This window comes from Microcoleus sp. SVA1B4, from assembly GCF_036700545.1.
Taxonomy (GTDB): domain Bacteria; phylum Cyanobacteriota; class Cyanobacteriia; order Cyanobacteriales; family Microcoleaceae; genus Microcoleus.
This window is the reverse complement of the sequence record NZ_JAUBPB010000053.1, coordinates 1-47,396: the sequence shown is the minus strand read 5'-3', so window position 1 is coordinate 47,396 and position 47,396 is coordinate 1. Positions and strand designations below refer to the sequence as shown.

Sequence of the window (47,396 nt, the reverse complement as noted above, 5' to 3'; positions counted from 1 at the left end):
CATGTGTCCTATTTTATAACACTTTTTTTACTCTGCTTACTTTTTTTCTCTGCTACCCCTACTTATTGAGCGGATACGATTCTGCGATATGAGTCAACACAACCTGTGGTCACTGCGCTATTGGTTATGGAAATTCATTCGGAAACAAGGAAGATACAACCGTTATCAAACCAATAAGGTTATAAAAAGAGCACTTCCTGCGGTTAGTTGGTCAGCCTGCAAGTTTGTCATTGTCAAGGGAGATAAATCACCCTATGATGGCGATTTTGTTTATTGGTCAAAACGAGAGAATGCTCACTACGATGGGATAACGGCCCGACTTCTCAAGAAACAGAATCACAAATGTACAGAATGTAATCTATCGTTCATGTCAGGTGATATTGCAGAACTACACCATATCGACGGCAACCATAACAATTGGAAACCTATAAATTTGGAAGTTCTACATCGTGAATGTCACCAGCATCAGACCGTTCATGGTCAGGTGAGAGTCCGAACAGCGGGTTAAACCCGACTTACTAGGTGTCAGACTAGGAGCCGGATGCAGTGAAGCGCGACGTGCAAAGTCGCATTTGATGAGTAGAGAGCCGTCTCTCTCTGAGGTACTTCTCCTCAGTCCTCGTGTAAAAGACTCAATCCGAGTCCGGTCACAACGAAAGTAAGTAATAAAATCGTTGGAGTGCAGACCACAAAAGCATCTAAGCTGATAGCCTAAATCGGTAGTGTATGCAAGAGGAAGAAAAGGAAGGGTTAACGATAAGTAAACGACTAATCTAGCTCCGTGATATCCGAAAAGGTGAAATCAGGCTGGAACACCTTAACCAAAAGGTAAATAGCTGATTATTAGAAGTTTCGCTGTCTAATAAAGAAGTTCAAAAAGCTATCGGAGTATGAGTCGAACCCTAACCTTTTTCGCAGGTCATCAAAAGCGAAACACGGTAAGCCCAATAGACTCTCTCTTAAGGTCGAAACAAGGGAGTAAGCCAAGAGTAATCACAGCCGAATTGTCTAGGGGGTAAAGGAAGTCAGAGAAAGCGAACGCCCTGTGTAATGCAGAGGATAAGGGTTGAGGAATATCCCAACATCACACCACCTGAAAATGGTAGCCCACTTCTGACAGGTCTTAAACGATAAACAGAATCCAAAGAAACTAAACGGAGATTGAAAGATGGAAACCACTATGGTTATCGGAGACTCTGGACAACTTAACGACTGGTCACAGATTGACTGGAAATCAGTCGTCAAGAATGTTAAGCATCTGAGGAAACGGATTTATCGTGCCACACAGAACGGTCAGTGGAATCAGGTCAGAAGCCTTACAAAACTGATGTTAAGAAGCTTCGACAATCTAATTTTGTCAGTGCGTAAAGTTACCCAACTGAATCAAGGAAAACGAACAGCAGGTGTGGACAAGGAGGTAGCATTAACACCTGAACAACGGGTAAAACTCATCCGAGAAATGGGGCAGCACACACTATGGAAGGTTAAACCCACCAAAAGAGTATATATACCAAAAGCCAATGGGAAGCAAAGACCATTAGGCATCCCCACCATCAAGGATAGAGTAGCACAAGCCATAGTTAAGAACGCTCTAGAACCAATCTGGGAAGCTCTTTTCGAGGCAAACAGTTATGGATTCAGAGTCGGAAGAAGTTGCCACGATGCCATTGAGCAGTGTTTTCTACGCCTACAAGGTAATAGAGACACATGGGTTCTGGATGCCGACCAATCAGGATTCTTCGACAATATCACTCATGAAACCATCCTACATTCCATAGGGAATTTCCCCGCCCGCAGCCTAATCAAACAATGGTTAAAAGCAGGATACATAGACAAGGGAAAACTTCATGAAACACAAAGCGGAACGCCACAAGGAGGCATTATCAGCCCCCTACTGGCAAATATCGGCTTACACGGTCTGGAAAACTTCTTGAGCCAATTCAAGAAGGTCAAAGGCTCATACAAATCCGATAGATATGGTTTCGTCCGATACGCAGACGACTTCATCGTCACCGCTACCTGTCAAGAAGACATAGAGAAAATTCGACCTGAAATTGAACAATGGCTATCAAACAAAGGGTTAAAACTAAATAGAGAGAAAACTCGAATCGTACACATCAGCGAAGGATTTAATTTTATTGGGTTCAATCTCAGACAATACAATGGCAAACTACTGATAAAACCGCAAAAAGAGAAAGTCCTGAAATTCCTTAAGGAAATCAGGGAATGGCTCAAAAGAAATAAAACGGTAGAACAGAAAATTGTCATTGAACAATTAAACCCCAAACTTCGAGGCTTTGGAAACTACTATCGCCACGCCGTCAGCAAAGAAGTGTTTAGCTACATCAGTTCTGAGGTATGGATAGCACTTTGGCGATGGGCAAAACGGCGACACCCAAACAAGAGCAAACGGTGGATTGCCAACCGATACTTTAAAATTAGAGGCAAAGGGTGGGAGTTTACCTGCAATGTCAAGGACAGAAAAGGTAACAACAAGGAAATTAGCCTATTTAACATAGCTAAAATACCCATTGAACGCCACATAAAGGTAAAAGGAACAGCATCCCCAGACGACCCCAACCTAACAAAATACTGGGCTAAAAGAGCCACAAACTCTGGAAAAACCATCTGGGAAAAAGGGTCGAAGTATTACCAAATTGCCCAAAATCAAGGAGGGAAATGTCCTATCTGTGGCGAATATCTTAGCAATGGTGAAGCTATCGAAACACATCACATAGTACCAATGACAAAAGGAGGCTCGGATGACATCGACAATCTCCAGCACCTACACAAAATCTGTCATAAAGTTGTACACAGTGGTAAACGTACTGTGAAGGCAAAGGCTTGAGCCGGATGATGCGACAAGTGTCAAGTCCGGTTCTTAGGGGAGGGAGATACGGCGACGTAGGCTCTCTTACCCGCCAGCTGCACGTCCGCGTTCTGAACCAGAGGTGTCGTGTGGTAACACAGGCATCGACTCTAATTGAAGGAGATGTGTCCTCAAGCAATTGAGGCATCGACTCTAATCAAGTGAACAAACCTGACGGTCAACTGAGTACAGTTAGACCGCAGGCTTCTTTTTCCTTTTTTTCAAAGGCTTTTTATAGTGAGGTAGTTCCACCCCCACTTGCTAATATAGTATCAGAGTATTTCCCGAGCATCTTGGGGTATAAAAGAATAATTGTCGGTTTCGGTACCGAAACCCGACGAGCCTTTCATCCCAAGGAGTAATTCCCAACGGGGTACGGGGCTCCGCGCTCTGATTAATCCCCTCTAAATATACGCCCAAGACTTCCCGGCTGATGTTACAAAGTAAACGATTTCTTAGAATATTCTGGTAAATCCTTGTAGAACCTGGCACTATGGTTGGAGAACGCAAAAATACCCCCTAGCGATGACCAGATATGTCACACCACGAGAAGCTTGCAAAATCTTGCAAGTCTCAGACAAAACCCTTAGAAACTGGGAACTTGTCGGCAAAATATCAGCAATCAGAACTCCCTCTAACCAGCGACGCTATGATATCGACAGCGTTCTCGGAACCGGACATGACCGAGTTACAGCCATCTACGCCAGGGTCAGCAGCTACAAACAGCGCGAAGACCTTGATAGGCAAGTCAGTTACCTCCAAAGCCTCTATCCGCAAGCTAAAGTCTTTAAAGACATCGGAGGCGGACTCAACTTCAAAAGAAAAGCGCTTCTTGCCCTTCTGGGACAAGTCATGTCAGGAGATATCTCAGCAGTTGTGGTCGGACACCAAGACAGACTGTGCCGGTTTGGTGGCGACCTTATCAAATGGATCTGCGAGCAAAACAATTGCCAACTCATGGTTCTCAGCAGAAACGAGTTGTCTCCAGAACGAGAAATGGTTGAAGATATCCTTGCCATCATCCACGTCTTTAGCAGCCGACTCTATGGTTTGCGAAAATACAAATCTGCTATCAAAGAAGATTCGAGTTTACCCGGAAACCAAGCTAGCAGCGAAGTGGAGGAGTTGGATTGCAGCAAGTAGATGGTGTTACAATCAAGCAATTGCTATCCTGAAAGATGAAAAAATTGGTAAGTATGACTTAAGGAAGAAAATAATGGACTCAGCCCCTAGTTGGGTGTCTGAACAACCTTACAATCCGCGCCAAATGGCAGTGTTCCAAGCTTTTGAAGCACACAAAGCAGCTAAAAAGACAAAAGGAACGGCAAAATTTAGAAGCCGTTGCGACGCATCTGAGACTATCCGATTTCAAACGTCCAATTGGAAACTAGGAACTTTTTACCCACTTTCTACTAAGGAACTAACATTCAAGTCATCGGAGCCCATTATCGAGGTAATGCAGCACGAACCGACACTTAGCTTGATTAACAGGCAATGGTTTATTTGCTATGCAATTGATGTACCAAAAATCAAGCCAATTGAGAGCGATTTAGTTATTGCTTTAGATCCGGGTGTCAGAACTTTTCTTACTGGTTTTGATGGTAGTGACTTCATCGAAATAGGAAAAAACGATATCGGTCGTATCTATCGCCTAGCAAGGCATCTAGACAAATTAATGTCCCGTATTGGAGTAAGTAAAGGGAGAGAGTTCAAGCGACTAAGGTATTGCCTGCGAAAATCAGCAGCCCCAATCAGGAGCAAGATTAAAAACTTGGTCAATGAACTACACAAGAAAGCTGCAAAATATTTGACAAGCAAGTACAAGTTAATTTTCTTGCCAACCTTTGAGACACAACAAATGGTCAAAAAAGGCAAACGCAGGTTGGCGAGTAAAACGGCTAGAGCGATGGTTACGTTGAGCCATTATCGCTTTAAACAAACGTTGAAGCATCAAGCTACCAAGCATGGTGGTGTTGTAGTAGACGTGACAGAAGAGTACACATCGAAAATCTGTTCCAAATGTGGACACGTTCATTCTAAATTAGGCGGGTCTAAAATATTTAAATGTCCAAAGTGCGGACACACTCTGGACAGGGACAAAAATGGCGCTTTCAATAAAATATTGAAAGCTTTGAGAGATACCTCCTTGATAGGAGAGCTTGCTGCTTTTTCTATCTTGCCATACACGGTGATTCCTGGCTTAGTTCGGGATTTACCGGGTTAAATGTATCTGGTAGTTAACTAAACCCTTCCTCATCCGCCGGGTCGCCGTAGGGGTCTTCGCTGGCCGGAGTCAGGTTGCCGAACATTCCAGCATCCGCTACATAGTCTGCGGGGTCGCCGTAGGGGTCTTCGCTGGCCGGAGTCAGGTTGCCGAACTGTCCGTAGTCGGTACCGGCGTAGTCTGCGGGGTCGCCGTAGGGGTCTTGGCTGGCTGGAGTCACGTTGCCGTACTGTCCGTAGTCTGCGGGGTCGCCGTAGGGGTCTTGGCTGGCTGGAGTCACGTTGCCGTACTGTCCGTACTCAGCCGGGTCGCCGTAGGGGTCTTGGCTGGCTGGAGTCACGTTGCCGTACTGTCCGGGATTTGAGGCATCTTGGTAATTGCCGTCAGGATCGAATTGCTCGCTGTCTGGCCCAACGATCGCATCTTTTAACTTCCGCAAAAATCCGTCTACCATGATAAAGTTCCTCTTTTTTAGGTGTTGAAAAACGACTGTTTTAGATTGGGAATCCCACATTTAATTGAAAGTCAGGGAACCTGCAATCTAAAATCTCAAATGCTTAGACTACTGTGCCGGAACAGGACTTGTAGCTTCAGGCAAGCTAGTAAGGTCTCGACCAGTATTTTGGTTGTTGTACCCCTGGAATTCGCGGTAACGCACTGCCTCGGACTCCGGAACTGTAATTCCTCCCGGCGGGGGCGTTACCCAGACCGCGCGATTCTGGGCATCGCGGTAGTAAACGCGACCGTTTTTGGAAAGGTAATGTTTTCCCTGCGGCCCCTTTTCTTGTTTATTTTTGTACTGATTGTAGATGTAGTAAAGGGCCGCTGCTCCTGCTAAAGTAATCCCTACTTTTTGAGCCGTGTTCAGTCCTTTTTTCGCTTGTGGGGAAGGAGTGGGGGCGCGATTAGTTTGCACTCCTCCAGCGCGAGTGTTGTCAACAGGAGGCGGGGGAGCGTAAGTTCGCTCGTCAGAACCGCAAGCACTCACAAAGGGAAAGGTCAGCAGCGTTGTCAGCAGCAGAGCCATGAAGCGCGATCTTTTGGGTTCGGGTTTGATTGTGTTCATTGCCGCTCCGAATTGTCGGGATTATAGGTAGGGTGTGTTCTGGCGAGGTTAAGGAACCTGAGCTGCTGCCAACTGTTTTTAGAGTAAATTAATTTCTCAAAGCAATTTTGACCAAAAAAGTAGTTGCTGAGAATTTATCAACAGCGCAGGTACGGTATTGCGTTTCTAGATTAATCATCCTCAAATCTCTTGATGATTTACTCATTCCAGGGATATAAATAAAGTTTCTTTTATTTCAGTCTGGAGGTATATGCAAATGCGCGCCTTCGGGTAAAAATAAATTCCGTTTATGGACTGCTCAAAGCAAAGTGAAGCAGACGGAGGGGGGCGAGTGCCAAGCTCAAAGCAGCACTAGCGAGGGAAAGGAGGCGGGATTTGTCGATCGGCGGTGTTTAATTTCGCCAGACTGCTTGTGGGAGATGCCTGTATTTTTTTGTGGGAATTGTGGAGAGGTCGATCGCACTATTGTAGAAATCTCTTAACAGCGAGACAAAGCCCCCGAAGCTTTTCGGATATTTAGGAAAATAAATAATTTATTTACTGCTGGATTGTCGATCGCAGTTGTATTTATTGTGGCAAAAAATCTAATTTTTTATAACCAACAAAAGCAACTCAAGGAATTGCTGCAAACCAAACAGTGCGGCGAGCGACAGTTCGCTTAAATTTGCAGGGATGGGCCGAATTCGAGAATCCTAGCTTGCAAGAAACTAAAATGCCAGATGGCAAAATTCACCCTTAATGGCAGCCCATAAAACAATCTGGTGTGTCATTACTTGTCAACTTCTTTTCATTCTTTCCGCTCTCTGTTTCTCTTTCTCTGTGTCCTCTGTGGCCTCTGTGGTTCATAAAAAAAACCGCCGGCTGACTGACAGGCGGCGGTTTTTTTAAGCAACTAACAATCGCCTAAAATTAGTGAGCAGAACCGTTACCGTGATACTTGTCAGTATCGTAGAATCCGTTTTTTGTACCGAAGAACAGACAGCAAACGGTGAAAACTGCTGTCAAGACTGCTAAAACTAACTTAACGTCCATAATTTACCTGCTGTTGTTGAGTGAGTGCAAATACTCAGATTGTAGAATCTTTTTGGCTGGCGCGGCCATCTACCAGCGTAGCGCCAGATTTGCTGGGCTGTACTCTGGTGCGGCAGTTTCCTGACGGCGAGACAATTCGGGGAATGATTGTCGAAACCGAAGCTTACGGGCCCGGAGATCCCGCTTGTCACGCTTACCGACAACGCACTCCTCGCAATGAGGTGATGTTCGGGCCTCCGGGTATGAGCTACATTTACCTAATTTACGGGATGTATCACTGTTTTAACGTGGTGACGGATGCAGAGGGAGTTGCTAGTGGTGTGCTGATTCGAGCTTTGCAGGTAGATGTGGTTCCCCAAGAATTCGCTGCAATTCCTGAGAAGAAGCGATCGCGCCTCGCCGCCGGGCCTGGGAAACTGTGTAAGGTACTGCTGATCGATCGAACTTTAAGCGGTTTTCCCTTGGGTGCAGGCCAACCGCTGCGATTGGAACACCGGAGCGAGCAATTTCAGCAAGCTGTGGAGGAGGGTACAATAAATTTTGTCCAAACTACGCGGATCGGGATTTCTCAAGGCATGGATTTGCCTTGGCGCTGGTATGTAGGGAACTGTACGGCTGTGTCACAACTCTAGTAATGTCAAAGGTATCAGCGTAAATTTTGTAGCTTATCTTCGTGAAATTATGGCTTACTCTTCTGAAAACCCGATCGTCCAACTCAAAAAATGCCTGACGCTGGCTCAGGATGTTGGTAGTCACAGTGAAGCCAACCGGGCCTTCCAGCAATTGTGTGGGATTATCGATGCTGAAAACCCAATGGCGGCGCAACTTTTGGAGATGCTATGGGAAGAAGCAATTATGGCGAGGCGATCGGCTTTATTTTGGCAGCAAATGAGCGATGTTGAGAAAGATATGGCTAATAGAATGATGGAAAATATGACGCAGATGCGGCAGAATTACTTGCGGCTGATGCAGGAAATGTAGGAGTTGGTAATTGGTAATTACTAATTGGTAATTGTTCGGACTTTGCCAACAGGCGTAGGGTGCGTCAGCGCCGATATTTGATACCGATCGAACAATTTGTTTCTGACGCACCTTACAATAAATTCTCCTACTTCATTAAAGCAGCGCCGCGGTTGTAAAGTTCGCGGGCGTAATCAGTCCAAGTTCCCTGTCCCCAATAGCGGAAACAGCTTGTTTGCACCAACAAATTGTAAAGCAAAGCTTGCTGGTATTCAAACTGCTTAGTAACGGTGGCATCTTGCTGCACCAGCGGATCGTATTTTTTGTGAAATGCAGCGCTGAGTAGATTCATCGGTTCCAAGACATTTTCGTAGCCTTTCACCCAACTCAAATCGTTTGTCCAAGAAGCACCATCCATGTGAAAATTATGGTCGGTTTGCTTGAGTTGGGCGATCGCACTTTCCACTTTTTCCGGTGTTGCACTATCAGCATCGACTAGGTGCCAGATTTTGTGCTGGTTAACCCCTTGACAAATCGGATAATCATCAGGATTAACACCCGCCGCTTCAATTATCTCCAAATATTCAGTGCCGTTTAAACCAACAACACCGGATTTTCCCCCGCCTTGTTCGCGGTTTTCGTGCCAAGCTTTGACAAAAGCGCTGGGAAATTCATTCATCATCACGCCGCCATTTTCTCCGTCAGCAATCTGAGTGACTAAAGAAGGAACTGTGACATTGCCAATTTGCTGTTTATTGCGTCCTTTTGCTTCGTAATAAGGCTGCATTTGTCCCACCAATTTCGTATCCGAACCTTGGGTTTTAATCAAAGCCGTGATGCTGATTGTTTCGCCGTGAGAATTGCGCGCAACCAAACGGTTGGGAATATATTTTTGGTCTTGCGACAATCCCGAACCGTCTGGATTTTCTACAGAATGTTCTTGCACCATCAGCCAGCGATAGCCGCATTCTTTCAAAGCTTTGATGTATTCGTAAAGTGTATCTGGGTGATTGGGAAAGTGCATTTCTGGGGGCGAAAAACCTTTGACGCGCTTGAGGGCATCAATGCCAAAAATGGCTGCAAAATGATGTTGCCATGCTTGAATTTGGAGTTTGATGTCGGGAATGGGAGTTGAAGGAATGACGGCGTGACTCCACATTGTCCCCAGCCATTCTACGTGAGGTTGATATTGAGGATCGCAGGTAATCCGCTTGAGATTATCAAAGATATCGTCGCGTCCCATTTGGCGCAATCCCCACAATAAGTTGCCCGAATAATCGAGCATAATTCGCGGGTTGCAGCCTTCGGCAATCAGTTGGGGAATGAATTCTCCCATGCGAGAATAGCACCAAGCAAACACTCCGGCGTTGTGGTTGTCTCCTTGGTTGGGATGTTCAAACATATTGTGGAGATTGCTGATCAGTTCGCCGTTTGCACCCGCAGGAATTGTGGGTTGGTGCATATGGAGGGCGCAGGCGAATCCGGCTTGAATGTTTTCCAGGCGCAGATTTGTGGTAGGTAGGAAGACAGGTTCGTTGCTATTGGCTGCAGCCTTAATTTCTGCTTCGGAGCCGCAAATATTGGGTAATCCTGAGTTGATTTCTTGTAAAATCGGTAAATTGGGAGATTGTGCGATCGCAGGCATAAATTTTTCTCAACCATTGTGGAGGGGCGCTGTCTGCTATTGCTAAGATAGCTATAGCCATCCTAAATCATTTGTAAATTTCTTACTCCCTCCCCTTGATAAGGGGAGTGTTGGGGTGGGATCAAAAATTTACTGCTCATTTAGGATTGCTATAGATACTTTAACAGTAGCAGAGGATGTCTGCAAAAGAGAAATTTCACCGGATAAGTCCGGGATCGCGGCAGATCCTAATCTTGGGTAAAATGTTTAACACATTTCACGTAAATAGGCGAGGTAAATTATGAAATACGAAATCAAGGTTTTGGAACCAACGGATTTGTGGTATGTCCAAAATAATATCAATCCAGAAACGAACAAGTTTTATCATCCCACTAAGAATATTCCCCTCGTTCAGCAAGCGGAAATTAACTTGAATAATTCCGGAGTGATCATTCAAAAAGGTGCGCTGCATTGGTGTATGGGGAAATTGACTTCCGGTGTTTATAAAACGGATAACCGTTTAAAAGATATGTGGGTATCTTTAACAACGGAAATGGACTACAACGCTCCTGTATATCAAGGGACTGGTACGGTGAAACTGGAACCGAGACAAAAAGGGAATTTCCTGCATTATACGCCGATCGCTCTGTCGGATGGGGAGCAGTGGGAATTTGATGATGGTGTATTTCAGTTTTGTTCGGACAATGTAGTTATCGGTGCTAAAAAACTGAAATTCCGACAAGTGGCTGCTTCTAATGACGGTAGGTGGAGAATTGCTGTTACAGCTTTGCGCGAGCAAAAAGCTATAGTTGTAGCTGCTACAAATTCACCGGCTAAGATTGTGGAACTAAAACAAGGTGAAACTTTGATAGCTGATTGCGATTTGGTTAAAGGATTTACCAAGGGGATTGAAGAAGATTATCGAAAATTAGGTCATTTTGGCAAAGGGGGTGGAGAGGGTTATGTTTGGTATTATCAGGGGAAAGGTAAATTATTAGTATGTGAAAATGATGCTATGGGTTTGGGTTGAGTTATTGACAGCGACAGGAGATACGATCGATAAAAAGGGATGGACTTGACCAATTAGTTTGATTTTTGCCAAATCTGGAAACACAGGCGATCGATTACACTTGGGCACATCAGGGACACGGCAGTGCCGTGTCCGTAACTGTATTTTAAGCAACAGTCCGATCGCCCAAATCCGTCTCAACATCCGCTAGCTGCGCGTATCTCGCTGTATTCCCAATGGCCTACTTGCTTATTTGGCGAGAAACCATATACTTTGTCATGTTAAGAAAATATCTTTTTGATTCATCCAGGAGCGAGAAAAAAAAATGTACATTGTACAAATTGCCTCGGAGTGCGCCCCCGTCATCAAAGCAGGGGGTTTGGGTGACGTAGTTTACGGTTTGAGTCGGGAGTTGCAGAATTCCGGCCACTGCGTCGAGATTATTCTACCGAAGTACGACTGCATGAGGTACGACCACATTTGGGGACTTCACGAGGCCTACCGGGATTTGGCTGTGCCCTGGTACGGCGGCGAAATCCTCTGTGATGTCTTGTGCGGGTGGGTGCACGGGCAGTTGTGTTTTTTCATCGAACCTCGCTCTCAAGATAACTTTTTTAATCGCGGCTGTTATTACGGGTGCAATGACGACAATATGCGGTTTGCATTTTTCAGCAAAGCCGCTTTGGAATTTTTGCTCAGAAGCAACAAGCGTCCCGATGTGATTCACTGTCATGATTGGCAAACTGGTTTGGTGCCAGTCCTGCTGTTTGAAATTTACAAATACAATTGGATGGAATATCAGAGAGTCTGCTATACCATTCACAATTTCAAACATCAAGGCATGGGAGGTGGCGATATTTTGGAAGCAACGGGTTTGCACAGACCGGATTATTATTTTGATTACGATCGCCTCCGAGATAACTTTAACCCTTTTGCTATCAACTTTATGAAAGGCGGCATTGTTTACTCGAACTTTGTCACCACGGTTTCGCCCCACCATGCTTGGGAAGCTCATATGGGCGAGTGTGGCTACGGTTTGGGGCACACCTTGCATTTATATCAAGAGAAGTTTCGCGGGGTGCTCAACGGCATTGATTACGATGTGTGGAATCCTGAGACCGATCGCTATATTCCGCACCACTACAATCAGGAGGATTTGGCAGGAAAAGCCAAAACTAAAAAAGCTTTGCGCGATCGGCTGTTACTGCGCGATGCTGACAAGCCTATTATTACCTTTATCGGTCGTTTGGACGACCAAAAAGGTGTCCATCTCGTCCACCATGCAATTTATTACTCTCTGAGTAAGGGGGCACAATTCGTGCTTCTGGGTTCCGCGACGGAAGCGGGAATTAACGCTCATTTCCAGCACGAAAGACAGTTTTTAAATGATAATCCAGACTGCCATTTAGAACTAGGTTTTAATGAGGAACTGTCGCACTTAATTTACGCGGGTGGGGATATGATTGTGGTTCCCAGTAATTACGAACCCTGCGGGCTGACTCAGATGATTGGGTTGAGGTACGGCACTGTTCCTGTGGTGCGGGGAGTTGGCGGTTTGGTGAATACTGTGTTCGATCGAGATTACGACACCCGCCACCTGCCGGCAGAACGCAACGGTTACGTGTTTTACCAAACCGACTACTCGGCTTTAGAGTCGGCGCTCGATCGGGCGATCGGATTGTGGTATGACTATCATGATGAATTTGAAAAACTCATGCTTCAAGGCATGAATTGTGACAATTCGTGGAAATATCCAGCTAAAGACTATGTGGAAATTTACGAGCTAATTAGACACAAATAAGCCGTAGGATCTCAGATGCTGCACCATTGTCAAGAACGGACTCTGGGGCCCGTTCCACAAAGAATGAGTTTTCTCGCTTCACAGGCCGTCCAGCCTGTTCATAAAAGGCTTATTGAGAATGGTGCAACATCTCAGATGAAATTGTTGTGGGGAGTAGGGGCCCTAGCGTCCCGCCCGCGCGAAAAATACAACGCAAGATGCCCGACAGCTAAGGATCGCGAATTAAATAACTTACAATTTTAATTGTTATTGTGGGATGGGCCTAAGAGCCCGTCATGAGTGGACGGGCGGGACGCCCATCCCACTTTCAAGAGTGGAAGTTATTTAATTCTCATTCCTTATAACAAAGTCTTTGCGTAAAAAAAACTGCCGGTTGAGCAAAGTCGAGACCGGATTTCTGACCACGAATTTCAAAGGTGGTACCCGCCACGTGATTTATCCGTGGAATCAATCCCCAATCTCAAATCGAAAATCCTCAAGAAAGAGCATTTATCCGTGGGGTCGCCTCTAAAATCTAAAATCTAAAATCTAAAATCGATTGACCAGCAGTGCGTCAGCCATAAAATAGTTACTCTCTCGATCATCAAATAAGAATTACTTGCATTAATATAGTAAAGCAATGACTATAGATGGCTGTAGATAGACCATCGTGTCAATTACCAGATGAAAAAATCTATCATTATAGAACAATGAGCATTTCTCGGCGTATTTTTCTTGCCAGTGGTACAGCAATGGCTGTCGTGGCCGTGGGGGAACTAACCAAAAAAGCCCCTGTCGCAGCCCAAACCGGCACTCTCAACCTTTATTCAGCACGTCACTACGATACTGATAATGAGTTGTACCAAAGCTTCACCAAAAAAACTGGGATCAAGGTTAACCTCGTTGAAGCGGATGCCGATCAACTAATTGAACGGATCAGAAGTGAAGGTGCAAATAGCCCCGCTGATGTTTTCATCACGGTGGATGGTGGGCGTTTGTGGCGGGCAAAACAAGCAGGTATTCTGCAACCTGTTTCTTCAACAGTCCTGACATCGGCAATTCCAGCAAGTTTGCGAGATCCTCAAGGTTTCTGGTTTGGTCTATCGCGCCGGGCACGGGTGATTGTTTACAACAAAAGCAAGGTGAACCCTGCCCAATTGTCAACCTATGAGGCGCTGACAGAACCTCGGTGGAAAGGCAAAGTTTTAGTGCGATCGTCCACTAATATCTATAATCAGTCTCTGGTTGGGGCTATGTTAGCAGCTCATGGAGCTCAAAAAACAGAAGCTTGGGCGCGAGGATTGGTGGCTAATTTTGCGCGTCCTCCAGAGGGAAATGATACGGCACAAATCAAGGCTGTTGCTGATGGGGTAGGCGATCTTGCCATTGTTAATACCTATTATGTAGCTCGCTTAATGAAATCGAAAGATCCAGCAGAAAAGGCGATCGCGGCGAAAGTAGGTGTATTTTTCCCCAACCAACGCGATCGCGGTACCCACGTCAACATTAGTGGTGGGGGTGTAGTCAAAACCTCCCGTAACAAAGCAGGCGCGATCAAATTCTTGGAACACCTAGCCAGCCGCGAAGCGCAACAGCTTTTTGCTAGGAGTAATAACGAATACCCTGTGATTTCAGGTGTGGCGATCGATCCTGTAGTGGCAAGTTTTGGTACATTCAAATCTGACCCTCTCAACCCTGATGTGTTTGGGAAAAATAACCCCGAAGCTTTAAAGGTTGCCGATCGGGCCGGATGGAAATAGAGGCTTTTTGAACAAGAAGCTACTCTTTGTGATTCGGCGGTTTCAACCGCCGAATCCCATCAACTTTAATTTTTAATTTTACCATCCGGCATGATAGCGCCTTTCAGGTTTGCCCCTTTGAGGTTAGCCCCAGTCAAATCAGCACTATTTAAGTCAGTTTCACTTAAATCGGCATTACTAAGATTGGCATTATTCAGTTTTGCACCTCGCAAAAAAGCCCCCTTGAGATTTGCATTACTCAAATCAGCATTTGTGAGATCGGCCGAAAATAAACCTGCTTTTTCCAGAGAAGCACCTTTTAAATTTGCACCTTTGAGATTGACGCTATCGAGTAAGGCTTCATTAAGTTTGACATTTTCTAGCATAGCACCTTCCAACTTAGCACCATTGAGATTAGCGCTTGTTAAATCAATGTCACTTAACTTAGTATCAGTCAGGTCACATCCTGGACATTGCTTAGTTTTTTGTAATGTTTCGAGGGGACCCGCCACCTGTTTTTGGCATCCAAAGGTGACAAAAATAGTAAGTAGTAACAAGGAAATTGTGCCAGTAGTGCGGATAAACATTGCTGAATTTTTATTAATCATCTTGATTTATGAAAGAAAAAGGAAGAGGGATGAAGGGTTGATACATTCTCCTGAAACCCGCCAGGGAATAAATTCCCCCTCTTATAGCTAAAGTCGGTTGAAACCGACTGAAATCCTAGCTGTCTAGTCGTCTTCAGACGACTTTAGCTATGAGACAGGGGTTTCAACCCCTGTCGGACTTTCGCTATGAGACAGGGGTTTCAACCCCTGTCGGACTATAGCTTTAAAAGAATCAATCACCACTGCAAGCAGGGAAGAGATTTGGCGGTTATTGTGTTGAAGACTTGCGCGATCGCGCAATTTTCCAACTTAATAAAATAACCGGTAACATCCCCACTAAAACAATTGCCAATGCTGGGCCAGAAGCTTCAGCCAAGCGCTCATCTGAGGCAAGTTGATAAGTTCGCACAGCCAAGGTATCAAAGTTAAACGGTCTAATAATTATAGTAGCAGGTAACTCTTTCATGACATCAACGAATACTAACATCATGGCAGTTAGTAGACCTCCCGTCATCATTGGTGTATGAACTGTAACTAAAGTTTGCATCGGGCTATAACCCAAACTTCTCGCCGCATCATCTAAATTAGGCTTGATTTTGCCCAAACTTGACTCCACCGCATTTAAAGAAACAGCAAGGAAGCGAACTATATAAGCAAATACCAAAGCTGCGATCGTACCACTTAACAACAAGCCTGTAGAAATTCCAAAGTTTTCACGCATCCAACTATCAAATAGATTGTCCATTTTTCCAATGGGAACCATAATCCCAACTGCAATCACAGATCCAGGTACAGCATAGCCCATTGCCGCAACTCTAGTGCCTAACTGCACTCCTAAATTAGGATATAACCGTAACCCATAAGCCATAATCAAGGCAATAACTACGGCTAAAATTGCTGTCAGTGTTGCCAAAATTAAACTATGACGGGCAAATATCCAAAAGCGTTCATCTAAGGTGAGTTGCCAATTAGCTAAGGTCAACTTTACTAAAAGACCTCCTGGCAATAAAAAACCCAAAAACAGCGGCATCAAACAAGCAGTTACCGCTAAGATTTCCCTGATTCCTTTAAGTTGATAAGTTTGTAGTTGGCGATAGCGGCTGCTAGCTTGATAATATTTAGTCCGACTCCGCGACCAGCGTTCTAGTAATATTAAACCCAGAACAAATAATAATAGCATCGCCGCTAATTGATTGGCTGCAATTCGTTCTCCCATGCCAAACCAAGTCCGATAAATACCTGTGGTGAATGTATCCACTCCAAAATACTGAACAGTACCATAATCGTTGAGAGTTTCCATCAAAGCCAGTGCTAAACCTGCAACAATTGCGGGTCTTGCCATTGGTAAGGCAACTGTAATAAAACTCCGCCAAGGGCTACAGCCCAGTATTCTACTAGCTTCTAGGGTACAAGTTGATTGCTCCAAAAAGGCAACTCTTGTTAATAGGTAGACGTAGGGATATAAAACTAAGATTAGCATTAAGATGGCTCCAGGGAGCGATCGCACGTTAGGAAACCAATAGTCTCCATAACTCCAGCCAAAAATATAACGCAAAGCACTTTGAACTGGGCCGGAAAATTCTAAAAAGTCTGTATAAGTATAAGCTAGGACATAAGCTGGGGCCGCTAAGGGTAACAGTAATGCCCATTCAAATACGCGACTGGCCCGAAAGCGACACATTGTTACTAGCCACGCACATCCTACGCCAATCACGACAACACCCAAGCCTACACCGATCATTAACCAAAAAGAGTTGATGATATAACGGGTTAAAACTGTATCGGTTAAATGTTGCCATGTATCTTTAGCTTCAAAAAAGATACTGGATAAGACACTGATCACTGGTATGGCGATCGGCAATGCTAAAGCGATAATTGCAACTGTCCACCCACTCGCCGATAAACCGCGTAAGGTCGATCGCCATTGGATTGTCCTGATTCCTGTTTGCTGTAGTGATTTTTGGGAATTTTTCATCGCTAGTAAAAAGTCTAGCCTGCTAGTTTATCAGTAGTTGTAAACATTTGTCAAGCCTTTATGATAATTAATCTCACTAAACTGGTATATTGTAGAATAGTAAGTTGTTGATTATTTATAGCAATAATGGCTCGACCGATAATTCTGCATTTGGATGGTGTAACAAAACAGTATGCCCAAGCTGCATCACCTGCGGTGGCATCTGTCACCCTGACCTTACATCAAGGAGATATACTGGGGTTGTTGGGGCCATCGGGTTGTGGGAAAACAACGTTGCTGCGGTTAATTGCGGGTTTTGAACAGCTACAAGCAGGGACGATCGCCCTAGCAGGGAAAACTGTAGCCAGTGTTAATATGTCAGTCGCGCCGGAACAGCGAGACATTGGTATGGTGTTTCAAGACTATGCACTCTTCCCCCATTTGACAGTCGCGAAAAATGTAGCTTTTGGCTTGACACATCAAGGAAAAGAGTCAAAGCATAATATTCAGAAAGGTGTCACCGAAGCATTAGCGCTGGTGGGATTAGAAGGATTGGAAAATCGTTATCCCCATGAATTATCGGGGGGTCAGCAACAGCGAGTGGCGCTGGCCCGTGCTTTAGCCCCTAGACCTGCGATTATTTTACTAGATGAACCATTGAGTAATTTAGATGTACAAGTACGGTTAAGATTGCGTCAGGAAGTCCGCGAGATTCTCAAAGCAACGGGAACCTCTGGTGTATTTGTCACCCACGATCGCGAAGAAGCACTTTCGATTTCAGATTGGGTAGCGGTGATGCGTCAAGGCCAATTAGAACAGTTTGGCACTCCAGAGGAAGTTTATCAAGAACCAGCATCTCGATTTGTGGCTGAGTTTGTGACGCAAGCTAATTTTGTGTCTGCATCGCTGAAGCAGGATTTTTGGGAAACAGAAGTAGGTTGTTTTGCTGTTAAACGAGATTCATGTTCACAAGTTCCCTGTGATGTTTCTACTCAAGGAGAATTGATGATCCGGCAGGAAGACTGGAGTTTATACTTAGATGAAGATTCGCCTGTTGTGGTTTGCGATCGCCAATTTTTAGGCAGAGAAAATCGTTATTGTTTAAAAACACCTTCTGGCGAAAAGTTATATGCCCTCACAACCACAGGAAATGTTTTTCCTATTGGTTCTAAAGTTCGGTTATCTTGTGGTGATAATTCTCCCTTAGCTTTCTTTGTCGGTAAGCCTAAGCCATAGCTAATGGCTAATTGCTAATAGACATCTCCCAAAAAGAATCTAAAACCGTTCTCCTATGTAGAAAAGGTTATTTGCAGCCACTCAACAGGAAGGTTACATTTTTTCCCGACAGGTGAAATGCGATCGCCCGCAACTCCTTCCCATCGCTCGCCCTCTTTCCCTCTCCTCAAAAAATACAGCCACAACCAAGGATTAAATCAGATCTGGATCGATCGCCAATATGCCACCAACCCCGTCAGCAACGAATTCCCCTCGTTATCCCACCACTCTAACCATTGCTGAGTCTGATTTTGATAAATGCCTTCCCATAGGCCCAATTTTACTCCCATAAGTTCGATCGGCTACTGAAGGGAACAATATTAAAAAATAAAAGCCTTTCATCCCCGGACTAAAGTCACCGGGATGAAAGGCTTTTGCACGTTTTGACCAGCCTTCAATCTGGTTGGTTTGACAGATTTAAGCTAATTTTATTCAAATGAAAGTATCTTAAATTTCGGACTTTTTTCCTTGCGATTCTGGCACAGCAACTTCTGAATCCTGCTGATTCAGAGCCATTTCTAGAGATTTTGCAATCTCGACTGACTCAGGAGTACGCTTAGAAAATCCCCAGACAAACATCAAGACGATACTGGAAACTAGCAGCCATTGCGGCGGAACTAAATCGGGATTAATTACTTTCACCAACAATCGCATTCCCACGAACCCAACTGTTATGTAACCAGCACTTTCTAGGTGAACGAACTCATCCAGCCAGCGGATGAACAATCCGGCCATGAATCGCAGGGCAATAATTCCAATAGTAGCGCCTGTTACTACGATAAAAGTGTTGTCAGACACAGCGATCGCAGTAGTAACGCTATCCAATGAAAACGCTAAATCCGTAAAAGCAATCATGGGAATTGCTTGCCACACAGACGCAAATCTGGGCCCGTGATGTTCTCCTTCAGAGTCTGTATCTGAAGTAAAATGTTGGAAAACAAGCCACAGCAGGTAGAGAGCACCAAGCAGCTCAAACTGCCAGTATTGGATCACCCAAGTAGCCGTTAAAATTAGGGCGATCCGCAGTACAAAAGCAATTATCAAACCCAAGTTGAGAGCTCTTTGCTGATCCTTGGCATCTTCCAAACCTTTAGAAATAGACGCCAGGGCGATCGCGTTGTCAGCCGAAAGTACAGCCTCCAAAGCCACCAAAACCAACAATAATAAAAAGCCGTCAACTCCAAAATTGGGTGAAGCGTCGAGAAATTGATCTAGCATTAACTATTTTGTGCACCTAAAATTGGCAAGGGTCGAGCGCAGCGCAAATTACCCGCTCTGTCTAACATTAGTTTCACCTTCACTTAAATCTTAACCTAACGCGGTAATTCTGTGGGAGGCGATCGTCCCAACAACCTCCGAAGGAAGCAGTCCCAGGAAACAAGGAAAAATTCTGGCGTTGCACAACTTGAGGAGGCTTCTTGTGGGTTAGGCGTTCCGCCTGCTGCGAAAATACACGCCTTCGGGCTCATGGGCCCATCCCACAAAACAATCAAAATCATCCCGCAATTATCCAACACCAAAATTCTCCCCCTCCGACACTCAAAAACTCCGCCACTGCGCCACTGCGCTACTGCCCCACTCCTCCCCGGACGCACCATTTGTGTTGCAAGTTGTAACAAATGATTCCCAAAAGCGCCAATTTGTCTCAAATTGGTGAAAGCTCGTCCCCGCGAAAAGGAGTTTTGCGAATATGTCTTTAACAGATACCCAAGTCTACGTAGCGCTCGTAATTGCTTTGATTCCCGGAATCTTGGCTTTCCGGCTGTCAACTGAACTGTACAAATAGTTTCCAGACAACAGTTGCGAACCGCAAAACGCCTGCCTGAGCAGTTAAATCTCTCGCATTACAGATACAGACAATTGCTGCCCCAGTGCAGTAGATTGTTTGTGTTCAGCAAGACGAGACTGCAAGGGCAGGCATTTTTATGGGGAAATTCCGTCTTCAGGCGTCACCTTTGTCTCAACAATTTTGGCTGTCAGCACCCTAACTAACAGCGGCGAGTGTGCGTTAAGCTCAGAATTTGCTCTGTTGAACTCTAAAACGTCAGTCTCAGGTATTTGAAAAAAAATTATGCAAGCGATTCAACCCCCCGTTACCCCACTGCGTCCCGTAAAAAAATCCCCTCGGGTTACTCCTCGTCGCAGCAGCCGCCAGCGTTCCTACCCTCACCAAACCCTCGCGGCCGAAACAGGGGTCAAGTTGGCAGTCAACATGGTACTTTCAGTCTGTGCCACTTCTGCTTTGCTTCAGCTTTGGCCTCACTACCGGGCGGTGCAAGAAAAATTGCACGAAATCCAAGCTGAAGTCAATCTTACCCAAGGGCGAGTCGATCGCTCGCGATCGGACTTTAACCGCTACTTTGACCCTAGTCTTGCTAAAACTGTGATGCAAGAGCAAAGCAACCAAGCTGACCCGCAGCAGCGTCCGGTGATTTTGCAAGAGGTACCCGAAGCCGAGGAATCAACCCCGCAACCTTAAGGGAACGGCTGTTTTGGGTTTTGATATCACGTCCGGTTTTCATCATTCTTGTATGTCATTGCTTCGTACAGCGAACAATGACAGATGAATCTGTCGGACGTGATATCACTTTTAAGGATCGCGAATTAAATAACTTACAATTTTAATTGTTATTGTGGGATGGGCGTCCCGCCCGTCCAAAAAGGACGGGCGGGACGCCCATCCCACTTTCAAGAGTGGAAGTTATTTAATTCTCATTCCTAAGTTAAAAATTTTTTAGATCATTCTTGTCTGTCGTGGCGAAGCAAACGCAGAGACAGACAGACCTGCGTATTGTCACCTGCTGCAAGCTCAAAACTGCAAACTCCGGCTTATACTGACTTTGCCAGCACGGTTTTTTCTTTCAGTAGTTGCAGTGCAGCTTGATATTGCAAGTCTGCTGCTGTGCCGATTTGATCGCGCGCGATGGGTTCCAAAGGTACTACGCGATCGGGCGAAATCCCCAGCTTGTTAATATCTTTATGGTTCGGTGTCTCGTACTTAGCAACAGTCACAGCCAACCCGGAACCGTCAGACAAATCAAATAGCGACTGAATCAACCCTTTGCCAAAAGTCTTTTCGCCTACCAGTTGAGCTCTGCCGTTATCTTGCAGCGCACCAGCCAAAATTTCGCTAGCACTGGCACTTCCCTTGTTCACCAAAACAATCAGCGGATCGTTAGTTAGGGCTTGTCCATAGGCTTCAAAACTGCCGAGAATGCCTTGTCTGTTCACCGTGTAGACGATCGTCCCGGAATCCAGCCACAAGCGGGCAATTTCAATCCCTGCTTGCAACAGTCCGCCCGGATTGTTCCGCAAATCGAGAATGTAGGCGGCGGCCCCTTGTTTTTCCAGGCGGTCGATCGCGTGAGCGACTTCCTCAGTAGCGTTAGCGCTAAATTGACTCAAGCGAATGTAGCCCACCGGCAAATTCTCTGACCCCGACTGCAATTGGGCGTAAACCGGATTCAGAGCAATGCGATCGCGCACTAGCTCAATGTCCTCAGCAGCGTCCCTTCCCTCGCGCCCCAAGGTCAAGGTAACGGGAGTGCCGATGCGGCCGCGCATTCGAGTTGCAGCCTCGTCTAGGCTCAATTCTGAGGTGGGAGTGCCATCAATTTTCAGAATGCGATCGAGGGGTTGGATGCCAGCTTTATCCGCCGGTGAGCCGGCCAAAGGAGCCACCACTGTCAGGGTATTTGTCTGGGGGTCGATCGCAATTTGCAGCCCCACACCCGTCAATTCTCCCGAAGTGTTGACCTGCAAGCTGCGGTACTGTTCGGGTTTCAGTAGTCGAGTGAACGGGTCGTCGAGATTCGCCAGCATCCCCTGAATCGCCGTGTAAGTCTGCTGTCTGTCGTTGAGCGGTTGCTTGACAGCCTTTTGGCGAATCGACCACCAATTGTGATTGTTGAAGCTGTCATCCACATAAGAGCGATTGACAATTCGCCAAGCTTCACTCAAAAGCTGCTGTTCAGGAGTCAGCGCCGCCGCAGGCTGCGCCCACCCACCTAGAACTAGGACGACTTGGAGGAAAAGTACAATAGCAATCTGGGAAACTCGTCTGTGCATGATTTTTCTGTAAAATACCAGTAAGTATTACATTTTATGTATTTTAGGTTTGTACGCTCGGAACGCTGTTGCAGATTTAACTCAGATTTGTTTCCCGACGGTCAGTCCCGAAGGCACTCGGATGTTTATAAGAATCCTCGCCGTAGAAGGGCGAGGAGTTGTCAATTACAAAATAGCAACTCGTCCAGTCGGTGCCAGCTATGTCCCCACAGAAACCATTAATTCTTGATTTTGCCAAGACAGACGCGATGAAAGTGATTCTCCCGCGCCCTGCAATCCTGTCGAGTCACGGCGCAAAGTGGCAAGGAATTCATGTCGAATATCACTGTCAGCCACCAAACGAATGTCCCGAACACTGTCTCGAACAGCACACGGTTGGCTTGATGCTCAATTCAGCAACACTAAAAGGAACAGTGAACGGGAAAAACTGCGGTAGCGAATCGTGGCAAAGTGGGCAGATGTTCATCGCTGCTGCTGGTACTTATTTCCAGTCAGTTGCAACCGGAGACTATGAATTTATGGCGATCGCTCTTGAACCTACCGACTTCGACAATACAGTTGGCGAATCGATCAATTCAAATCCCATTGAAATTATACCGCAATGGCAAACCAGCGATCCGTTGGTTCACGGAATTGCCTGGGCTCTCAAAACCGAACTAGAATCAGGCGGATTAAACGGTACTCTTTATGTCGATGCACTGAAAAACGCGCTTTCACTGCACATACTGCACCGCTATGGCGCGAAAAAACCTAACCGGCGAGATGTTGGAGGCGGTCTTGACCCCGGCCAATTGCAGCTAGTTATTCATTACATTAATGAATTCATAAACCGAGATTTGCACTTAAGTGAACTTGCTAATTTAGTGAACATTAGTTCTTATCATTTCAGCCGTATGTTTAAACAATCGACTGGAGTCACGCCCCATCAGTACGTGACCCAGTGCCGAATTGAAAAAGCAAAACAGTTGTTGAAAAAACCGAAGTTATCAATAAAATATATCTCCCAGCAAGTCGGATTTCACGACCAAAGTCACTTTAGCAAGACATTCTGCAAAATTGTCGGTTTGACTCCTAAGAAATATCGCGATCGGCTTTAACAAAACTCAAGCCCCTCTCACATTAAAAGCATTTTGTAGTTGCCAAGTATTTTTGCCTAGGGCTTGCGGGGGTTCAGAAACCGGGTTGTTTACCCGATCGGGAAACCTGTGTATTTTGGTACAAAACCCGGTTTCTTTGGTATTTAGGCGTAAGTTTTGTCGTATAAAAATCCTAGCCCGTCGGCGCTGTTACAATTCTTCATCAAATAGGGATAAATTCCGCAAGAAAATTATATTTTTAGCAAGTTTTCCGCAAGAATTTACAATACAACAGACTTGGTGCTTTTGTACACTTGCTGGCATCACATACACCAGAAGTATCAGCTAGGTAAATTAATCATGTCTACTTTCAGTACCGGTACCAACTTTCCTGCCGGCACAAGTCCCCAATCCCTCACTGCCGAAAACTGTAATAACGATAACATCCCAGACTTAAACATCCCAGACTTAGGGCTCGCCCCAACGGCTGTTTCCCTAAAGTCAATGACTCAACCTTCCTCAAAAGCGATCGCATTTATCGATGCTGCCGTCCCCGACTGTCAAACATTAATCGACGGCATTATCCCTGAAACCGAAGTAATTAAATTAGAAACTAACCGCAACGGCATCGAACAAATTGCCGAAGCTTTGCAGGGAAATAAATTTTCAGTAATTCACATTATTGCCCACGGAAATCCCGGTTGTTTGCAACTGGGGAACGTGGAATTGAGTTTGGAAAATTTGAGAGATAGCGCCGACAATTTTTTCAAAACAGTTAAGAAATGGGCGGGCGGGCTGACACCAACTGCCGAAATTTTGCTCTACGGCTGCAATGTTGCCAAAGGAAATATAGGTAAAGAATTTGTAAAAAACCTGAGTCAACTAACAGGAGCAAATGTTGCCGCTTCTAATAACTTAACAGGTTGTGCGGCAAAAGGCGGCGATTGGGAATTAACAGTGACAGCGGGGACAATTAAAGCTGGCATTGTATTTGGGCCAGAAGCGATCGCAGCTTACGGCCACGTTCTCAATACGTTTAGTTCTCCTAATAATTTTAATGCGGGAACCAGTCCATCCTTTGTTGCGACTGGCAATTTCAATAACGATGGCATCTTAGATTTAGCTGTTGCTAACCCCACCACGAATAGGGTTTCTATTTTACTGGGAAACGGTCAAGGAGGATTTAACGCTGGAACTGATTTGACTTCGGTATTGCGGCCTACCGCGATCGAAGTTGGCAATTTTAACGGCGATAATTTTTCCGACTTAGCGATAACTTCCGCCCAAGGTGTCGAATTTAGCAGCATTTATATCTTTTTAGGATCGGGTAATGGCAACTTTAACAACCCGGTATTTTTGACTGCCCTCGAAAATCCTAGCGCGATCGCTGTCGGCAATTTTAATGCTGATGATTTACCAGACATTGCCATTACTCAATCCAGCGGCAATGCTTTTGTACCTGAAGGCAATGTTGGCATTTATTTGGGAACGGGACAAGGGGGTTTTTCCACTCCTGTTACTGTGAATGTTGGGCAAAGTCCTAGCGCGATCGCTGCGGGAGATTTTAACGGCGACAATTTTCTCGATCTCGCCGTCGCCAACCAAAATTCTAATAATATTACCATATTATCGGCAAATGGTCAAGGTAGTTTTGGCAATCCGACTAATATTAATGTCGGTCAAAGTCCGAGTGCGATCGCAGTTGGAGATTTGAACGGCGACAATTTTCTCGATCTCGCCGTAGCCAACAGCGGTTCTAACAGCATCTCAATTTTATTTGGAACAGGAAATGGCAGTTTTGCAATTCCGACCAATATTAATGTTGGTTTAAACCCAAGTGCGATTAAGATTGGCGATTTTAATGGCGACAACAGACGAGATTTAGCGGTTAGCAACAGCGGTTCTAATAACGTTTCAATTTTGGCGGGAAATGGAACTGGCGGTTTTAGCAGTGCGACCAACTTTAGCGTTGGAACAAATCCGAGTTCTATTGCGATCGCAAATTTCAATGCCGACGACAGACTCGATCTCGCAGTTGCTAACAGAGGTTCTAATAATGTTTCAATTCTCTTAAATTCACAGAACACAATCAATTTTGGTGCGGCTACTTTCAGCGGGACTGAAGGGGATGCAGATACAGTCGTTAATATCCCCGTTACTGTCAGCGGCGGCACTCCTTTTGCTGATGTCATTGTACCAATTGTCATCGACCCCAGCAGCAGCGCTACCCAAAATTCAGACTACACCATTTCCCCTACCTCAATTACATTCCCCGCAGGCGGAACAAGTACAGAACAAAATATTGCAGTCACTATTAAACCTGACAATATCGCTGAGAATGCAGAAACAGTCATTCTCAACTTGGGTACGATCGCAGGTGGCATTGCAGGTACGACAAATCAAGCGACCCTAACTATTCCCAGTAACGGCACTATTTCTTATGCTGTTGCCGCCGCTGTAGCTGCGGTAGCTGAAGGCAATACGGGAACTGTATCCGTTACTTTTACCGTTACTCGCAGCGGCGGTATCGGTGCAGCCAGTAGCGTCAATTATGCGATCGCCGGAACTGCTACAAACGTCAGCGATTACAACAATATCGGCGGCACTTCCGGGGCAACTAACGTTAATGGTACGGTTAATTTTGCTGCGGGCGAGACATCGAAAACGATTACTTTGGACGTTTTGGGCGACAGTGCGATCGAACCGGATGAAACTATTACTGTCACCTTATCAAATCCGATCGCACCAGGCCCGACTCCAACAATTACAACTGCTAGTGCGACAACTACTATTACTAATGACGACACTGCTGGAATTTTAGTCAATCCCGATAGCGGATTAATTACAACAGAAGCAGGAGGAACAGCAACATTTACTGTCCAACTCAACTCTCAACCAACTGCTAACGTGACTGTTGGCTTAAGCAGTTCCAATGTTGCCGAGGGAATAGTTTCTACACCCTCGCTGACATTCACTCCCGCGAATTGGAGTGCGCCGCAAACAGTAACTATTACTGGCGTTGACGACAATATTGCTGACGGCAATCAAACTTACAATATTGTCACTGCTTTGGCTGTTAGTACAGACAGCAATTACAGCAATTTCAAGGCTGCCGATGTCAGCGTTACGAATAGCGATAACGAAACTCCCGGCATTACCGTTAATCCCACAGCAGGATTAACTACAACAGAAGTCGGAGGTACGGCTAATTTCAGTGTTGTCCTCAACACTCAACCTACGGCACCTGTTACTATCGCTTTAAGTAGTTCCAATCCTGCTGAAGGAACAGTTTCTACTAATAGCTTAAGTTTCACTCCTAATAACTGGAATCAGGCGCAGACGGTAACGGTGACAGGTGTTGGCGACAATATCGCTGACGGCGATATTGCTTACACTATTGTCACTGAGGCTGCTAGTACAGACAGCAATTACAACAATTTCAATCTCTCCGATGTCAGCGTTACTAACAGCGACAGCGATACAGTCGGCGTTACCGTTAATCCCGCCAGTACCACAGCAGCAGAAGGCGGTGCAACGGGAAGTTATACACTTCAGCTAAATTCGCAGCCAACAGCGCCCGTAACAGTCAGCTTTGACGGGGGGAATCAAATAAGTGCGATCGCCCCTATTAGCTTCGACGCTACTAATTGGAATATTGCCCAAACTATAACTGTGATTGCGACGGATGACACAGTTGTAGAAGGTACTCACACAGGCACAATCAATCATGCGGTAACAAGTACCGACGTTAAATATAGCGGAATTGCGATCGGGCCTGTCACTGTCGCCATTACCGATAATGACACGCCAACACCAACGCCCACACCAACATCGCCAACACCAACACCAACACCAACACCAACGCCCACACCAACACCAACGCCCACACCAACGCCCACACCAACACCAACACCTTCAATTACACCGACACCAACACCGTCAATTACACCGACGCCAACACCAACACCGACGCCAACCTCGCCAACACCAACACCGACGCCAACCTCGCCAACACCAACACCGACGCCAACACCAACGCCAACAATTACACCGACGCCAACACCGACGCCAACACCACCAATTACACCAACACCAACACCGACGCCAACACCACCAATTACACCAACACCAACATCGCCAATTACACCGACACCAACACCAACGCCTACAGTTTTTCCGCCGACACCAACACCAACGCTTACAGTTTTGCCGCCGACACCAACACCAGTGCAAATCATCATGCCGCCGGCGATACCTGCTGATAATTTAGTCAGAAAAATCACTGTAGGTTCCAGTACCGGAAGCTATAAGGATGCTATCAGCAGCAGCAAGATTGATGATTACTACAAATTCAGTTTAGGTGCTAGGAATGACTTCAACTTGTCGCTGAGCGGACTGAATGCAGATGCTAAAGTTGAGTTGCTCGACAGTGGCGGAAATACGATCGCCACTTCCAACAATTTGGGCACCGCATCCGAGTCAATCAACCGCACTTTAGAACACGGTACTTATTACGTCCGAGTCTCCTTAGCCAACGGTGGAGAAACTCCTTACAATCTCGATCTCTCTGCTAAACCCCGTCTTCCAGGCATCACCACTACAGGTTCAGATGACCGAGTTTACAAAGCTGGAGAGTTGATATCAGTTATAGACGGAACATTCGCCCCCGCCACTGACATATCTGCCCCGCTGATTAACATCGATGATTTCCGCGCAGCACCGCGTTTTGCCGGAATAGACGGCAATGGTTTTGCAACAGTAATTTTGGATACTGGCATCGATCTAGACGACCCATTTTTTGGTTCTGATAGTGATTCAGACGGCATTGCCGATCGCATTGTCTACAATTACGATTACGCCTATGGCGATGACGAAGCTGACGACGTTGACGGACACGGTTCAAACGTCTCTAGTATTGCTACTTCCCAAAATGGAGTCCACACAGGGATGGCACCCCGTGCTAACATCATTCATCTCAAAGTTTTGGATGATACGGGCAGCGGCACTTTCGCGAATATAGAACAAGCTTTGCAGTGGGTGGTAGAAAATGCAGCGGCGTACAATATCGCCAGTGTGAATATGTCACTCAGTGATGGCCGCAATTACAACAGCCTCCAAACGAGGGGCATTAGCGATGAACTAGCAGAGTTAGCAGCACGGAATGTAATTGTTGTTTCCGCATCGGGGAACGATTTCGGGCCATTGGGCTATAACAGCGTTCAGGGTGTTGGCTACCCCGCAGCCGATCCTAACTCACTCTCAATTGGTGCGGTGTACGATGCGAACCGGGGTTATCGGACACACGGATCTGGCGCGATCGCCTATACCACCGATGCTGATCGCATTACACCATATTCTCAGCGCCACTCCACTTTAACAACCGTTTTTGCTCCCGGTACTTTAATTACCGGTGCTGGCCCGGACGCCCCTTTGACTAGCTATTCCGGTACCAGTCAAGCTGCACCTCATGTTGCTGGAATAGCAGTGTTAGCGCAACAGTTAGCCCAGCGAGATTTGGGCCGCCGGCTGACACCAACTGAGTTTGTGAATTTCTTGCTGTCAAGCGGCGTCACGATTAATGACGGCGACGACGAAGACGATAACGTGATCAATACTGGCTTAAACTTCAAGCGCGTTGATATGCTGGCTTTGGCTCAAGGTATTGTCGGCAACAACCCGCCAGTTGTCAATCGTTCTCTGTTTTCTCAAAGTGCAGCGCTAGGTTTTTCTCAAAGCGGTAATGCTTTTAATTTAGCAGCCAATACCTATACTGACCCCGATCCGGGCGACAGCATTAATTATTCGATCGCCCTGGCAAATTCTAGCGCTTTAAGTTCATCTGCATTTACCTGGAGAACCGATCGCAATGGCGGTTCCTACCGCCAACCAATTGCCGGTTCAACTTTCCCGGAAATTCCTTTACCTTCCTGGCTAACTTTTAATTCGGCAACTCGCACGATTAATTTAGGCCCAACTCGTCCAAGATCGTTCAATTATTGGCTGAAATTAACTGGAACTGATGAATCTGGCGCGAGTGTTAGCGAGGTAATTCGGTTCAAGAGTGGTGGCCTCGGCGGTTTTGTGATTGACGGTTATATTGCTGGTGCTACGGTCTTTTTCGATGCCAACAAAAACGGTGTCCTCGATGCTAGCGAACCTTCTGCCACTACTGCGGATAACGGGGAATTCGATCTCGATCTCGACTCCACCATTTTTGACAAAAATCAAAATGGCGAACTCGATCCAGAGGAAGGCAATATTGTTGCTTTCGGCGGCATTGATACGGCAACTGGTTTGCCTTTGGAAACGCCTGTCACTGCCCCGCCTTACGCTACGGTTGTCACTTTGTTAACCACTTTAGTAGCGGATTTAATTGACAAAGGAATTGACAGCGATCGCGCCGAATCTCTCGTCAAATCTTCTCTTTCTATTCCCGCTAATGTTGACATAACGGGTTTAGATCCGATCGCAGCTACCGAAAACGCGATCGCGGGTGGGGTAGAAACTTTGACTGCAATGGTCAAGGTACAAAACGTCATTACCCAAACTGCTGCTTTAATAGACGGTGGGTCGATTCTGGACAATACCGACAGCGTAAAAGCAGTTGTAAGTGCGATCGTTCAACAAATTCAATCGGGGACAACTTTCAATCTCAGCGATCCCAACCAGTTAGCAACAATTGTCGATCGCGCCGCCACCGCAGCCCAACAATTTGACTCGGATTTAAACACTCAGCAATTGTTGCAAATTGCCCCGGATGCAGCTAAGGTAATGGCCGCAGCAAATCAGCGCGTTGACCAAGTTGTATCCAGCACAGCAACAGCTTCAGTTAACCGGGAAGTTGCCCGCGTCCAAAAAGTAGCCCTAGGTGAAACCTCTAAAGACTTAAAAGCAGTCGGTACAGGTACGAAATCGATCGCCCAAGTTGTTGCCGAAAATACTGGTACTGCCTTAGATACCAAAATTCAACAAACGACATTGCCCGATACACCTGCCGTTGCGGTGATTCAAGGAGAAATAGATGCGATCGCAGCTAACTCCAATCTCATCGGCACTGACGGCGACGACAGCCTCGACGGCGACAGTGGCAGCGATACAATGGCCGGCAAACGCGGCAATGATACTCTCAGCGGTTTGGGTGGCAACGACTGGATACAGGGCAATCAAGGCAATGATTCTCTCGACGGTAGCGACGGCGATGACACTGTTTACGGCGGCAAAGAAAGCGATATTTTGTTCGGCAGTAATGGGGAAGATATCCTATTTGGAAATCGCGGTCAAGATAGCTTGAGTGGAGGTGAAGGCAATGACAGTCTTTACGGCGGTCAAGCTAACGATATTCTGCTGGGCGGTAACGGATCCGACTTTCTCAGCGGTGACAACGGGGATGACAGCTTGATAGGAGGAAATGGGAGCGATCGCTTCTTAATTTCAGCCAATTCTGGCAGCGATATCATTTTCGATTTTGAAGCCGGTATCGACTTCCTCGCACTTGCCGACAATTTAACCTTCTCGCAACTTTCTATTGTCCCTAGCAACAGTGCAATTTTAATCACCTTGACAGCAACTGGCGAAATTTTAGCTGCTATCAATGGCGTGACAGCTAACCAAATTACCATCGCCGATTTCACTTAAAACATTAGGGACACAGGCAAATCCTGTGTCCCTAAAATTCCTTTTCTAGTAAGCTTTTCTCCATTTAAATTGTGTGTCAAAAACCACTCAAATTATTGTGGGATGGGCTTCTAGCCCGTCCCGAATATGCAATTTAAACGCGCAACAGCTTAAGACTTCAGTTTTTTCTTACATATTTGGGTCAATCAAGATTTGCATTCCTTACTACAAAAGGTCAATCAGAACTAAAGTCTTTACAAAATCCAAAATTCAAAATTTGAAATTGCGGGGAGGGTAAAAATCTAAAATCTAAAATCTAAAATTGATTGACTGTAATTGTGAAATAGTTTTCAGGAGGACAAAATTATGGTAGTTATATGCGGTGACAATCTCGATAATTTTCTAGCAGGTGAAATTGGCGATGATTCGCTGTGCGGGCTGGGAGGCAATGATACTCTATTTGGTTTGAATGGTAATGACACTTTAGATGGCGGAGAAGGAAATGATTGTCTCGCAGGTGGAGTCGGTAGCGATCGCCTTTTGGGCTACTCTGGTAACGACAGTCTCAGCGGTGGCGAAGGCAATGACAAAATTGAAGGAGGTGCCGGGAATGATCTTCTTGAGGGTGGCGAAGGCGCGGATTTAATCAGAGGAGAAGACGATAATGATAGTATCTTGGGAGGGTCTGGCAATGACTGTCTTATCGGCGGTCAAGGCAATGATACGGTGCTCGGAGGAGATGGAGACGATCTCTTGTTTGGTAGCTTCAACAACGACTTGTTAATGGGTGGCAAAGATAACGATCTCCTGTTGGGAGACAGTGGGAACGACACTTTAAGAGGTGACTTAGATAATGACTACCTTAACGGCAATTCAGGAGACGATTTGCTTGAGGGAAATGAAGGCAGCGACACCCTGATTGGCGGGCCGGGCAATGACACATTAGTGGGTTACGGCTTTTCCTCAACAGTAGCACAAATTGATTATTTGATCGGGCAAGATGGAGCCGACTTATTTGTTCTCGGTTCGTCAAATGCCAGCCCTTACCTATTCTATAGCGGTGACAATGCCCATGCCGTTATTGAGGATTTTAACCGGGGCGAAGGCGACAAAATTCAAGTCGTTGGGTTCGTACAAGATCGTAATATTCCTCGCTTCTTCTTTTATCGATTTGAATCTTATGATGACGGTATGACACGGGGAACTCGGATATTTGTCGGATCGGATTTAATCGCCGACGTTAAAAATGTTACTGATGTGAATCTCTCAGATTGCGCGAGCGTTTCGACTGGGTTTACACCGCCATCGCGAGACTTTCCATCCTTGCCATCTCTGCCGGGAATTCGCTTTCCGATACCGCCGCGTCCCACTCCTTTCTCGCCCATACTGCCAGTTTTTGTGGAACGTTTGCTTCCTTTTCAATTGTGATAAAACTTACGGATGGGGGCAATCACCGATTTTTTTACGGAAGTAGGCAGGTTGCAGCCAGCAGATTTTGTTAGTAAAGACTGAAGTCCTGACTACAAAACAAGATTCGGTTGGACGATCGAACCTGTTCGGGTTACTCGATCGACCATGAGGGCGTTTGGGGCCAAAAGGTAAAGTTTTACGATCGAGATGAAATTTGGGATCTCCCGGCAAACCTGTTTCCGGCTCGGACTGCTTTCTGTAGCTCAGCCTTCCCCGCATAGTAGCTTGGGCGGATGTTGAGATTCCGAAAAAAGCCTTTTAAGTGTCCAAAAAGCGATCGCCCGCGTGAAAATTGCACGGCAATTATGTTACATTTTTTATCACAGTCTGGAATTCGATCGGGCAACGCCAGCGAGTAGGGACAAGCCACCGCTTAGTTTCCCAGGGCTTGCAGGCGATCGCACAAGAGAGTTCCTTTCGTTAGCTCCAAATTTAACTAATTTGGCGTAAATCCCACGCTGTAATTGTACTCAATTGGGCGTCGGGATATAAGCCAAGCAAGGTCTATGAAAAAGAGCGACAATTTACTGTTTCTCTAGCAAAGAAACGTGTAAGATATAAGTGGTTGCGACCCACCCACTCGACTGCAAACAACAGGCTACAGTAGCAGTAATATGCTTGGCCTTGGACAACTGCGAGAGAAAGGGGGAAAGAACAGACCGCTGGTTGACAAGGTACGCCCTGTTGTGAAATATAATCCATGTTTGTTGTACGAAATAGTTTTTTGCCTTGGGAAACAGGGTTTCTGCGTGGGTTCCCTAGGAAGGGATAAAGGGTGTAAAAGCCCAGAGATGCTGTGTCAGACTCGGATCGTCTTCAGTGACGAATACCCAGTAATGGGATACCCAACAGAGCAACGGCAAACGAGACACGAAGCCCGAACTATAACGGTATTCCGTTTAGTTTGGGTATTTCACAAAATAGCCTCAGGCATTTGCTAGTAAAAGCAAGCTGCTCGGCGCGGGGCGACAAAAAACCTTGTGGCTGCTGCCCTGAACCTCAACCACAGCAATATTCTTTTAGGAATTCTGGCTCCATGTTTTCTAAACAAATCACCGACTCAAAAACCTACCAGTGGTTTGAGGAACGCCTGGAAATTCAGGCGCTCGCCGATGACATCACTACAAAGTATGTACCCCCCCACGTCAATATTTTCTACTGCTTGGGCGGAATTACTTTAGTTTGCTTTCTGATCCAGTTTGCTACTGGCTTCGCCATGACTTTCTATTACCGTCCGACGGTAGCAGAAGCTTTTTCTTCAGTGCAATACCTGATGAATGAAGTCAACTTCGGCTGGCTGATCCGCTCCATCCACCGCTGGTCTGCCAGCATGATGGTACTGATGATGATTTTGCACACCTTCCGGGTTTACCTGACCGGCGGCTTCAAAAAGCCCCGCGAGTTAACCTGGGTGACAGGAGTAATCTTGGCAGTCATCACTGTTTCTTTCGGCGTGACCGGCTATTCGCTGCCTTGGGATCAAATCGGTTACTGGGCGGTTAAAATCGTTTCGGGCGTCCCCGAAGCCATCCCGTTTGTCGGCTCTTTGATGGTTGAACTGCTGCGTGGCGGTGTCAGCGTCGGTCAAGGCACTTTGACTCGCTACTATAGCTTGCACACGTTTGTGTTGCCTTGGCTGATTGTAGTCTTCATGCTGGCTCACTTCTTGATGATTCGCAAGCAAGGTATCTCTGGCCCGTTGTAAATTTTGAGTTGTGGGGGCGGTATTCTTTTGCCCCCCCCACTGAATTGTGAATTGAAAATTCCGAATTCATCACTCATCAAAAAATTGGGCACGAAACCCCGTCCTTCTAGGACGGCTTTGTATTAGCATCTAGATGGTCACTGACCCACTGTCCGTCGATGGATTCAGACAGCTCGGGCGGGCGAAGTCCAGTTTGACTGGCGGCGAAGACAAATCGGTAGACCGGGAAAAGAGGATAGGGCAATGGCAAACATCCCTAGAATCAAAACAATACATAAGAATTCCTTTTGGGGTTTTCGACACATAAGAACCGCAGGGCTTGCGGGGATAGTCTGTGGAGCGAACGTAAGACCAATACTCCTTGAGGGTGGAGGCAGTTGCAAAGAAGCAGAAACCTAAATTGTGAGGTTTAGGAATCACCGCACCTGATAGTCGGTGAGGATGTCAAGATATTTATTTACGGCCAATACTTCCTGCGATCGCCCCGCTGATTGAGACTAACGAATACAGCGGAATGGCAGGCCCGGGTAAAACTAAAAGGAGAACACTCTCACTATGTCTATTATCAAAAAACCAGATTTGAGCGATCCCGCGCTCCGCGCTAAGCTCGCTAAGGGCATGGGTCACAACTATTACGGCGAACCAGCTTGGCCTAATGACTTGCTCTACGTTTTCCCTATAGTCATCATGGGAACGATTTCTCTGTGCGTGGGTTTGGCTGTACTAGACCCGGCTTTGGTTGGCGAACCTGCTAATCCTTTTGCTACTCCGCTGGAAATTCTGCCGGAATGGTATTTGTGGCCTGTGTTCCAACTCCTGCGCGTTTTGCCTAACAAATTGTTGGGTATTGCTTGCATGGCTGGTGTTCCCGTTGGCTTGATTTTGATTCCGTTCATCGAGAGCGTTAACAAGTTTCAAAATCCGTTCCGCCGCCCTGTTGCTACTACTGTTTTCCTCTTGGGAACTGCGTTCACTCTGTGGTTGGGTATTGGTGCTATTTTCCCGATCGACAAATCTTTCACACTGGGTCTTTTCTAAGATTTAAGTTTGCTTGATTTTGACGCCTGCGGGTTTCCTGTAAAGTGCTTTTGTACTGCTGGGAAACTTTAGCGGGCGTCATTCGATTTTAGATTTGAGATTTTAGATTTTAGATTTGGGATTTGAGATTAAAGAATTGAAGAATTTGGGATTGGGGATTTCATTTTATTTTAGATTAAAGATTAAAGAACTGAATAATTGAATAATTGTGGATTGGGAATTTCAATTGATTGAAGAATTGAACCATTTAAGAATTGAAAGATTGGGGCTTGGGAATTTGGGGTTTTTAGCTCTATTATTTAATAATAGTCAGTAATTACAGCATATTCCATGTATATGTAGTACACACAATCTTGTAGTAAGTAAGGTGCGTCGCCACTCGTCAATCTGCAAGTTCTATTTAAAAGGTCGCAGATCCGCACCCTACATAGGATAGCGAATTAAATAACTTACAATTTTAATTGTTATTGTGGGATGGGCGTCCCGCCCGTCCAAAAAGGACGGACGGGACGCCCATCCCACTTTCAAGAGTGGAAGTTATTTAATTATCATTCCATATTAAAATCACACAACATAAATATAGCGGCTACTGTACTTCATCAACCACCAAATATGCTGTAATTCTCTGAATTTATTCAATTAAATTCAGCAGCATACAGAAGCCTAAAATATTATATCTAAATATATCAGCACAAACAAAACCATAGTATTTTGTAGGGGCGAGTTCCTGTAAATATCTACGGTTAGGTGCGACTCTCAGAGATTGGGGCTAATACTTGAGAAGCTTGAGAGGCAGAAAGTAGATATACTTACCAGAAATTGTTAAAAATTCCACTCAATCTCCGGGACAAGGCTAGATTTGGGCGCAGACATATTCAGTACAACTATATCTATATTGCCACTGCGTTCGCAAATAAACATGGCTAGAGCTATACGTACTGATTTTGGTAATTTTGGGGGGTATTGAATCCCGCTCAATTGCCGCTCAATACCCTCTTGCTGCTAACTGCAAAGCGCGTTATGGCGAGTGATTCTCGGAGGAATTATGATGAACCTAAATTTAGATACTATTTTCTCATCGCTGATGAACCCGGCCCTGAACGAGTTTCAGGCTTGGGTTTTGCAAAACCCGGAAGAAACTCTCAGCAAAACGATGCTACCCGCGATCGCCCTGATTGAGGGTTTGATTGCCAACGAACCCACCTATTTGCCACTAAAACGGCTGGCTTTCGGAGCGAACTTTTGCTGCGCGGGGCAAGTCGTGATGGGAGAGTTTGACACCCTAGAAAAAGCACTCACATCGCCCCAGGCGCGCGGATGGCGGCTTGGTACTTCTGTACTTGATGCCGATCGCGCGCCCAACCAAGATGTCGGCGGCAGAAACCTTTTTCTACTGTCTTTGTCCGATCGCGAAACAGACGGTAGCAGCAACCACGCGGCATTCAGAAGCTGTATGCAGAAATATCTCTTCAACAGTGCTACAACGGATCGCCAGGGAGACGAAATCAGCAGGCGGTTGCTCGATCAGCTAGCCGCAGATTATGCCGAGATGTCGCACGGTGCGGGGGGAGCGTTTTTTACCGATGTCAAGCGCGGTTGGATGGGATTTTTAGTCCGATACCTGCACTACGTCATCTTTGGGATTAATCCAGACGATTCAGAGTCGATCGAACTTCTCACCGAATTGCATTACACCCGCCAAAGCCCGCTGCACTACTTCGCCGTCATCGGTAGCCTATTGGAAAGCCTGAACCTGTTTGGACACGGTAATTTGTCCACTCTAATCGAGCGTGCAGCGACTATCTATGAAAATTCGCCAGCCTTAGCCAACTTCGAGGAGAGCTCGGAAAACAACGGCATGACTAAGCGGGAATTGGCAAAGCTGATGACATCGATTATGGGGATAGCGGGACTGCAAGGCCCCCTGCACCTAGGCTACACAGCAATGGGATACCGCCCTCTCCCCGCCTATAAAGGACAGCAGACGGCCGAAATTAACCCGACTGATTTTTGGGATCGGCTCGATTTGGACGATCGCCAGTCGATCGAGCTTTTCCTCCTCGAATGCGCCCGCCTCTGGGCCCCCGTCAGCGCCACCCACCGAGTCGCGACAGAGCCCTTCACCGCAACGGTAGCGGGCAAAGAGCGCACCTTCCCCGCCGGAACCAAGGTACTGATACCGCTCAGTTTGGGGCTGCTAGACGAGGGTTTCTGGGGATCTACGGTATACGAATTCAACGCTAAGCGGGAGAATCTGTGCCCTTTTCATATGGGTTTTCATTCCGTGGGCGATCGGAGTGCGGGACGGATTTGCCCAGCTAAAGACATAGCACTCAAGATGCTGGTGGATGTCGTGAGTACGGTAGGCAAAGTGCGACGAGCTTCTGAGCCGAATTTGCGGCGGTAATTAATCCAAAAGCTCGCATCAGATAGCGGTTGAGACTGAGATATTGCACCATTGTCAAGAACAGGCTGTCCGGCCTGTTCCACAAAGAATTAATTGCTTGTGGGGAGTAGGGGTTGGGCAGGAGAACCCGCACATAAAAGCCTTATTGGCAATGATGCAAGATGTGAGTTGAAACCGCACGCCACACAAACGAAGTCCGATCGATCGACTCAGAAATCAAGGGGGTATCTAATACGAAACCAAAACACGACTATTTTGAGGATAAATAATACCATGTTAATCGAACAAAAGCAACTAAAAGACATCGCGAATTGGATGAAAGTAGAACATCCAGCGGAGTTACCTGAAGTCCTGCAAGGTATCTTTTTTATGGACGGGAATGTTTTACCAGACGATTGTCTGACGATGTACAGTTCAGACTGGAATGCTGACGAACGGACGTTATTGCTGCGTGTTTTTGACCCTGTTATCTGGACATTTCATTCATCAATGGCGGGACGGATGTTACTTTATTTAGTTAAATTTTCTCGCTTCAGCTACTTGTTCCGATTCTCGGATGCAAGTTTGCAGCACGGACACATTACGCCGATAGTGTTTGGATGGTGTGTACCGCCGTGGCTGGTAGATTTTTTGATCGATCGAGATCCAAACACTCCGAATGGAGATATCTGGCATCGCACAAACTCGTTTTTCGGCAGACCTGCTGAGAGCGGATATATACTTCGCAGGGTTGTAGACAAAGATGGCAATTACACCTCAGCGTTTCCAGATATGCTGTCTAAAGTGGAGAGTGATTGTTTAATCATTACCCAAGAGTGAAAATATTTAGGGAAACTACAAAACCCGCTTAATTAGGCGGGTTTTGTCGATCGAAGTGGCGGAAATAGTCGCCTTCATGGCATCATGAAACTTGTCCCTCACATCATTGAAATAGATGACCCCTCAAAACTCCCCTGTTTCCCCTGTCACCTGGATGGAAGACCGAGTTCTGCTAATTGACCAAAACCGATTGCCGAAAGAATACGGTGTAGTCGAAATTAGCCGCTGCGAAGATATGGCTGAGGCGATTAAAACTATGATAGTCCGAGGAGCTCCGGCGATCGGGGTAGCCGCAGCCTACGGGATGTATTTGGGGGCGCGAGAAATCGAAACGGGCGATCGTACCGAGTTTTTTACTAAACTAGAACAAGTTGGCGAGTTATTGCGATCGACTCGTCCCACTGCGGTTAATTTGTTTTGGGCAATATCGCGAATGCTTAAAACTGCCGAGAGAACTAGCGGTTCTGTCGAACAAGTGCAAAAAACTTTGTTAGAAATGGCCAAAACCATTCAAGCAGAAGACTTGCAAACTTGTAAAGATATCGGCGACAAAGGTTTAGAAGTTCTGCCCGCTACACCCGAAAAATTGAACTTACTAACTCACTGCAATGCCGGTGCATTAGCAACAGCAGGCTACGGTACTGCTTTAGGTGTATTTCGTTCTGCTTGGCGAGAAGGAAGACTTGGAAGAGTTTTTGCAGACGAAACTCGGCCCCGTCTCCAAGGTGCAAAACTGACCACTTGGGAATGCGTGCAAGAAGGAATTCCTGTCACATTAATAGCTGACAATATGGCCGCCCACTGCATGAAACTCGGAATGATTCACGCAGTAGTTGTCGGTGCAGACAGAATCGCGGCTAACGGCGACGCCGCCAATAAAATTGGCACTTACAGTTTAGCAATTGTTGCCAAAGCTCACAATGTCCCGTTTTTTGTCGCCGCGCCTCTATCTACCATAGATTTTGAACTTTCCGACGGCAGCCAAATCCCCATTGAAGAACGCGATCCAGTTGAAATGTATCAAGTTGGAACTACGCGAATTTGTCCTGTGGGAGTTGAATTTTACAATCCCGCTTTTGACGTAACTCCGGCGGAGTTAATATCGGGAATAATCACAGAACACGGTACGGTTGCTCCTGGGGCGTTGAAACAGTTTCAGGCAAAACAATTAGTTTAATTATATGTTTCTCAACTGCTCATTCCACCGGGTATCTGTGAAATTAAGCAGGATTTATAGCAGCCGCAACTGGCAGCTCAAAGTTGCGATCGCAGCTCTAACTCTGCCAGTTGTTTTCAGTCCCGTCTCCGAAGCTCAAGTGTCACAAACGCTTAAAGCTAAGGAATTACAAGCGAAAAACTTTGTGGGTTCGATGAATAAAGCCCAGCAAGTTTACTATGCAGAAAAAGCAGGATTTACAAGTTCTGTTTCCAATCTATTGGTTTATCTCGGTCTCCAAGTTAAACCTAACTCAGCCAATTACAGCTACTCGATCGGTATGGTGAAAAAAGGTGCTGTATTTAACTACGGAGTATCGAAGCAAGCTAATCTCAAAAGTTTTGTGGGGGGAGTGTTTTTGGTGGCAAACAAAACCCAAACAATCTTGTGTATAAATGCTGCTCCTGGCAAGACTAAACCAGCTAATCCAACTAATACTAAAGGGGTTTTAGCCTGCGGTGCTAATACAGCAAAAGTTACTCAATAAATTATGTCTAATTTACTGGGTAATTTAGCAAATAACTGGATAGTAAATGCAGCTTTAGCTAAGCAACTGCTGGAAAAAAAAGCTACTTTACTAGATGCTCGCGCACCCATTTTAAAGTGGTTTTGCCGTCTCCCACCAGCTATTCCCGTAACTTGGCAGGAATTTTCGCGATCGGACTTTCCCCACAAGGGAAAAATTATCGAAAATAACACAGTTTTAACTCAAAAACTGCAAGCAATTGGTATTTGTCAAGACAAACCTGTCATAGTCGTTGCCGATGCGGTGAAAGGGTGGGGCGAAGACGGGCGAATTGTTTGGATGTTGCGGAGTTTGGGACACGAAAAAGCAGTTTTTGTCGATGGAGGATATCGAGCTTTAATGAAAGCTGGAATTAATCGAGTAAAAGCTGCAAACAATCCATCGAAAACAGGAGATTTTGTAATATCTCGTCGCTCGAATTGGGAAATTAAACAGGATGAATTGAAAGCTATTTTAAAAGATGATAATTTAGTTATTATTGACGCCAGAGAGCCGCGAGAATATGCAGGTAAAACGCCTTACGGAGAAAAGCGGGGCGGCCACATTCCCGGTGCGGTTCACCTCTATTACAAACAGTTAATGGACAAACAGGGACAACTGCTGGATCGCGGGGAAATTGTTGCTATTTTGCAGCAGAAAGGAGTTTCACAGTCAACTCAAATTGTGAGTTATTGTAGCGGGGGAATTCGCTCTGCATGGTTGACTTGTGTCTTGACAAATGTGGGATTTAATGCTAAGAATTATGCAGGTTCAATGTGGGAATGGTCGGCTTCGCCAGCAGATAGCTATCCCCTGAAAAAAATTAAAACTAGCAATTAGAAATTAGTCGTAGGGTATGTCAGTCGTAGGGCCCTAGGGTGCGTCAGAAGAGAGTCTCTCAATTATCGATAAAAGCAGGGTAAGCTCATCTAATTTGGTATAAATTGTACTTGACAAAAAGCCGCCAATAGGCTCTATATCTGTGCACCGAACTCAAACCTATAATCAAGTTTGAATCTTAACAAAGTCAATCAAGTTGAAACGGAGTCAAAGACAATGACAAAGGGTTTTGCACCTATATTGAAACTCGCTGTAAAATCTCAAGCCAAAAGAGCAGAAAAACGACATTTAACACCTCTGGGCGACATCCAAGCCAATTTATTGAATTATGTAGCAGAAATCCCGGACCCCAGAGTTCAAAGAACCCAAAAACACTCATTAAAAGATATTTTAGTAATCTCTATTTTAGCAGTCATTGGCGGTGCCGAAGGTTGGGAAGACATGGAAAATTATGGCATCGCTAAACAGTAATGGTTAGAGGAATTTCTCGAATTACCCAATGGTAAGCTGTGGAGTATTTAAACCACTAACGAGGCCAGTAGGGTGCGTCAACCGTAATCAAGGCGTAAAAGCTTTGCATTTGGTCACGGCTTGGGCAAGTGAACAGCGTTTAGTTTTAGGGCAAGTTAAAGTTGAGGATCATTCCAACGAGATTACGGCAATTCCGGCACTCTTAGAGTTATTAGACCTGACCGGGGCTCACGTTAACATTGATGCGATGGGAACTCAAACCGAGATTGTGAAACAAATTCGCCACAAAAAAGCTGATTATATTGTATCTCTTAAAGCTAATCACCCCACTTTACATTCTCAGGTTAAAGAAGGGTTTGATACCAGAAGAGCTAATAAGTTTGAAGGCATTAAAGTTAGTTATAACCAACAGATTGAAAAGGGACACCATCGCACTGAAAAACGTTATGTTTGGGCTGTTCCTTTAGAGGCTTTCGGTGGTCTTTATCAACAAGACCAGTGGTCGGGACTGCAAACCATCGTCATTATTGAAAGAATCCGCCATCTTTGGAACAAAACGACTCATGAAGTCCAATTTTATCTAACTTCTCTGCCTGCGGATGCTCAACTTCTTGGTCGTGCCATTCGTCAACATTGGACTATTGAAAACCAAGTTCATTGCACTTTAGATGTCACGTTCCATGAGGATCAATGTCGGATTCGTTAAGGTTATAGTCAAGAGTAATTTGACCATCTTGAGACGGATGGCACTTAACGCTCTTAATCAGGAGAAAACATTGCCGCGTAGTCTTCGTCAAAAAATCAAACAGGCTTCTATGAATAATGATTATATGATGACTGTTCTCAACTCCTTTTGTCAAGCTTGATTGAGATGCTCTTACCCTGCTTAAATTATCTCATAAATTAGATAATTTAGGCACGATGAGTTAACCGATGTTTGCTAAAATTATTTTGGCGATCGGTGTCGATCGCCAAAACCAGCAACTTCTGCCAGCGTATAAAGCGGGCGGCCCTTCACCTCCTCGTAAATACGCCCTATATACTGACCCAAAATCCCAATACTCACCAACTGCACCGCACCCAAAAAGAAAACAGCCATCATCACAATTGTCAAACCCGTTAAGGCAGAACTTGGATAAAAAAGCCGCCAATACAAAATTAAAAAAGCCATTAACACAGATATAAATGCAGCAAATAACCCCATATAAATCGAAAGTCTGAGGGGAACTTTTGAAAAAGATACTAAACCATTCATCGCCAAACTTAAAGATTTTCTGAAGGTATACTTAACCTCGCCAGCAAAACGCGGATCGCGTTCAAACTTAACCGCCGTTTGTTTAAAACCAATCCAAGCCCGCAGTCCCCGAATGTAACGATTGCGTTCTGGCATGGCGTTGAGTACATCCACCACGCACCTATCCATCAAACAAAAATCTCCGGTATCTATCGGAATATCAACATCAGCAAGATGGCGCAAAATGCGATAATACATATAAGCCGGCAACCGCTTAAACCAACCTTCTTGACGGCGTTGAGTGCGTTGAGCGTAAACAACTTGATAGCCCTGCTGCCACTGTTCTACCATATCTATAATTAGCTCTGGCGGGTCTTGTAAATCGCCGTCCATGATGACTACGACTTGACCGCTAGAAAAGTTTAAACCAGCAGTTACAGCTATTTGATGACCGAAATTACGGGCCAAACTGAGGTAACAAATTCGCGCGTCTTTTTCGTGCAATTCTCGCAAAAGTTCGAGAGAGCGATCGCGACTGCCATCATTGATTAAAATTAATTCTACTGGGCCGTCCATTCGATCCATCACGGCACTAATTCGCCGATACAATTCCGCGAGATTTTCTTCTTCGTTATAGATAGGAATTACCAAGGAATACTTAGGTGTATCGTTCATTGCAGTTTCTGTTTAAAAATCGGCTTTTCAACCGTTAAATCAAAAGTTTCTTTTTACCCAAACACGCGGGCTGCTTCACAAGAGAGGTTCGGCACGTAATTTCGCTCTTTGAGCCAGACAACAGCAGCCCCCAAAATAGCCGCATACCAAAAATTATCTATTTTCTTAAATACGAAAAATAAAAGATACCATAAGAATGACACACGCCAAGCTCAAACATCTGTTATCATAGATGTTTAGTCAGACTATAAAAATTACAATCATAACCCATCGATTCAAAATTGCATGACAAATTCCAATTATCTTTGGCAAGCAAATCAAGACTTAAGCGAAGCTTGTCTGCAACATCCCTTTGTCAGAGGGATTGCTGACGGCAGCCTCCCCCAAAATAGTTTTGCATATTACGTTGCACAAGACGCATTTTTTCTGGGAGCCTTCGCTCGCGCTTATAGTATCGCTGCGGCAAAAGCACCCGACTGGGAGGGGTTTGAAATTCTCCACAATCTCGGTAGTGGCGTTTTAGAAGAACTTCGTTTGCATCAAGGATATGCAGCCAAATGGGGTGTAAACTTGCAAGAGGCAAAACCGGGAATCGCTACCCGCCGCTACACAGATTTTTTATTAGCGACAGCCTGGGGGAGTGGTGTAGGTTTGACAGTAGCCGCCATGACTCCTTGCTTGCGGTTGTATGCTTTTTTGGGACAGCAGCTAGCTAAACCTAATATACCGGAACACGCCTTTAGCGACTGGATTTCCACCTATAGCAGCTCGGATTTTGAGATTTTAGCAAAACGGCTGGAAAGTTTGGTCGATCGCTACGCAGAGGCTGGGCCAGAAGTTGAAGCAACCTATCGCTACGCTATGCTATGCGAAAGAGACTTTTTTCAGGCAGCTTGGGAAATAGAGTAAATTAAGTTTGGGCAAAAGATATGGAAAACTATCTTAAGCTACCTAAACGCAGTAAATTTAACAGCCATGTACAGCCGGAATGTAGCCAATACTGTCATAACAGCATATCCCCAACGAGGGTGACTACTCAACACTAAACCGAGTCCGATGGAGAGCGATACAATGCCGTAAGCGTAGCGATGAAGCGATTGCATAACACTGGAGTTGAGCAGTAGCGCTAAAGAGCAAAAGCCGAAATAGACGACTGTAATGCTCAGCCTTTTTCGCCCATACCACAACAAATAGCCACCGCCCAAATCAGAGCAACTTTACTAACAGCTTGCAACCACCAACAATGCAAGCAAAAATGCCCAACTATTAATGAGTATCCCTGCTAATTTTACTTGCATTCCAAAAGTCGTGAAGCCGCGCATAAGCAAAGGAAACAGCGGATAAAAAGCCCCAGAATGCTGATGCCCATCATCTGCATAGCTGTAGCCTAAATTAGCGATTTATATGTGCCATTTACCGTCCCATCAGGAAGCATATAGCAGCGACAAAAATGAATTATTCCCGGCTTTTGGATCGCTCCAGGCGCGGAATTACTTCTAACCCTAAATCAGTATTTGTCATTGCTAAAACAGCGAAAGACTGTAGATTTAAAATTAAAGTGTAGTCCGCTGCCGAGCGATCGCCAAATATATACGTAAGTACAGCCGTACAGCTAATTTTAACGTCCGAGTTTATTGGGAATCCCTTCGCAGCCGCCGGGAATAGTCTCTCTCGACTTCGAGCCGCACCAAGCGCAGCAGTAATAGCGCTGTTCGTCCGACAGCCGCTTGACAGCGGTGAAATCAGCGCGTTCAACCACAGCGCCGGTATGTTCGCCCGTTTGATAGTTGGGAAATTCGGTACGGCTGCGGGGGGATGCAGTTTGTGCCGAGCCGTAGAATAATGCGGCGGCTCTCATGTCGGCGCGAGCGAGATTGGCGTCGTACAAGACAGCGCGCGAGAGGTTGGCTTTCACTAAATCGCACTTGCTGAGATTGGCGCGGACGAGGTTGGCTTCGCTCAAATCCGTCCACCGCAAATCGGTGCCAGCCAGGTTAGCACCCGCTAACATGACATTGAGGTCGATAACGCGGATACCGTGATCTCTATCTTCAGCGTAGCCGCCGTCGCCGTCAAGGATGGGGCGGCCTAAAAGCCGATCGCGCTTCAGCGGAGTAACCAATCTCGACTGCGACAAAAACCGCAAAATTTTAGCTTTACCTTCAGCATCTACACTGCTCATAATTGCAGCGGTGCGGCCTTCTGCGATCGCCCTTTCCTGCGGCCAGTCCTCCAAAAACCCTTGTTCGTCAAGGGCTAAGTCGGAAACCCCTTGAAAATAAGCATCGATCGTTTGCTGCTGCGTAATTCGATTTTGCTGAATAGTCAAATCTTTCGAGATCACGTACTGCCGCCAAGCCACATAAACGCCCAAAATTGCGATCAAAATTTGGCCCAAAGCGCCGATCAACTCGCCGAGAGCCCCGATTGCCTCCCAGTTGATTTGGATGTTGCGGCTTCCCGGTTCAGTATTAGTACCGCTGAGCATCAGCAAGCCAACAATCCCAGCTAAAAGCCCGAAGCAGGCGACGATCAGCGTGCGCCAAGTCGGCGGAATTACCTGCGCCCAGATTTTGCCCCAACTCGGCCACATCAGCCGCAGCGATATGCCGATCGCACCCACGGCACCAATTAAGCCCAGCCAAATGTTGTCATTGGCGAGCCCAAAAATCATCGCTGCGATCAACCCCAGCGTCAGCACTGACCCCGACTTCTCAGGAGTCGTTTGTTCCTGGTTTGGCTGCAATAAAACCTTGCGGGTTGGAGGCTGCTGCTGCGGTTTTTCCGGTTCAGTAGTAGCGACGATTATCCCTGATTCTGGTGGCACATTAGGGCTCGCACCGTTCTGACTTTCTACAGTCACGTTAGATTCAGGGCGATTGGGTTGAGAAGAGTTTGGTTCTGGTGTCATGCGTTGAGGCAAATTCTAACTGTGGCTGGTCAATAAAACGATTTTAACTAACCAAGCAGGATTCTAGATAATATTACAATATAAATCTCCACTAATTACGCTCAAAGAGGAAACATACTATGGCCCTGGTACTCCCCAATCTGCCAGAAAAACAAAGGGGTCAAGTTGTTACAACAATCGCCGTCACGAATCGCATCGATCTAGTTATGGCTGAACGGGGATTCATTGCTGCTGAGGAAGTTCGCTCTGTTACCCTCGATAACGTTGTTGTCGATACTGGAGCAACTCTGCTTTCCTTGCCAGCTCCCATTATTAGCCAACTAGGTTTAAAACAAGTAGGAGAAAGAGAGGTAGAAACATCGGCTGGCATCAAAAAAGGCCGAATTTTTGCAGGCGCTCAAATTATTGTAGAGGGGAGAGAAGGCAGATTTGATTGTTTAGAATTGCCCGAAGGCGTTTCGGCTGTTTTGTTGGGGGTGATTCCAATGGAAGAACTAGGCTTAGAACCAGATTTGAAAAATCGACGGTTGCGAGTATTGCCGATGAACAATCAGCAAACATATCTGATGGGTTAGTTGAGATGCGTTTACCGTAGCACAAACCTCTCGCCTGTGATTCCTATCATGTCCAGTCAATCGATTTTAGATTTTAGATTTTAGATTTTAGATTTTAGAATTGAAGGATTGAAGGATTGAAGTATTGAAGTATTGAAGTATTGAAGTATCGATTTTAGATTTTAGATTTTAGATTTTAAAGTTTAGAATTGAAGTATTGAAGTATTTACCTACGGATAAATTCGGGGAGGGAAGTTTATCGGCTACAGGTTTTTTATTTCTCCACGGATGAATCCGGGGGCTTGTATCCTGGATGCTTTCGGTCAATTAGCCACAATCAAAAATGTTTGTATTTAGGACTAAAATTTTGATAAAAAATTGAGTAATAAATTCCTCATTACCAAGTAATTTTCTTTGTTTTTGATATATTAGATATTATTAATGTCGGTCAAAAAATGACAAAACAACATGGTTTTTTGGTAAATACAAGTTTTTTGCCCTACATCTAGCGAGCAGAATAAGCCTTGAGCAAATACACACTAACAGTCCCAAACATCAAAACAACTAACCCTAAAACAATACTCCGGACAGTTTTTAAATAGGGATGCTTACGCAATAAAGCACAGAAGCGAAAAAACTGAGTGCTATCTGAA

Annotated in this window: 35 protein-coding genes and 3 pseudogenes; 26 read left to right on the top strand and 12 right to left on the bottom strand. The window is 45.7% G+C overall.

Annotated elements, in window-relative coordinates:
- Positions 1–1,168 precede the first annotated feature (1,168 nt).
- The 3 genes and pseudogenes from ltrA (at position 1,169) to QT987_RS21450 (ending at position 5,093) form a co-directional block, all read left to right on the top strand.
- Complete coding sequence (gene ltrA, locus QT987_RS21460) at positions 1,169–2,848, top strand: group II intron reverse transcriptase/maturase (protein ID WP_333244079.1); 1,680 nt, start codon at positions 1,169–1,171, stop codon at positions 2,846–2,848.
- A 546-nt stretch (positions 2,849–3,394) separates the two neighbouring features.
- Positions 3,395–3,976: pseudogene (locus QT987_RS21455) on the top strand (IS607 family transposase); the annotation flags it as partial.
- A 22-nt stretch (positions 3,977–3,998) separates the two neighbouring features.
- A complete protein-coding gene (locus tag QT987_RS21450) occupies positions 3,999–5,093 on the top strand; it encodes an RNA-guided endonuclease InsQ/TnpB family protein (RefSeq protein WP_445300353.1) in 1,095 nt (364 codons plus the stop codon).
- Between the two features lie 13 nt (positions 5,094–5,106).
- On the opposite strand, the gene QT987_RS21445 is transcribed toward QT987_RS21450, so the two are convergent.
- Together QT987_RS21445 and QT987_RS21440 are read right to left on the bottom strand one after the other, a co-directional pair.
- Entirely contained in the window at positions 5,107–5,547 is a 441-nt protein-coding gene (locus QT987_RS21445) for a translation initiation factor (RefSeq protein WP_333244070.1), read from the bottom strand.
- 108 nt (positions 5,548–5,655) lie between these two features.
- Positions 5,656–6,159 carry a hypothetical protein gene (locus tag QT987_RS21440; RefSeq protein WP_333244067.1) on the bottom strand — a complete coding sequence of 168 codons (504 nt, stop codon included), beginning with the start codon at positions 6,157–6,159 and terminating at the stop codon, positions 5,656–5,658.
- 308 nt (positions 6,160–6,467) lie between these two features.
- Here QT987_RS21440 and QT987_RS21435 point away from each other — a divergent pair, with 308 nt between their 5' ends.
- Positions 6,468–6,641 (top strand): hypothetical protein, encoded by a 174-nt coding sequence (locus tag QT987_RS21435; protein WP_333244064.1) that lies wholly within the window; start codon positions 6,468–6,470, stop codon positions 6,639–6,641.
- Positions 6,642–7,068: 427 nt separating this feature from the next.
- Here the strand turns inward: QT987_RS21435 and QT987_RS21430 are convergent, their stop codons facing one another.
- Positions 7,069–7,191, bottom strand: a complete 123-nt coding sequence (locus QT987_RS21430) for a hypothetical protein (RefSeq protein WP_006633228.1) — start codon at positions 7,189–7,191, stop codon at positions 7,069–7,071.
- Between the two features lie 20 nt (positions 7,192–7,211).
- Between QT987_RS21430 and QT987_RS21425 the strand changes: the two genes are divergently transcribed.
- Together QT987_RS21425 and QT987_RS21420 are read left to right on the top strand one after the other, a co-directional pair.
- Positions 7,212–7,823 carry a DNA-3-methyladenine glycosylase gene (locus tag QT987_RS21425; protein ID WP_333244061.1) on the top strand — a complete coding sequence of 204 codons (612 nt, stop codon included), beginning with the start codon at positions 7,212–7,214 and terminating at the stop codon, positions 7,821–7,823.
- 49 nt (positions 7,824–7,872) lie between these two features.
- Positions 7,873–8,172: a hypothetical protein gene (locus QT987_RS21420; protein ID WP_333051735.1), complete on the top strand. Its 300-nt coding sequence runs from the start codon at positions 7,873–7,875 to the stop codon at positions 8,170–8,172.
- Positions 8,173–8,299: 127 nt separating this feature from the next.
- On the opposite strand, the gene QT987_RS21415 is transcribed toward QT987_RS21420, so the two are convergent.
- On the bottom strand, positions 8,300–9,796 hold the full coding sequence (locus tag QT987_RS21415) for a glycosyl hydrolase family 57 (RefSeq protein WP_333244058.1): 1,497 nt from the start codon (positions 9,794–9,796) through the stop codon (positions 8,300–8,302).
- A 280-nt stretch (positions 9,797–10,076) separates the two neighbouring features.
- On the opposite strand from QT987_RS21415, the gene QT987_RS21410 reads away from it, so the two are divergent.
- The 3 genes from QT987_RS21410 (at position 10,077) to QT987_RS21400 (ending at position 14,324) form a co-directional block, all read left to right on the top strand.
- A complete protein-coding gene (locus QT987_RS21410; protein ID WP_333244055.1) occupies positions 10,077–10,805 on the top strand; it encodes an AIM24 family protein in 729 nt (242 codons plus the stop codon).
- Positions 10,806–11,109: 304 nt separating this feature from the next.
- Positions 11,110–12,585, top strand: a complete 1,476-nt coding sequence (gene glgA / locus QT987_RS21405) for a glycogen synthase GlgA (protein ID WP_333244052.1) — start codon at positions 11,110–11,112, stop codon at positions 12,583–12,585.
- A gap of 689 nt (positions 12,586–13,274) precedes the next feature.
- Positions 13,275–14,324 carry a Fe(3+) ABC transporter substrate-binding protein gene (locus QT987_RS21400; RefSeq protein WP_333051751.1) on the top strand — a complete coding sequence of 350 codons (1,050 nt, stop codon included), beginning with the start codon at positions 13,275–13,277 and terminating at the stop codon, positions 14,322–14,324.
- 65 nt (positions 14,325–14,389) lie between these two features.
- On the opposite strand, the gene QT987_RS21395 is transcribed toward QT987_RS21400, so the two are convergent.
- Together QT987_RS21395 and QT987_RS21390 are read right to left on the bottom strand one after the other, a co-directional pair.
- Complete coding sequence (locus QT987_RS21395; RefSeq protein ID WP_333244049.1) at positions 14,390–14,911, bottom strand: pentapeptide repeat-containing protein; 522 nt, start codon at positions 14,909–14,911, stop codon at positions 14,390–14,392.
- Positions 14,912–15,179: 268 nt separating this feature from the next.
- Positions 15,180–16,886: an iron ABC transporter permease gene (locus QT987_RS21390; RefSeq protein WP_333244046.1), complete on the bottom strand. Its 1,707-nt coding sequence runs from the start codon at positions 16,884–16,886 to the stop codon at positions 15,180–15,182.
- A gap of 126 nt (positions 16,887–17,012) precedes the next feature.
- On the opposite strand from QT987_RS21390, the gene QT987_RS21385 reads away from it, so the two are divergent.
- A complete protein-coding gene (locus tag QT987_RS21385; RefSeq protein WP_333051761.1) occupies positions 17,013–18,101 on the top strand; it encodes an ABC transporter ATP-binding protein in 1,089 nt (362 codons plus the stop codon).
- Between the two features lie 230 nt (positions 18,102–18,331).
- On the opposite strand, the pseudogene QT987_RS21380 reads toward QT987_RS21385, so the two are convergent.
- A pseudogene (locus QT987_RS21380) lies at positions 18,332–18,439 on the bottom strand (Uma2 family endonuclease); the annotation flags it as partial.
- Positions 18,440–18,587: 148 nt separating this feature from the next.
- A complete protein-coding gene (locus QT987_RS21375; RefSeq protein WP_333244043.1) occupies positions 18,588–19,358 on the bottom strand; it encodes a TerC family protein in 771 nt (256 codons plus the stop codon).
- Between the two features lie 472 nt (positions 19,359–19,830).
- Between QT987_RS21375 and psaM the strand changes: the two genes are divergently transcribed.
- A complete protein-coding gene (psaM, locus tag QT987_RS21370; protein WP_015174804.1) occupies positions 19,831–19,926 on the top strand; it encodes a photosystem I reaction center subunit XII in 96 nt (31 codons plus the stop codon).
- 285 nt (positions 19,927–20,211) lie between these two features.
- Positions 20,212–20,619, top strand: a complete 408-nt coding sequence (locus QT987_RS21365) for a slr1601 family putative cell division protein (RefSeq protein ID WP_333244040.1) — start codon at positions 20,212–20,214, stop codon at positions 20,617–20,619.
- Positions 20,620–20,969: 350 nt separating this feature from the next.
- On the opposite strand, the gene ctpA is transcribed toward QT987_RS21365, so the two are convergent.
- Positions 20,970–22,208, bottom strand: coding sequence for a carboxyl-terminal processing protease CtpA (gene ctpA / locus QT987_RS21360; RefSeq protein ID WP_333244037.1), 1,239 nt, complete (start codon positions 22,206–22,208; stop codon positions 20,970–20,972).
- Positions 22,209–22,257: 49 nt separating this feature from the next.
- On the opposite strand from ctpA, the gene QT987_RS21355 reads away from it, so the two are divergent.
- The 12 genes and pseudogenes from QT987_RS21355 to QT987_RS21300 all read left to right on the top strand — a co-directional run bounded on the left by QT987_RS21355 (position 22,258) and on the right by QT987_RS21300 (position 42,235).
- Positions 22,258–22,437 carry a hypothetical protein gene (locus tag QT987_RS21355; RefSeq protein ID WP_333244033.1) on the top strand — a complete coding sequence of 60 codons (180 nt, stop codon included), beginning with the start codon at positions 22,258–22,260 and terminating at the stop codon, positions 22,435–22,437.
- Positions 22,409–23,305 (top strand): AraC family transcriptional regulator, encoded by an 897-nt coding sequence (locus QT987_RS21350; RefSeq protein ID WP_333244031.1) that lies wholly within the window; start codon positions 22,409–22,411, stop codon positions 23,303–23,305. Before QT987_RS21355 ends, QT987_RS21350 begins: the two co-directional genes overlap by 29 nt.
- A gap of 339 nt (positions 23,306–23,644) precedes the next feature.
- Positions 23,645–30,919, top strand: a complete 7,275-nt coding sequence (locus QT987_RS21345; protein WP_333244028.1) for a DUF4347 domain-containing protein — start codon at positions 23,645–23,647, stop codon at positions 30,917–30,919.
- 345 nt (positions 30,920–31,264) lie between these two features.
- Positions 31,265–32,326 carry a calcium-binding protein gene (locus tag QT987_RS21340; RefSeq protein WP_333244026.1) on the top strand — a complete coding sequence of 354 codons (1,062 nt, stop codon included), beginning with the start codon at positions 31,265–31,267 and terminating at the stop codon, positions 32,324–32,326.
- 1,078 nt (positions 32,327–33,404) lie between these two features.
- Positions 33,405–34,073 carry a cytochrome b6 gene (gene petB / locus QT987_RS21335; protein WP_172190423.1) on the top strand — a complete coding sequence of 223 codons (669 nt, stop codon included), beginning with the start codon at positions 33,405–33,407 and terminating at the stop codon, positions 34,071–34,073.
- A 555-nt stretch (positions 34,074–34,628) separates the two neighbouring features.
- Positions 34,629–35,111 (top strand): cytochrome b6-f complex subunit IV, encoded by a 483-nt coding sequence (gene petD / locus QT987_RS21330; RefSeq protein WP_333205287.1) that lies wholly within the window; start codon positions 34,629–34,631, stop codon positions 35,109–35,111.
- Between the two features lie 1,045 nt (positions 35,112–36,156).
- A complete protein-coding gene (locus tag QT987_RS21325) occupies positions 36,157–37,518 on the top strand; it encodes a cytochrome 450 (protein WP_333244022.1) in 1,362 nt (453 codons plus the stop codon).
- Positions 37,519–37,791: 273 nt separating this feature from the next.
- Positions 37,792–38,337, top strand: a complete 546-nt coding sequence (locus QT987_RS21320; RefSeq protein WP_333244019.1) for a hypothetical protein — start codon at positions 37,792–37,794, stop codon at positions 38,335–38,337.
- A gap of 115 nt (positions 38,338–38,452) precedes the next feature.
- Positions 38,453–39,514, top strand: coding sequence for an S-methyl-5-thioribose-1-phosphate isomerase (gene mtnA, locus QT987_RS21315; RefSeq protein ID WP_333244016.1), 1,062 nt, complete (start codon positions 38,453–38,455; stop codon positions 39,512–39,514).
- 37 nt (positions 39,515–39,551) lie between these two features.
- Positions 39,552–40,040, top strand: coding sequence for a type IV pilin-like G/H family protein (locus QT987_RS21310; protein WP_333244014.1), 489 nt, complete (start codon positions 39,552–39,554; stop codon positions 40,038–40,040).
- A 3-nt stretch (positions 40,041–40,043) separates the two neighbouring features.
- The gene (locus QT987_RS21305; RefSeq protein WP_333244010.1) at positions 40,044–40,898 is read left to right on the top strand and encodes a rhodanese-like domain-containing protein; all 855 of its coding nucleotides are present in this window, start codon (positions 40,044–40,046) and stop codon (positions 40,896–40,898) included.
- Between the two features lie 297 nt (positions 40,899–41,195).
- Positions 41,196–42,235: pseudogene (locus tag QT987_RS21300) on the top strand (ISAs1 family transposase).
- Between the two features lie 80 nt (positions 42,236–42,315).
- On the opposite strand, the gene QT987_RS21295 reads toward QT987_RS21300, so the two are convergent.
- Positions 42,316–43,278: a glycosyltransferase family 2 protein gene (locus QT987_RS21295; protein ID WP_333244007.1), complete on the bottom strand. Its 963-nt coding sequence runs from the start codon at positions 43,276–43,278 to the stop codon at positions 42,316–42,318.
- 53 nt (positions 43,279–43,331) lie between these two features.
- Positions 43,332–43,481 (bottom strand): hypothetical protein, encoded by a 150-nt coding sequence (locus QT987_RS21290; protein WP_333244004.1) that lies wholly within the window; start codon positions 43,479–43,481, stop codon positions 43,332–43,334.
- 82 nt (positions 43,482–43,563) lie between these two features.
- Here QT987_RS21290 and QT987_RS21285 point away from each other — a divergent pair, with 82 nt between their 5' ends.
- Positions 43,564–44,187, top strand: coding sequence for a TenA family protein (locus QT987_RS21285; protein WP_333244001.1), 624 nt, complete (start codon positions 43,564–43,566; stop codon positions 44,185–44,187).
- 709 nt (positions 44,188–44,896) lie between these two features.
- Here QT987_RS21285 and QT987_RS21280 read toward each other — a convergent pair.
- Positions 44,897–46,189, bottom strand: coding sequence for a pentapeptide repeat-containing protein (locus QT987_RS21280; RefSeq protein WP_333243997.1), 1,293 nt, complete (start codon positions 46,187–46,189; stop codon positions 44,897–44,899).
- Between the two features lie 119 nt (positions 46,190–46,308).
- On the opposite strand from QT987_RS21280, the gene QT987_RS21275 reads away from it, so the two are divergent.
- Complete coding sequence (locus QT987_RS21275; protein ID WP_333243994.1) at positions 46,309–46,764, top strand: aspartyl protease; 456 nt, start codon at positions 46,309–46,311, stop codon at positions 46,762–46,764.
- Positions 46,765–47,396 lie beyond the last annotated feature (632 nt).

What these genes read in the sequence shown, in the direction of transcription:
- ltrA (WP_333244079.1), top strand. Translation starts at nt 1,169, where the DNA reads ATGGAAACCACTATGGTTATCGGAGACTCTGGACAACTTAACGACTGG.
- QT987_RS21445 (WP_333244070.1), bottom strand. Translation starts at nt 5,547, where the DNA reads ATGGTAGACGGATTTTTGCGGAAGTTAAAAGATGCGATCGTTGGGCCA.
- QT987_RS21440 (WP_333244067.1), bottom strand. Translation starts at nt 6,159, where the DNA reads ATGAACACAATCAAACCCGAACCCAAAAGATCGCGCTTCATGGCTCTG.
- QT987_RS21430 (WP_006633228.1), bottom strand. Translation starts at nt 7,191, where the DNA reads ATGGACGTTAAGTTAGTTTTAGCAGTCTTGACAGCAGTTTTCACCGTT.
- QT987_RS21420 (WP_333051735.1), top strand. Translation starts at nt 7,873, where the DNA reads ATGGCTTACTCTTCTGAAAACCCGATCGTCCAACTCAAAAAATGCCTG.
- QT987_RS21415 (WP_333244058.1), bottom strand. Translation starts at nt 9,796, where the DNA reads ATGCCTGCGATCGCACAATCTCCCAATTTACCGATTTTACAAGAAATC.
- QT987_RS21410 (WP_333244055.1), top strand. Translation starts at nt 10,077, where the DNA reads ATGAAATACGAAATCAAGGTTTTGGAACCAACGGATTTGTGGTATGTC.
- glgA (WP_333244052.1), top strand. Translation starts at nt 11,110, where the DNA reads ATGTACATTGTACAAATTGCCTCGGAGTGCGCCCCCGTCATCAAAGCA.
- QT987_RS21400 (WP_333051751.1), top strand. Translation starts at nt 13,275, where the DNA reads ATGAGCATTTCTCGGCGTATTTTTCTTGCCAGTGGTACAGCAATGGCT.
- QT987_RS21395 (WP_333244049.1), bottom strand. Translation starts at nt 14,911, where the DNA reads ATGATTAATAAAAATTCAGCAATGTTTATCCGCACTACTGGCACAATT.
- QT987_RS21390 (WP_333244046.1), bottom strand. Translation starts at nt 16,886, where the DNA reads ATGAAAAATTCCCAAAAATCACTACAGCAAACAGGAATCAGGACAATC.
- QT987_RS21385 (WP_333051761.1), top strand. Translation starts at nt 17,013, where the DNA reads ATGGCTCGACCGATAATTCTGCATTTGGATGGTGTAACAAAACAGTAT.
- QT987_RS21375 (WP_333244043.1), bottom strand. Translation starts at nt 19,358, where the DNA reads ATGCTAGATCAATTTCTCGACGCTTCACCCAATTTTGGAGTTGACGGC.
- psaM (WP_015174804.1), top strand. Translation starts at nt 19,831, where the DNA reads ATGTCTTTAACAGATACCCAAGTCTACGTAGCGCTCGTAATTGCTTTG.
- QT987_RS21365 (WP_333244040.1), top strand. Translation starts at nt 20,212, where the DNA reads ATGCAAGCGATTCAACCCCCCGTTACCCCACTGCGTCCCGTAAAAAAA.
- ctpA (WP_333244037.1), bottom strand. Translation starts at nt 22,208, where the DNA reads ATGCACAGACGAGTTTCCCAGATTGCTATTGTACTTTTCCTCCAAGTC.
- QT987_RS21350 (WP_333244031.1), top strand. Translation starts at nt 22,409, where the DNA reads ATGTCCCCACAGAAACCATTAATTCTTGATTTTGCCAAGACAGACGCG.
- QT987_RS21345 (WP_333244028.1), top strand. Translation starts at nt 23,645, where the DNA reads ATGTCTACTTTCAGTACCGGTACCAACTTTCCTGCCGGCACAAGTCCC.
- QT987_RS21340 (WP_333244026.1), top strand. Translation starts at nt 31,265, where the DNA reads ATGGTAGTTATATGCGGTGACAATCTCGATAATTTTCTAGCAGGTGAA.
- petB (WP_172190423.1), top strand. Translation starts at nt 33,405, where the DNA reads ATGTTTTCTAAACAAATCACCGACTCAAAAACCTACCAGTGGTTTGAG.
- petD (WP_333205287.1), top strand. Translation starts at nt 34,629, where the DNA reads ATGTCTATTATCAAAAAACCAGATTTGAGCGATCCCGCGCTCCGCGCT.
- QT987_RS21325 (WP_333244022.1), top strand. Translation starts at nt 36,157, where the DNA reads ATGATGAACCTAAATTTAGATACTATTTTCTCATCGCTGATGAACCCG.
- QT987_RS21320 (WP_333244019.1), top strand. Translation starts at nt 37,792, where the DNA reads ATGTTAATCGAACAAAAGCAACTAAAAGACATCGCGAATTGGATGAAA.
- mtnA (WP_333244016.1), top strand. Translation starts at nt 38,453, where the DNA reads ATGACCCCTCAAAACTCCCCTGTTTCCCCTGTCACCTGGATGGAAGAC.
- QT987_RS21305 (WP_333244010.1), top strand. Translation starts at nt 40,044, where the DNA reads ATGTCTAATTTACTGGGTAATTTAGCAAATAACTGGATAGTAAATGCA.
- QT987_RS21295 (WP_333244007.1), bottom strand. Translation starts at nt 43,278, where the DNA reads ATGAACGATACACCTAAGTATTCCTTGGTAATTCCTATCTATAACGAA.
- QT987_RS21285 (WP_333244001.1), top strand. Translation starts at nt 43,564, where the DNA reads ATGACAAATTCCAATTATCTTTGGCAAGCAAATCAAGACTTAAGCGAA.
- QT987_RS21280 (WP_333243997.1), bottom strand. Translation starts at nt 46,189, where the DNA reads ATGACACCAGAACCAAACTCTTCTCAACCCAATCGCCCTGAATCTAAC.
- QT987_RS21275 (WP_333243994.1), top strand. Translation starts at nt 46,309, where the DNA reads ATGGCCCTGGTACTCCCCAATCTGCCAGAAAAACAAAGGGGTCAAGTT.